This window comes from Flaviaesturariibacter aridisoli, assembly GCF_004343705.1.
In the GTDB taxonomy this organism is placed as follows: Bacteria; Bacteroidota; Bacteroidia; order Chitinophagales; family Chitinophagaceae; genus Flavisolibacter; species Flavisolibacter aridisoli.
In genome coordinates this window covers 1-57671 of sequence record NZ_SKFH01000014.1, presented here as the reverse complement: position 1 = coordinate 57671, position 57671 = coordinate 1, and the positions used below count along the sequence as shown (strand labels likewise).

Sequence of the window (57671 nt, the reverse complement as noted above, 5' to 3'; positions counted from 1 at the left end):
GCTGGGCCGGCGACTTTGTGCCCGAGCCGAACCAATTCCCGGTGCATAAGGGCCAGTATCTCGCGCTGAGCGGTTCCACCGGCGCCTCGCAGGGGCCGCACGTGCACTTCGAGATCCGCGATTCCAAAACCGAAAACTGCCTGAATCCCCTCCTCTTCGGGATGCCGATCGCCGACGCCGTGCCGCCATCCATCAACCGGATCGCGCTCTACGACCGCACGCGCAGCACCTGGGCGCAAACGCCGCAATACGTGAGCGCCGGCACCCTCATCCGCGTCGGGTCGCGGCGTGTGTCGTTCGCCATCGGCACCACCGACCGCTTCAGCGGCTCCAACAACCCCAACGGCACCTATTCGGCCCGCCTGCTGGCCGATGGCAGCAAGGTGTCGGAGTTCGTGCTCGACAACATTTCCTATAACGATACCCGCCTCATCAATGCGCAGCTCGACTACCGCTACCACTCGGCCGGCGGCCCCGACCTGCAGCACCTCACACCGCTGCCCGGCGCCACGAGCGTGGGCTACCACGTGTACAATGGCGACGGCACCGTGCACCTCGACGACGAGGCCGTTCACGAGGTGCTGATCGAGGCGGAAGACGCCGCCGGCAACGTCACCCGCCGGGGCCTGCGCCTGCAGTATGACCCGGCGCTGGCCCGCAGCAACGAGGCCGCCGATGGCGAGCGCTTCCTGCCCAACAACGTCAACATATTCGAGCGGCCCGACTTCGAGCTATATACCACCGACCGCACCGTGTACGATACGGTGGCCGTGGCATTCGGCAGCAGCGACGCCTTTACGGCCGGTGCGGCCTCGCCGCTATATAGTTTCCTGCCCAAGGGTGTGCCCGCCCACGATTCGGTAACGGTGCGCATCCGCCCGGCCGCTACGATGGACGCCGCCCGCAGCGCCCGCGCCGTCATCCGCAACAAAGTCGGCACCCGCACGTTCGTGCAGCGCGCCCGCTGGAACGCCGGCTGGGCGATGGCCAGATTCCGGCAGTTCGGCACCTACCAGCTGCTGGTGGACAGCGAGCCGCCTACGGTGAACACGCCGCCCGCGAACCTGCGCGGCCGCGGCTCGCTCCTCTTTGTACCGCACGACAACCTCGACGTCATCCGCTCCTTCCGCCTCGAGGTGGACAGCCAGTGGCTGCGCTGCTCCAACGATAAGGGCAAAAGCTGGCTCTATACGTTTGACGAACATTTTCCCGAAGGCACGCACGAACTGAAAGTGACGGTGGAAGACGAAGCCGGAAACGTGACGGTGAAGACGTGGACGGTGACGCGTTGAGAACGGAGCCATGAGCGGTGAACGGTTGAAGCGTTGCATTGCGCGACGGCCTGGCGCCGTCATTGCGAGCGCCCCATGTACCTTCGCGCCCAACGCTAAACTTCAAACTTCAAACGAAAAACTGTTCATGGCAACCCATTTAAAAGCCGGCGACAAAGCCCCTTCGTTCTCCGCCCCCGATCAGAACGGCAACAAAGTAGCTCTTTCCGATTTCAAGGGACAAAAAGTGGTGTTGTATTTCTACCCGGCCGACGACACGCCGGTGTGCACGGTGCAAAGCTGCAACCTGCGCGACAACTACTCCCTGCTGAAGCAGCATGGCTACCAGGTGATCGGCATCAGCCCCGACGACGTGGCCTCGCACAAAAAGTTCGGGGAAAAGTTCAGCCTCCCCTTCCCGCTCCTCGCCGACCCGAAGCGCAGCATCATTGAAAAATACGGGGTGTGGGGCGAGAAGAACATGTACGGCAACACCGTCATCGGCCTGCACCGCACCACCTTCGTGATCGACGAGAAAGGCGTGATCGCGAAGATCTTCCTGCGCCCGCGCAACAAGCAGCACGCCGAGGAGATCCTGAAGTCAGCGTAACACAAAACCCAGGGCGCGGCCCGCGGGCACATCGAGCTGCTCCTGCAAAAAGGCGGCGAAGTGGCTCCATCCGTTTTCGGCGGCATAGGTTTCGAGCGCTTCCGTGTCCACGTAACGCGGCTCCGCCTGCAACTGCTGCAGGAGCGCGCATAGCTCGTCGTCGTTGCGGTGGCTATACAGCAGCCCGCGGGCAGCGAGCGCGCGGAAGGCGCCGCAGTCGGGGCCGATGACCGTCTTGCCAAAACCCAGCGTGCGGCACAGCGCCGCCGAGCCGAGCACGGAAGCGGACTTGTAGGCAAAGAGTGCATAGCGGCTTTGCGCCAGCAGCTGCGGCAATTCTTTTTCAGCGATCAGTTCGTTGCGCAGCGTCACATTCGGGCCTGCTGCCGCCCGTACCGTTTCGTATAATTCCGGCGATGAAAAGCGGCCGGCCACCAGCACCTTTACTTCCCGCAGTTCGGGGCGCGCCGCGTGCAGGCGCACGAATTCGAGTATGCCTTTGTAGGGACTCACCGAGCCCCAGAGCACAACGTCCCAGCGGGGTGTGGCTGCCGGCACGGGCGTAAAGGCCGGCATCGGGTGGTCGCATACGGCCACGGGGCGGCGGCCCGTTACCTGCGCGGCTTCGGAGGCATGGGCCAGCACGGTATGGGCAAAGCGCCGCATCAGGGCAGCGGTAAAACGCTTTGCGCGCCAGTGATGCCTGCTGTGCGAAATGGTATTGTGCACGAACCAGACGACCTGCTTGCCGCTCAGGCGGCACCATAAAAGCAGCAGCGGCAACAGGGCCAGCTGCAGGTAGCCGAAGCGCTTGTCTGCGAGGTCTTCGATCCAGTTGAAGTATACGATATCGGTCTGGGGCAGCCGCCGCGCGAGGTCGAACAAACCGTGGGTCGTGGGTTCGTTGATGACGTGGAAAGGGCCATTCAGCGCGTCGCGCAAGCGATCAAGGTAATCATTGGCGCCTTCTGTGCGACCAAATGGGGTCTGGGGATACAGGTAGATGCGGCGTTTAGCGGACATAGGCAGGTCGGTTGGGCAAAGGTTTGTTTCGGGAGTAAGTTTTCTTTAACAAATTCTGCGCCTTTTTGCCCCAAACCGGGGTAAGGCCCGGCTTAAAATGAATTTTTACATAGTTTTTGTTTGCTGGATACGTATAAAGTCTAACCTATGCGTAAACTACTTCCCTTCCTGGCGGTGGCCGTTCTGAGCTGCAGCAAGGAGTCGACCCTCGAAGACATGAATACCGCCGGCAGCGACGCCGGCGCGACGACGACCGTTGCTTCCACGGCCCGCACTTCTGCGGTAGCTGACCTGGAGGGCAACTGGCGCCGCACCGAGACGCGCTACAACCGTGGTGATGGTAACCAATACTGGCAACCGGCTTCGCCGCAAAGCGTGGTCAAGTTCCAGAGCGGCAAGCTGTTCCCCGGCGATCACCCCTACCTCTCGCAGTTCTATGCCTATGAAGAGCGTACGCCCGGCGTTTTACACCTGACGGGCAACAGCGCTACAGCAGATGTACCTTACCGCGTCAGCGGCAGCACGCTGGAACTGACCTATCGCCAGCGCGAAGAAGTCGTAGATCGTTTCGTGAAGCTATAAGCAGCGTGAGGCGTGAGCCGTGAGCCGTGAGGCGTGAGGCGTGAGCGGCATTAATCTTCCTGCAGTAATTGCCGCACCAATCCGGCGGATTCGGGATCCGACTGAAAGCGCCGGAGCATCGCCTCGAATGGCGCGTCGCGGTACAGCGGGCTGTAGCCCGCTTCGGCCATCGCCAGGCGAAGGCGGTGGTAAGCGAAGTAAAGCACGTCGTGGGCGGAGCTGCCGCCTTTCGACAGGCGATCGAGCCGGGCTTTCTCTGACATTACTGCTTTCACGTAGCGCCCCAGGCCGGCGGCATCCATGCTGTCTACCGGGGGCAGGCGCCGCATGCGCTGCAACTCCGCTTCGTTGATAAAGGCGATGCCGGGCGTCGTGCTGTCGTTGCCGAATTCGAGCCCCCCCTCGCGGAAGCAAAAGCGGCCGGGAAAACGCCGCATGCTGTCCGCCCGCTTTTCGGCGAGCTGCAGCAGCAGGCAATCCCCCTCGGTGCGCCGGCTTTCGATGGCCATGGCCTGCCGGTATACCTCGCGCTGCGTCAGCGGCACGAGATCGAAGGTCAGGAGCTGGTTGACAATACTGTCGGCACCAATGGTAAAGCGCAGGAGGCGGTTGCGGGAAAAGCTGTACCAGTTGCCCGCGAAGCGGTCCTGCGCCGACGGTGGGGTACAGGCTCCAAGCAGTACGTAGAAGAGCAGGAGGATGCGGTTGGTCATGGGCTAAAGATACCGGGCGGCAGCACTCCTGAATCATCAATCGTGAATCCTGAATGCCTTTGCCCCGGCTTACGGGTTACCGTTGGCGGCTTCCAGCAGTTGTAGCGTGCGGTCGGACACGCGCAGGCGTTGCCAGCCGCTGCGCTCCAGAAGACCTCGCTTCCGGAGCGACATGATCAGCTTGCACACCCCGTCTTCGCTGAGGCGCAGGCGTTCCCCGATGGCGGCATAGGTGATGGGGCCCGTGTTGCGGGCCGCCCAAAGCAGCAGGCAGGCAGCCCGCCAAACGCCGTCGTTGGGCACGTTGCCCATACCGTTACGCTTCAGCAGCCTGATCAGCGCTGCTTCGGAAGGAAGTGGTGCCAGCGCCCGTACCGGCACCGGGGCAACCGGGCGGAGTTCCATGCTTGCGGGCGCGAGCATCGGAGTACCCTCCGCATGTGCACGCCCACCCGGGCCGGCGGTTGGAGTAAGACGGACCTGATCACTCCCGCCTGCATATACCTCCGGAGTACGACACATAGGCTCACTCCCACCTCCATCAATGCTCGGAGTAGGACGCGGTGTCGTACTCCCAGCTCCATTTACCGCCGGAGCAAGACGCTCCTGGTTACTCCCACCCTCTTTTAAGCCCGGAGTAAGACGGACCGGAGCACGCCCACCCTCATTGCCAATGGCGGCAGCGGACCGGTAGCGGTCCAGTTCGGATTCGAGCTCGCGGTTGCGGTCGGCCAGCAGGCGTACAATCGTATTCAGCCGCTGGAGCTCTTCGTGGAGGGAGGCGGTGTCGGTGATCATGCGGATGGGTTTAGGAGCTTAAGATACAAAAAGAAGCCCATCCCGTGCCGGCCCAACCCGGCCCATCCCCTAACCCCTTCCCGAGGGGAAGGGGAATGGCTAAAGGAACAGTTCCTCCTTCCCAAAGGGAAGGAGGTCGGAAGGATGGGCCGGGAGGGGCCGGGAATTTTCACCGCAAATACTGAGGTTTTTCACCGGGAACTACCAGACCGGCTTTTGAGGTTTGCTGTATGTACTATTACAACCCGAATCGCTTCGAGTACTACCGCGCCGAACCCAAAACCTATCGCCGGCTGCAAGAGTTTGCCAAAGCCAATCGACAGAATCCTACCCCTGCGGAAAAGCAGCTTTGGAATGCCTTGAAAGGAAAGCGACTGGCAGGATTTAAATTCCGCCGCCAATACATCATCAGTACGAGCATCGTTGATTTTGCCTGTCTTCAGCACCTGCTGATTGTGGAGGTAGACGGGTCCATTCATCTGGAACGGGACCATATGGAAACCGACGCCGAGCGTACAAAGCGCCTGGAGGCTATGGGCTTCCAGGTGATCCGGTTTTCGAATGAACAAGTACTGGAGCAACTGAATTGGGTAGAGGAACAACTCCTGGAAGCATAACGTGCTTAGGGAAAGGCGTCCCCCTTCCCCTCGGGAAGGGGTTAGGGGATGGGCCGGAGGGGCGGGAGGGGCCACACCCACTCCACCTCCCCCACCGCATACGCTTCTTCCAGCCCATGCCACAGCCGCAGGCGCCCGTCGTCGGTGACGCCCAGCACTTCGGCGCTGAAGGTCCGGCTGCCTTTGCGGAAACGCACCGTTTCGCCTTTGGCAAAGAGCACCGCGTGGTAGTCTTCCAGGATCCCCGCCGGGTCGGAGGCCAACCGGCTCAGCGAAGCTTCCAGCGCTGCGCAGAGCTCACGGGCCAGGGCATCGATAGCCCAGTCGCGGCCGGTGATCTGCCGCAGCGAAACGGCCCGGCCGGAAAGGTCGCCGAAGTCGGATTGGTTGATGTTGATCCCGGTGCCGACCACCGCCCACTTCCAGTCGGGGCCCGACAGGATGTTCTCAATGAGGATGCCGCCTGCCTTTCTGTCACGCCAATACAGGTCGTTGGGCCATTTAACAAATGTTTCTTCACCGGCATGGGCGGCAAAAAAGCGCTGCACGCCGAGGGCAACGGCGGCGCTGAAGCGAAAGGCGTCGGCGGCGCTCAGGGCGACCGGTTCTTTCCCGAACAGCACTGCCGGCTGCAAAACGAGGCTCATCGTGATGTTGGCGCCGGGAGCCGCGCTCCAGCCTTTGTGCCGCTGTCCCTTGCCCGCCGTCTGCTCGCGGGCCAGCACGGCCGTACCGTGCTCCGCCAACCCCGCATGCGCCAGGGCGGTGGCATAGTTGTTGGTGCTGTCTACCTGCTGTAGTTCGACGATAGAGGCGCCCAGGTGTTTCGGAGCGGGTGGCAATTTGTACTTATTTTTGGCAAAACTATTCCACTTCGCCGGCGTACCTTCCGGATAAGCAGCATTTTTATTAACACAAAAAGGATCGTATTTGGAACAAATAGCAGCCCTGTCGGCCCGGAAGAAGAACGTGACGCGATTGACCCGGAATTCGAAACTCTTCAAGACCATACTCAAGGCCATCCACGATAAAAAAGGGGAACACATCGTTTCCCTCGACCTCCGCAAGATCGACGAAGCCGTAGCTGATTTTTTCATCATCTGCGAGGCTACCAGTGGCCCCCAGGTACGGGCCATCGCCGATAACGTGGAAGACCTGGTGAAGCAGGAATGCGGCGAATACGTGTACCACCACGAAGGCCGGCAAAACCTCCAGTGGGTGCTGCTCGACTTCGTCAATATCGTCGTGCATGTGATGAACCCCGAAACCCGGAAGTTCTACAAGCTCGAAGAGATGTGGAGCGACGCCATGCTCCAGGAGCACCAGGACTGATGAAAAGGGCCCCGCGAGGGCCTTTGCTGCGCAGGAACCCGAATCAACAGAAGATCTATTACAACTTACTCATGGCACAAGAACCGTATAACAAGGACAGCAAGAACCGCATTCCCCGGCTTCCGGGACGCCCGGGAAGCGATAACAATTCGCCCCGAAAGGGCCCCCGCTTCAGCATCTACTGGGTCTACGTACTCATTTTCGCCGTTATCATCGGCTTTCAATTCTTCGGATCCTCCTTCACCACCAACGGCAAGATCTCGCTCGACGAGTTCAAGACGATGGTGCGCTCCGGGGAGGTCTCCCGCTACGTTATTGTCGACAACCGCGATATGGTGCGCGTGTTCCTGCGCCCCGCGGCACTGGCGAAATACCAGGGCAAGAACAACAACCGCCTCTCGGAAGAAGGGCCCCAGTTCTACTTCCGCGTAGGCTCCAACGAAGACGTGCGCAAGCAGCTCAACGACTTCTACGTGCAGGAAAAAGTGCCCGCGGAGAACATCCCCGGCTCCGACGTGGAAAACGAAACGAACTGGTTCAACGGCATCACCCAGTTTATCCTCCCCGTGCTCATGTTCATCGGCATCTGGATCCTCCTCATGCGCAAGATGGGCGGCGGCGCCGGCGGTGGCTCGGGTCCGGGCGGCATTTTCAACATCGGCAAGTCGAAAGCGACCCTGTTTGAAAAGGGCACCCGCGTCAACATCACCTTTGCCGACGTAGCCGGCCTCGACGAGGCCAAGGTGGAAGTGATGGAGATCGTCGACTTTCTCCGCAATCCCAAAAAATACACCTCCCTGGGCGGCAAGATCCCCAAGGGCGCCCTGCTGGTAGGCCCTCCGGGCACCGGTAAGACGCTCCTGGCCAAGGCCATGGCCGGCGAGGCCCAGGTTCCCTTCTTCTCGCTGTCGGGCTCCGACTTCGTGGAAATGTTCGTCGGCGTGGGCGCTTCCCGCGTGCGCGACCTCTTCCGCCAGGCCCGCGAAAAAGCACCCTGCGTGATCTTCATCGACGAGATCGACGCCATCGGCCGCGCCCGCGGCAAGAACATGATGATGAGCAACGACGAGCGCGAATCGACCCTCAACCAGCTGCTGGTAGAGATGGACGGCTTCGGCACCGACTCGGGCATCATCGTGCTGGCCGCCACCAACCGCCCCGACGTGCTCGACACGGCCCTGCTCCGCCCCGGCCGCTTCGACCGCCAGGTGTCCATCGACAAACCCGATCTCAAAGGACGCGAAGCCATCTTCAAAGTGCACCTGAAGCCGATCAAAGTATCGGAGAAGGTCGACATCCACAAGATTGCCGAACAAACGCCGGGCTTCGCCGGCGCCGATATCGCCAACGTATGTAACGAAGCCGCCCTCATCGCCGCCCGCAAGGGCAAGACCGCGGTGGACATGAGCGACTTCCAGGACGCCGTGGACCGTGTGATCGGTGGCCTCGAGAAAAAGAACAAGATCATCTCCCCCGAGGAAAAGAAGATCATTGCCTACCACGAGGCCGGCCACGCCATCTGCGGCTGGTACCTCGAGCACGCCTACCCGCTGCTGAAGGTAACGATCGTGCCCCGCGGCACCGCCGCCCTCGGCTACGCCCAGTACACGCCCAAAGAGCAGTACCTCTATAACACCGACCAGCTCGGCGACCAGATCTGCATGACCCTCGGCGGCCGCGCGGCCGAAGAGATCTTCTTCGGAAAGATCTCCACCGGCGCCCAGAACGACCTGCAGCAGATCACCCGCATCGCCTACTCGATGGTGACGATCTACGGTATGAACGACAAGGTGGGCAACGTATCTTTCTACGACCCGCAGAGTGACAACTCCTTCCAGAAGCCCTACTCGGACGAGACCGCCAAGATCATCGACGAGGAAGTGCGCAAGCTGATCGACGAGGCTTACATACGTACGAAGAACCTGCTTACGGACAAGCGCGCCCAGGTAGAGCTCCTCGCCGAGAAGCTGCTCGACAAGGAAGTCCTCTTCCAGAGCGACGTGGAAGCCCTCATCGGCGCCCGTCCCTTCGGCACGCACAAGCCCCTCGCCGAGGAAGGCATCGAATCGACCCCGGATGGCGGCATCTCCGAAGGTGTACCGCCCTTCGACCCGGGTATTATGAACCAGCAACCCAGCAGCAAATGAGCGGGTCCAAGAACAGCATATTCAAGAAAATCAGGATGGCGTTGACACAATCAACGCCAATTCCTTTTCCAAAAAGCGAAGGCAGCGACCCTGTGGTGCAGCCCCAGCCGGAGGAAGATATCGTGGTCACCTTTGCCGAGGAGTTTACGAAGCTCCAGGGCAAATTCGCCTTTTGTCTCAACGATGAGGAGCTGCGCCGCGGCTTCGAGGCGCTGCGCGCCGCCCACGACTGGACGAAGATCTACGTGCCGCCGGGCCTGTTGCCCGGCCTTGTGCCCGACGGCTACCTGACCGGCGACATCGTGCACTGCGACGCCTCGATCACCGATTGCGAAGCCCTCGTGGCCCGCACGGGCACCATCGTGCTGAGCGCGAAGAACGGCGGCCGCGTGGCCTCGGTGTACGCACCGGTGCACGTGTGCGTGGCCCGCGCCTCGCAGCTCGTATACGACCTCGGCGACGCCCTCAAGGTGCTGCAGCAGCGCTACGACGGCCGCCTGCCCTCGCAGATCTCTTTCGCCACCGGCCCCAGCCGCACCGCCGACATCGAGAAAACCCTCGTCACCGGCGTGCACGGCCCCAAGGAAGTGTACCTGTTTTTAGTTGACGATCTGACCCCAACGCCGTAACCTTGCGCATGCAACTGCCCCCCGGAAAAAAGGTCTATTTTCTTTCCGATTTCCACCTGGGCGCGCCGGATCACGAACGGAGCCTCGAGCGCGAGCGCCTCATCGTGCGCTTTCTCGACGAGGCAAAGCGCGACGCCGCCGTCATCTTCATCGTGGGCGACGTTTTCGACTTCTGGTACGAATACAAATACGTGGTGCCGAAAGGCTATGTGCGCCTGCTGGGCAAGTGGGCCGAGATCACCGACAGCGGCATTCCCATCCACTTCTTCGTGGGTAACCACGACATGTGGATGAAGAACTATTTCGAGAAAGAGCTGAACACGCCGGTGTATTACGAAGCGAAGGAGTTTACGTTCAACGACCGGCTTTTCCACGTGGCCCACGGCGACGGCCTCGGCCCCGGCGATCACGGTTACAAGGCGCTGAAGAAGCTGTTTCGCAACCCCGTGGCCCAATGGGGCTTCGGCATCCTGCCCCCGCTGATCGGGATGGGGCTCGCCGACTACTTCAGCCGAAAAAGCCGCGGCGGCGACCACTCCGAAGAAACCTTTCACGGCGCCGACAACGAATGGCTCATCACCTACAGCCGCGAGGTGCTCCAGCAAAAAAAAGTGGATTATTTCGTATACGGACATAGACACCTGCCCATCGATTTTCGTCTCAATGAAGAGAGCCGCTACATCAACCTCGGCGACTGGGTGATCTACTTCACCTACGCGGTGTTTGACGGGACCGAGCTCGAACTCAAATCGTATACGGGTATGGATGAAAAAATTGTAAGAGGATGAGGCGAGCACTTCCTTACGGGTCGTCATTGCGAGGGTTGGAGCAAAGCGGAGACCCGAAGCAATCTGCTTCCCGTTTTGGTGGGTGCCTGGCGCCGCAAACAGCATCGCCCACATGTTGTAGCAGATTGCTTCGCCTTGCTCGCAATGACGTCCGTCGCGGGCATCGCGCCTTCTTCATTCGTTATTCCTTGTTCCTTGTTCTCCTGTTGCCCTTCGTTGCGCACGCCCAGGACTCGGCCTTCACCCTCCTCCGCACCGTCCGCGTGGAAGCCACCGACTTCGCCGTGGATGGTCTTGAAAACCTTTACGTCGTAACCCCCACCGGCCTGCTGAAGAAGTACGGCCCCGCGGGCGACTCCGTGGCCGTGTTCAACAACGTGCGCCGCTTCGGGCGCCTCTATAGCCTCGATGTGAGCAACCCGCTGCGCCCGCTGCTGTTTTACAAGGACTTCTCCACCGTGGTGCTCCTCGACCGGCTGCTGTCGCAAAAGGCGGTGCTCGACCTGCGGCGCGCGCGCATTGCACAAGCCACCGCGGCAGCCACCTCCTACGACAACAACATCTGGATCTTCGATGCCGTGGAGGCCAAGCTCCGCAAGCTCGATGAGTCGGGGCGCCTGCTGATGGAAACCCCCGACTTCCGACAGCTGTTCTCCTTCGATTTCGTACCCGAAAAGATCGTTGATGGCGACAAGGCCGTGTACCTCTTCGACCCGCGCGCGGGCGTGCTGGTGTTTGACTACTATGGCACCTACCAGCGTCGCTACCCCGTGGAAAGCTGGGCCCTGCTGGGCGTGCTCGACCGCCAGTTGATCGGGGTGCAGGGCGGCAGCCTCGTGCTGCTCAACACGGGCACCCTGCTGCAGCGACAATACCAGTTTCCGTCGTCGTTTGGCGGCTTCCAGCGCTACCTCGTGGGCAAGAGCAAGCTCTTTGCGTTGGGAAAGGATTCGGTGAATGTGTACCGGGTTGGGTTTTAGCACGCGGAATACAAAACCCTCAGAACCCACACCCCTACCTTTGACGCGTTATGGGGGATTTTTTTCATTACGTCATCGGCAACAATACCATCGGTGCTTACCTCTGGGCGATCGGCATCATCTTCTTCGTGTTCCTGCTGAAAAGGCCGGTATCGCGCGGTCTGGCGGCGCTGGCCTGCCGTGCCTTCGGCCGCATCTGGAAAAATTTCGACAGCAAAACCTTCGTCGACCTCGTGGTGCATCCCCTCGGCGTGTTCCTGGTGATCACTGTTTCGATCGTGACCCTTTATCGCCTCCATTTCCCGCAGGAGCTCAACCTGGAGTTGTATAAATACAACCTCAGGCAGGTGATGCTGGCTCTCGGCATCATGCTCCAGATCGGGGCGCTCACCTGGCTCATCCTGCGCAGCATCGACTTCATTGCGGTACTGCTGCAGCAGCACGGCAACGGCAAGCCGGCGCAGAGCGAGTACCAGCTCATCGTGTTCTTCCGCGACTTCCTGAAGGTCGTCGTAGGCATCCTGGGCGGACTGCTCATCCTGCGTTTCGCCTTTGGCTATAACATCAGCACGCTGCTCACCGGCCTCAGCATCGTAGGGGCCGCCATCGCCCTGGCGCTGCGGGAAAGCCTCGAGAACCTCATCGCCTCCTTCGTCATTTTCTTCGACAAGCCCTTTACCATCGGCGACTTCGTAAAAGTCCAAAGCATTGCCGGCAACGTGGAGAAGATCGGGCTCCGGAGCACGCGCATCCGCACCGCCGACAAAAGCTATGTGACCGTGCCCAACAAGCAGATGGTGGATTCCATCCTTGACAACGTATCGCTGCGCACGCAGCTTCGCGGCTACCTCGAGCTGAACATACACGTGCATACGCCCCCGGCCCGAACCGAACAATTGTTGCAGGATGTACGCGGCTTCCTGAAAGAACAAAAAACCGTTCAGGCGTTTACCGTCGCACTCTCCGACATCCGGCCGAACACCATCATTTCCACCATTGAATACTTTACGGGCGCGATCGACAACGCGCAGTTCGTGGCCCTAAAGCAGGAGCTCAACTTCTTTGTGCTTCGCAGGATGGAGACGCTGCAGATCCAGATTGCGGTGCAGCCGTAGAACAGTTTGGAGTTTGTGGTTTGTAGTTGGTAGTTGGTAGTTGGCTTGCGCTCGCATAAGAAAGCCCAGCGTTGCGCTGGGCTTTCTTGACTTAACGTATTTACGGCTGCATCAGAGCTTCAGGAAGCGAAGTGTTGTTGCCTTGCCCTTATCACTATAGCCAAGCAGCTGGTAGGAGCCCGGCGCAATGCCGTTCAGGGAGATGCGGAGACTTCCGTTTCCGTTCGTCACTGCCTGCGTAAAGCGGCGAACGATGCGTCCACTGCCATCTACAAGCGTCCAACTGATCGTCATGCTGCGGTTGGCGCTTACCCGGATCGTTGCATCGTCGCGCACGGCCGTGGGGAGGAGGGCCGCTTCCGAAATACCGGCCTGCAGGTTGCTGACGGCCGTTGTGCAGCCAATGGTCACCGTTTTCGTTACCGTGTCGGAACAATTGAACGAACTGGTGCTTATCAATTTCACATTGTACACACCTGCTGCGGCATAGGTGTTGGAAGGATTCTGCACCTGTGCAGTTTGTCCATCGCCAAACTGGTAAAAGTAGGAGCTGACGTTACCCGAAGAAATCGTGCTGGTGCCGGTGAAGTTTACCGTGGCGGGCGCACATCCGGGCACCGAATTGGTGAAGTTGGAGACCGGTCGGGGGAAAACGGTCAGCGATCCGAGGCCAGAGGAATCAACACCGCAGGCATTTGACACAACCAAATAATAGTAGCCGGCATTGGCGGCAGTGATTCCGGGGAGATCAATTCCGTTTGTAGTGGCGCCAGCTATCGGACCAACACCCTGCTTCTTCCACTGGAAGGTAAGGGGAGCCGTACCGGTAGTGCTGGCAAGGAACGAAGCGTTCGAACCAGGGCATCCAGCCTGGTCTACCTGAACCAGTGTAGCGGTCGGTGGGGTGCAGGCAGCAGCATAGGTAAATTCATCGGCGCCGATATCGGGCGTGCTGCCGCTGCGGGCCTGTGCATCGTAGTCAACCGTTACACCTACGTTCGTGCCCTTGTTGTCGAAGGCGCTGTTGCCGGCAGCCGACGGGCTGATGTGCAGGTCGGTTGCGGAAACAAACGTGGGCAGCAGGCTGATGGAGTTGGCATCGCTGCTGTTACCGGTTTGCCATCCCGAAAGGGTAGTGTAGTCGCTGGATGTTGTAGCGGAAGTTCCGCCGATAAAGTTCAGCGCGTTACCGGTGCTGTACAGGTCGTTATAATTCGATTTGAACGGAACCAGCCCGCCGCCCGGGCTGGAGCTGAGGATGGCGTATTGCTTACCAGTGCCGGAGCTAACGCGGGTATTCACAAAGATGTTGTTGAACACCGAGTCGTTGGTGCTGGTGTAGTTCTTCAGGTAGTTGAACGAAACAGCTGCGCCCGAAGCCGTGCCGCTGATCACCACCGTATTGTGGAGCACGGAAGCCTGCGAGGCCGCACTTTCCTGGGCGATAGCGCGGATGCTGGAAGTAGCGTCGTTGAAGCGGATGATGTTGTTGATCATGCGAAAGCTGGCTACATCGTAGAAGTCGACACCGTAAATAGTACCGGCAGACGTGAGGCTGAGATCGTGGATGTAGTTGGCATGAAGGGTCATGTTCTGCACGCCCGTGGGCTGGTTGATACGGATACCGAAAATAGAAGCGCCCGTGCCTTGCGCTCCGAAGATCTCGTTGCGCTCGATCAGCGTGTTGTTCGAGTAGCCCACCGACCCGTTGCCATCCATGATGCCGTAGGTAGCGAAGTTCATCACCCGGTTGTTGCGGTAGATGTTGTTGCTATTGGGCTTGCCGCTCGTGCCGGTGTTGTAGATGCACACGATAGGCTTGCGCAGCGTGGAGCTGTTGGTGAAGTCGTTGTTCTCTACAAGGTTGTTGTTGTTGCCGGCTGCAGCTGTAGTGGAGCTGATCAACAGCACGCCCGAGTTAAAGGTCGACCCTTTGATGACGCAATTGCGGATGGCGTTGTTGCTGGCGCCATTGATCAGGCGGATGCAGTTGCTGAGCGTATCCGCGTTTGAGATCGTCAGGTCTTTTGTAATGCCGCCCTGCGTGTTCGATCCATCGATCGTCACGTTGGTAGCGCCATTGAGTTCGAGCAATGCCACGGCAAACGGGGTGCCCGTGCTGATCACCGGTGTAGTACCTGCCGCCGGCTTGATGAGCACCGACGTGTACGAAGCGGTTCCCGTGCTTCCGAGGAGGCTGGCGGTAGCCATTTCAGTGGTGTTTCCTGTGATGCTGATCTGGATCGTGCCTTTATGCGTTCCGGCATTAATGGCATCGAAAGCGCCCTTCAAAGTAGTGTAACTGGTGGGGCCGAGGGTGCCTGTTGTTGCTGTTACGGACACCTGGGCCGCAGCGCCGAGGGCGCAGAGAACAAAGGCTGCCAGGAAAGTGAGTTTTGAGTAAAAAGAGTGCATGCGCAAATAATTTGGTGAATAGGAACCTCCAAATTAGCGACACCTGCGCACAAATACTGTCCGTTGGAACGTTGTTTCTAAAATTTCTTTGGTCCGGACCCTATTTGAATCCAGCCGCAACAATCTTCCCGATCTCTTTTTCGGGCAGCCCGGTGCTGCCATATTCAACGATGCGGCCTACTTCCTTACCGTTGCGCAGTACGATGAACGTAGGCACGTTGGTAATGTTGAACGCTTCGGAAAGATGCTGCACCGTGTGCTTCTGGCGGTCGACACCTAACAGGGTTACGTGGTCGGCCGAAACGCCGGCGGCCTGGAACGTGGCCATCATCTTGGGCAGCACCTGCTTTGTATCGTCGCACCAGGTGCCGCCAAAGGCGAGCAGGTAAACGGAATCTTTATGGGCGCGGAGCGCGGCGAGCGCCTCCGCATTGGGGGTGAAGCTCTTGATGCCGCTGGCATACCAGGCAAAGGCCGTGTCGGTGGACAGGGTCTCCACCGGGATGAACCCTTTCAGCACCTTCGAGCCGTTTTCGGCATCGCGGCTCTCCTCGGGTTGCTGGGCAAAAACGGCCGTCGAGGCCAGCAGGGAAAGGGCAAACAGGATCTTTTTCATGAATAGTCTACTGGTTTTGTCAAATATAGGATGGAACCCCGGCCGGGATGGTTGCAGGAGGGAAGGTTTAGAAAGGTTTAGGAGATCCATTGAAGCGGGCGCCAGCCGGCTCCAAACGCACAACGGTAAACCCGGAACCGCTACATATGCGCTTTCAGCTCCAGCAGGAACTTCCGCACCCGCTGCAGCGATTGAATGAGCTCGTAGCGCTGGTCGGCGCCCTTATTGCGCTTCAGGAAGTCGCGGGCACCATCGATGGTGAACTTGCGGCGGCGCAGCAGGTCGTGAATGAGCTGCACGGTCTTGATGTCCTGCGGGGTGAAAAAGCGATCGCCCTTGCGGTTCTTGCGCAGCTGTAGGCCGAAGGCCGCTTCCCAGTAACGCAGCAGCGAAGCATTGACGGCAAACATTTCGGACACCTCGCGGATGCCGTAGTACTGCTTTTTCAGCAACTCCTCGTCGGGGGGCACCTGCACGAGACCCACTTCTTCGGCCATCGCCTTCTGGCTCTTGCGGCCGCGCTTGCTCTTTGTTTTCTCGGGCGCTGGCTCGGCCGGGGCGCCGGAGAGGTACTCCGACAGGCCGGAAGCAGGCTGCGGACCGAGCGGGTCGGGGAAGGGTTCGGCTCCAGGCGCCGGGGGCGCCGGGTCGTCGTACACAAACGAAAAATCAAAGGGAGCGTCCGGCGCCGGCAAGTCGCCTGTTGCAGCCCCATAGGGAGCATCCGCTGGCTTTTCCGGGATGCCGTCCGCGCCGGGCACAGCCGGTTCTCCCGGCTTTTGGCCGGGCTTTTCGGGCTCACCGAAAAAGTCAAACGCAAACTGGAATTGTTCGTCCGGCATCGGGGACAAAAGTACGGGAATCGGGAATCGGGAATGCTGACGCCCAGAACAAGGAACGGATGCGGCTGGCATCCGTTCCTTTGATCACGCATTGTACATTGCCGATTCCCGATTGCCGATTCACGAACCTAATCGAAACTCTGGTTGTTCGCCTGCGCACGCTTCAGCATCTCGTTGAACTGCTGCGGCGTAAGGTCGTTGTAGAAGAAGTAAACGGGATCGAGCTTGCGGCCGTTCTTGTGCACCTCGTAGTGACAGTGCGGGCCGGTGCTCTTACCGGTAGAACCCACGTAGCCAATGATCTCACCGCGCTTTACCTGCTGGCCGCGCCGCGCCTTCACCCGCACCATGTGGCCGTAGAGGGTTTCGTAGCCGTAGCCGTGGTTGATCTCCACGTGGTTGCCGTAGCCGTCGTTTTCGTTGCCGGCAACCGTAACGCGGCCGTCGGCGGTGGCGTAGATGGGCGTACCCTGCGGCGCTGTGAAGTCGAGGCCCGCATGCATCTTGGGCGTTTTGTAAATGGGGTCGATGCGCACGCCGAAGCCGGAAGCGATGCGGCTCAGGTCCTGGTTGCTCACCGGCTGGATGGCCGGGGTGGCGGCCAGCAGCGTTTCCTTATTGCGCACCAGCACCTGCAGTTCGTTGTACGATTTGGACTGAACGGTCATGCGCTTTTTCAGTCCTTCCATCGTGGAACGGATAGAGGCCACCAGCTGGCCGTTGTCCATTTTCTCCACCCGGGCCACTTCCTGCTGCTGCTCCAGCGCCTGGGCGCGGGCCGAGTCGGGAATGGGCGTCGCCTCAAAGATGGAGCGGTACACGTTGTTGTCGCGCTTTTCGAGCTCGCTCATCTGCGCCCGCAGGTCGTCGAGCTGCTTGTCGACGGCTACGAAGCGGTCGCGCAGGGCCCGGTTCTCCGACTGCAGGAATTTTTCGCCCGGCGAGCCCAGGAAGCGGAAGGCCGCCCAGGCCAGCAGGCCGCCCGTTACGAGACTCACGGCCATAAAGCTGAAAAGGCGCAGCAGCTTCACGCGCAGCGGCGTTACGAGCTTCTCGTAACGGAGGGTGTGGGTATTATAGTAGTATTTGATTTTCTTCATGGAACCACAGGATACGTGAGGCGTGAGGCGTGAAGCGTGTGCAATTTCCCAACGTCGGAGGCGGCTCACGGCTGACGCCTCACGCCTCACGATTCATTACCTTTGGCCTCCCTTGCCCAAAGGCAAGGCCAACAAATTTACCTTTCCGACAGGAAAAACCTCAACAATCTTGTTTCACTCATGATGACCAGTGCCCAGATACGCCAGGCCTTCCTGGATTTTTTTGCGCAGAAAGGCCACCAGATCGTGCCTTCCGCGCCCGTGGTGGTAAAGAATGACCCGACCCTGATGTTCACCAACGCGGGGATGAACCAGTTCAAAGACTACTTCCTTGGCAATAAAACGGCCCCCTCGCCGCGCATCGCCGATACCCAGAAATGCCTGCGCGTCAGCGGCAAGCACAACGACCTGGAGGAAGTGGGGGTGGATACCTACCACCACACCCTGTTCGAGATGCTGGGCAACTGGAGCTTCGGCAACTACTTCAAAAAAGAAGCGATCGAGTGGAGCTGGGAACTGCTCACCAAGGTACTCGGCATCCCCGAAGACCGCATGTATGTGACGGTGTTCGAAGGCGACAGCGCTGAAGGCCTGCCGATGGACGACGAAGCCGCCGCCGAATGGCGCAAGTGGGTGGCCCCCGGGCGCATCCTGCTTGGCAATAAGAAAGACAACTTCTGGGAGATGGGCGACACCGGCCCCTGCGGCCCCTGTACGGAGATCCACGTAGATACCCGCCCCGACGCCGAGCGCGCCGGAATTGACGGAAAAACGCTCGTCAACGCCGACCACCCGCAGGTGATCGAGATCTGGAACAACGTGTTCATCCAGTACAACCGCACCAAAGACGGCTCGCTGCAGCCCCTCCCCGCCCGCCACGTGGATACGGGCATGGGCTTTGAGCGCCTCGTGCGCGTGCTGCAGGGCAAACAGAGCAACTACGACACCGACGTGTTCACCGGCACCATCAGCGCCATCGAAAAGATCACCGGTAACAAATACGAGGGATCCGATGCGGGCAAGAGCGACATCGCGTTCCGCGTTCTGAGCGACCATATCCGGGCCGTTTCCTTTACCATCGCCGACGGGCAACTGCCCGCCAACGGCGGCGCCGGCTATGTCATCCGCCGCATCCTGCGCCGCGCCGTACGGTATTATTTTTCCTACCTCGAATACAAGCAGCCCCTGCTGCACCAGCTCGTACCCGTGATTGCCGAGCAGTTCCGCACGGTATTCCCGGAGCTCGATGCGCAACAAGCCTTCGTCGCCCGCGTCATCCGCGAGGAAGAAGAATCCTTCCTCCGCACGCTCGATAAGGGCCTCCGCCGCATCGACGACCTGCTGGCCCGGGGCCGCATCAGCGGTGCCGAAGCCTTCGAACTCAACGACACCTACGGCTTCCCCTTCGACCTGTCGCAGCTCATCGCCTCCGAGCGCGGCCTCTCGATCGATGAAGCCGAATTCAACGCCGAACGTAAGAAGCAACAGGAGCGCGGCCGCGAAGACCGTGCCGTGGACGCTTCCGACTGGATCACCGTCAACGAAAGCGCCAACAACTCGCTGTTCGTAGGCTACGATTCGCTGGAAACAACCGCCAACATCCTGCGCTACCGCCACGTAAAGGCCAAGGGCAAAGAAAGCTACCAGCTCGTGCTCGACCGCACGCCCTTCTACGCCGAAAGCGGCGGCCAGGTGGGCGACACCGGCCTGCTCCTGATGGGCGACCAGCGCATCCGCATCCTCGACACCCGGAAAGAAAACGACCTCATCGTACACTTCGCCGAGCGCCTGCCCGAGCAGATCGGCGGCGAATGGACCGCGAAAGTAGATGGCACACGCCGCACGCACACCGCCGTGCACCACAGCGCCACGCACCTGCTGCACGCTGCGCTGCGCCTGGTGCTGGGCACACACGTGGCCCAGAAAGGCTCGCTCGTAAATGCCGAATACCTCCGCTTCGACTTCTCGCATTTTGCGAAAATGACCGACGAGGAGATCGCCCGCGTGGAGCACCTCGTTAATGAAAAGATCCGCGAGAATGTGCCCGTGGTGATCCAACAAATGCCGAAGGAAGAAGCGATGAAATCGGGTGCCACCGCGCTCTTTGGGGAGAAGTACGGCGACACCGTGCGCGTGGTGACCATCGACCCTGCCTATTCGGTGGAGCTTTGCGGCGGCACGCACGTGGGCCATACCGGTGAGCTGGGCTACTTCAAGATCACTTCCGAAAGCTCCTCGCAGGCCGGCGTACGCCGCGTGGAAGCCGTATGCGGCCTGGCTGCCGAACTCTACCTCAACGAACAGCTGCGCCAGCTCCGCGAGATCCGCGAAGCCCTTCAACCCGCCAAAGAGCCGCTCAAAGGCATCGCTTCCCTGAAAGAAGAAAACACAGCCCTTGGCAAGCAGGTGGAAAAGTTCCAGCAGGCGCAGATCAACGCCCTGCGCGACAGCCTGCTGCAAAAGCAGGAATCCGTTGACGGCCTCACCTTTATCGGTGCCGTTGTTTCGGTGGGCAGTGCCGACGCGCTGAAAAAGCTCGTCTTCGACCTGAAAGGCGCGCTGAACAATGCTGCCGTCGTACTGGCCGCCAACATCGAAGGAAAGGCCTCCGTGGCTATTGCTTTCGACGAAGCCCTGGTGAGCAGCAACGGCTACGACGCCGGCGCGCTGATTAAAGGCACGGTTGCCCCGCTGATCAAAGGCGGCGGCGGCGGGCAAAAAAGTCTCGCCACGGCCGGCGGCCAGGATGCGGGCAACCTGCAGGCCGTGATCGATGCTGTGAAGGCGAAGCTATAGAACAGGCGAACAGGGAACAAGGAAGTACGAATAGGGAAGGGAAGTCTGAACAAGGCTTCCCTTTTCTCTGAGATCCGCCTACGTCACTATTCCTTGTTCCCTGTCCGCACCGCTCATGCGGCGGAACATCCCGCCCATAGGCGTTTTTCCCTGTTTTACGAAGATTTTCGGGGATTAGGACATTTTAACAGTGCGAAATGTTTCGTATTCAAAAAGAGCTTCCTATATTTGATCTACGAAATTCAACGTAGCCAAATACAAAACTTATGAAACGTATCGTATTACAAGGATTGGCGGTGGCCGGAGCGCTGGTAGCGCTGCCTGCCCTGGCGCAGAATAAGCCTGCCGCGAAGAGCAAGGAAAAAGAGCTGCAAACGATCGTCATCACCCGCGATGGGAACATCGACGACAAAACCACCATCGAGATCAAAGGCAACCAGGTGCTGGTAAACGGCAAGGAAGCTGATAAGAGCCCCGACGTGAATGTGAACGTTACCACCGTCAAGCGCGGCGGCCACGTGAGTATCAACGGGATCGGCGGCCGTAATACCTGGGTGTATTCCAACGACGAGGACGGCCCCAGCTTTTTCGGCGAAGATGAGCACCGCGCCATGCTGGGCGTTGTGACCGACCTGGTGGAAAAAGGCGCCCAGGTAAACAGTGTTACCGAAGGCAGCGCCGCCGAGAAGGCCGGCCTGAAGAAGGACGACATCATTACGAAGATCGATGAGGTGCTGGTGAAGGGCGACGGCGACGTTACCCGCGCCATCCGCGCCCATAAGCCCGGCGACAAGGTGAAGGTGACCTTCCTCCGCGATGGTAAAGAGCAAACGGTGACCGCCGAGCTCTCCAAGTGGAAGGGCCTGCACAACTTCAACCTGCGCGTTCCCAGCTTCGATATACAGGTGCCCACACCCGCCGTGCCCATGCCTCCCAACGGCGCCTACTACTTCCGCTCGAGCGATCGCCCGCGCCTCGGTGTATCGATCCAGGACACCGAAGACGGCAAGGGCGTAAAAGTGACCGATGTGGATGAAGAGACCCCCGCCGCAAAAGCCGGCCTCCAGGTGGACGACATCATCACGAAAGTGGACGACGACAACATCGGCAGCACCGACGACCTGAAGCGCATCACCCTTCGCGCCCGCCAGGGAAGCAATTTCAGCTTCACCGTGCTGCGCGGCGGCAAAGAGCAGAAGCTGGAAGTGAAGTTCCCCCGCAAGATCAAGACCGCCGACCTCTGATTTAGTTTCTTATGTGCATATACCTTACGGCCCTGGCGTCTCCCGCCGGGGCCTTTTCGTGCCTTCGACACGTAGAGAAAGAACGCAGATCCCGCAAGCGGGATACGCAGAGTTATGATTTGCTGGCGCACGCAAGTATAGTTGCGCTAATCTTAAAAATCATAAAAGTCTGCGTTCTTTCTCTCCTGCCGCTTGCGGCACCGATCTTTGCCCCATGAAACGAACGCTTCTTCTCCCCGTGGCCGCCATCGTGCTGCTGGCGGCCTGTCAAACGAAAACTACCGGCGCTTTTACGGTCGATGGCACGTATAAAGGCGCGCAGGGCGCCACCATCTACCTCGAAGAAACCAGCTTCAACAGCAATGCGCCCGTGATCGTGGATTCGGCCCGCGCCGATGCGAAGGACCATTTTACACTCAAGGGCAACCGTACCGAAGAAACGCAATACCTCCTGCGCGTGGCCGGGTCGCGCGATCCCTTTGCCACCGTCATCAACGACGCCACGCAGATACACGTCAGCGCCGATCCCCTCAACAACGAGCATCCCTTCACCGTGGAAGGATCGCCGGCCAGCAAAGCGCTCACCAGCCACATCGACGCCAACAACCGCCAGCTGTCGACCCTCGTGGCCTTCGCCCGCCAGCGCGACAGCCTCACGCGCGCCGGTGTAGCCGACAGCCTGCTCGGCGGCCTCGACCGGCAACGGCAGGAAGCGGCCAGCACCTTCAAGAGCTATACCCGCAACGTCATTCAACAAAGCAACAGCGCGGCGCTGTCGGTCTTCGCGCTCGGCTCCTACCAGGCCTATGCCGCCAACCGGATGCTCGGCGTGGACCCGTTTACCCGCGAGGAGTTCAACGCCCTGCTCAATGAAACAGTGAGCCGCTTTCCGAAGAACAGCGGCCTCGCGGAGCTGAAAGCAACCGTTACCGCCCAGCAGCAACAGCAGGATGCGCGCGCCGCGCAGCAACCCGCCAATCCCGACGGCATCAGCGCCGCTTCGGCAGCGTTACTAGGCAAGCCGGCGCCGGAGCTGAGCCTCACCGATCCCGAAGGCAAGCCCCTGTCGGTAGCTTCCTTCCGCGGCAAATGGGTGCTGGTCGATTTCTGGGCCTCCTGGTGCGGCCCCTGCCGCGCCGAAAACCCCAACGTGGTGCGCGCCTACCAGAAGTATAAGAACAAGAATTTCACCGTGCTGGGCGTTTCCCTCGACCGCGACAAGGAATCGTGGACGGCCGCCATCCGCCAGGACGGCCTTACCTGGCCGCACATGAGCGATCTTCAATACTGGAACAGCAAGGCGGTGCCGGCCTACGGGTTCGAAGGCATTCCCTTCAACGTGCTGGTCAATCCGGAGGGCACCATCGTTGCGATGGGCCTGCGCGGCGAAGCGCTCGATGCCCGCCTGGCGCAGGAGCTGAAATAAGCCAGGAGATCCGTCAATAAAAAAGTCCCCCGCCAGCTGGCGGGGGACTTTTTCTTTCTGCTAAACTGTGTTATTTAAGGCATTAACACGCGATCGATTACGTGCAGCACACCCGAGCGGTAGAGAATGTCGCTCGTAGTGATGTTGGAAGCTGCAGCGCTGTTGGTGCCCTTCACCGTGGTGCCGCCGGCGCCAACGGTGATGGCCGTACCCTGAACCGTGTTGAGGGTAGTGTTGGCGTAACGGGCTGTGAGGTCGGACGAGAACGCGATGCGGCCCGACTGGGTCAGCGAGGTAGCCGGAACAACGTGGTAACGCAGCAGGGCGCTCAGTGCCGTCGGATCGGCAGCATTGATGGCGTTCACGTCGGCATAGCCCGCAGCCTGGAAGGCGGCGTTGCTGGGTGCGAAAACCGTCCACCGGTTGCCTACGTTGTTGAAGCTGTTGGTGAGGCCGGCGCGCTGAACGGCGGCGGCAAACAGGCTCAGGTTGGGCATCAGGGCTACGGTGGTGGTAAAGTTGCCACCGGCCGGTGCCAGCACGCCGGCGATCTTGTGGATCACCCCGTTGTTGGCGGAGATGTCGGTCTGCGTCACCTTACGGCCGTTGATGTAGAAAGCCGTCGGAGGCGTGCCTACACCGGTTACGAACAGCGTGTCGCGGTTCAGGTTGGTGTACACGGCATTCGGGCCGGGCAGGAACGACATCAGGGTAGTACGTCCGGACAGGATGTGGTTGCGCAGCAGGGTGCGCAGCGTCTCCACCGGGAGGCTCGAAACGGCCGATGCCGTGATACCGGCGGCTGCGAAGGCAGAGTCGGTAGGGGCAAAGATCGTGTACTGACCGAGGTAGGAGAAGGTAGAGTCCATGCCGGCGCGGCGCAGCGCGTTGGCGAAGATGGTCAGGCCATTGCTTTCCGCAACGGTCGCCACGTTGGCGGCTACCCCGGGAGGGTAGGCGATGTTATTCTCGCGCTTGTCGCAGCTGGCGAGGCCAAGGGCGGCCAGCAGCACGATAGAGGCGCTCAGGAACAGTTTATTCAACTTCATTTTCATTGCGTTTGAGGGTCATCAAAAGTGGCGGGATTACTGGGCAATACCCCAGCCGATATACTTGTAGTTCTCCGAAGCAAGCACCTCGCTGTTGCCGCTCAGCTGGAACACCACGTTGACCGTGGGAATGCCGCCGGGCGTGAGGGGACCGGGGTTGAGCACACGCCAGCGCGCATAGCCGAAACTCGAGTGCGCGGGGATCGTCACCGTGCGGTCGATCAGCATGTAGTGCGTGCCTTCCACGGCGGTGCTGAAATTCGGCTCCACACTTACGGCGAAGGTCTGGGCGTGGTCCATTTGCGGGCCTACCAGGTTCACACGCATCGTAACGGTGTCGGTGGTAGTGGCCGGTGCCGGTGCCACATAAAGGCGCGTCAGGGCCGGGTCGGCGGGGGCGCCGTAGGCCGTGGCGGAGGTGAACACGTTGCGGCCGTATGCCTGGGGCACGCGGGTGAGCAGCGGGAAGGGATAACCCGACGTACGGGCGTTGTAGGTAGCCGCGTCCCACTCTACGAGCGGCTGGCTATCGAAAACTTTATCCTCGTTCTTGGTGCAGGCGCTGAAGGTAGCTACAGCAAGCAGCAAGGGTAGTATTGCTTTGAATTGTTTCATCTGAAATCGCTTTAGAAATTAGTAACCGAAGTTTTGAACCATGTTGGGGTTCACATCCGTTTCGCGAACGGGGATGGGTGCCAGCACTTTGAAGTCCGTGTAGCCGGTGTACAGCGTAGCCGTAGACTTGGGCATCGTCAGACCGAGGCGCTTGAAGTCGAACCAGCGGTGGCCTTCGAAGGCGAACTCGAGGCGACGCTGCTTCAGGATCTCACCGTACAGCGTGGTAGCGGCGGGAGCCGTGGGCGCAACGATCGGCAGACCGGTGTTGGCCGACAGGCCGTTGTCGAAGCTTTGCTGCGTGGTAGCGTAGTTGGCATAGCGGGCCTGCTTCACTTTCTGCAGGTCGGCCAGGGCGCCGGCTACGTCGCCGTTGTTGAGGCGGGCTTCCGAGCGGATCAGGTATACTTCGGGGATGCGGATCACCGGAACGTTGTCGAGGTTGGCGACGCCGTTCTTGCCGATGAACTTGGTGCACTCGATACGCGCCGTGCCACGGCCGGTAGTACCCGACTCGAACAGCAGGTTGCGGACATCGTCCGAACGACCGGTGAAGGTGCCACCGGCGCCGTTGGCCGCGATGCCGGTAAAGCCGAGGGCCTGCAGCATCGGGGTTGCGGGTACGAGGTCGCCGAAGCCTACCGTCAGCGACGGCTTGCCGCGCTCACCGAGCGTGGTATACGACGTTTGCAGCGACGTGTTCACACCGATGTTCTCGGACTGGTTGGCGAAGCGGATTTCAAACAGCGATTCGGGGTTCGTTTGCGAGGTCCAGCTCGAAACGTAGCTCGAAGTAGTGGCGAGGCGGGCAACGTTGGCGGGCACGTTGAGCACGGAGTCGCTCCAGCGGGCGGCGTTCACCCAGTCGCGGCGGTAGAGGGCCACGCGGGCGAAGAGGGCCTGGGCAGCAACCTTGGTAGCCACGAAGGGCAGACCGGCGTTGCTGGTAGTGAGGCGGCGGTTGGCGGAGTCCAGGTCGGCATAGATCCGGCGGTACACCGAGTCGGCCGTGGCGCGCGCGGGCGTCGTAGCCTGTGCCTGGGGGATCGTGCCGGGGGTTGCGAGCATCACGGGTACGGAACCGCGGTCCTGGCCCTGAACACCCATACCGGGCTCATAGCCGTAAACGCGGGCGAGGTCGTGGTACATCAGGGCGCGCAGGAAGAAAAGCTGGCCTTCCCAGTTGTTGCGCTCCGCGGTAGTAACGGCGGGCGACACGTTCAGGCTGGGGATGGCGGCGAGCACCTGGTTGATCTGCGCGATGGCGTAGTAGTTGTTCTGCCAGAGCACGAAGTGCGAGCCGGTGCCGTTCTGGTTTTCAGCCAGCAGGCGGCCCGATTTCTGGGTGGCGAACGCGTTGTCGGCGAGGGCCTCGGAAACGGCGAGCAGGTCGCGGCCGTAGTTGGTGGTCGATTTCAGGGACGCGTACACGCCGGTGATGGCGGCATTGATGCCTTCGCGGGAAGTGAGGGCCACCGATACGTCCACCGACTGTTTCGGATCCAGCTCCAGCTGCTTTTTACAGCCCGTCATAGAGGCCAGCAGCAGGGCGCCACAGGTGATATTATATAGAATCTTTTTCATGTTGTTCGTTCGATTAAACAGTTAGAATCCAAGTTGGATACCGATGTTGTAGTTCTTGGTTTGAGGAATGATACCGGTCGACGTACCCACAAACTCGGGGTCGTAACCCCACCAGTCGCTGGAGGTCCAGAGGTTCTGGCCCTGCACGTACACCTTGGCACCCGACAGGTGCAGGCGGCGCAGCACGTTGGCGGAGAAGTCGTAGGAAATACGCAGGTCGCGGAGGCGGAGGTAGTCGGCCTTGCGCCACAGGCGGCTGGAGGCGCTGGCGGCGTTCACACCACCGGGCTCGGTACCGGCTTCGAAGATGCGCGGGAACGAAGTGATGTCACCGGGCTTCTGCCAGCGGTTGTCGTAGGAATACTGCCAGGCGTTGATCGTGCGGGCGGCGTTCTCGATCATGAAGTTGATCTGGCCATCCGTAGCGAGACGACCGAACTCGTAGCCGAGGAGGGCGTCGATGCTGAAGCCTTTGAACGATAACGAAGCCGTTACACCACCCCAGTAGTCGGGCTCGGCGTCGCCGATGTAGCGGCGGTCGCGGGCCTGGGGCGAGTAGGTGATGTGGCCAAAGGTGTCGAGGAACATCGGGCGGCCGGTAGCGGGGTTCACACCCTGGTATACCTGCGTGAAGATGCTGTTGATGGAGCGGCCTACACGTACGGAGGGATCGCCGGGCAGCACTTCATAGCCACCGTAGATCTTGCTCACCTTGTTGTAGTTGTACGCGAAGGTCACACCGAGGTTGAGGCGGAGCCCATCGGCCGTGCGCGGACGCAGCACTTCGCCGTTCAGGGTCAGTTCCGTACCGTTGATGGTGATCTCACCCACGTTGCTGGGGAAGCCGCCAACGCCGGTCAGGTAGCTAAGCGGGTTGGTCAGCAGGGCCTGCTTCGATTTGCGGTTGAAATACTCCACCGAACCCGTGATGCGGTTGCGGAAGAAACCGAAGTCCAGACCGAAGTTGGCGGTTTCGTTGATCTCCCAGCTTACGTCGGGGGATTCGATCGAGTTGTACGTGATACCGGCATTGCCGTTGTACTGCGAACCGCTGCCGTACAGACCGCGCCAGGTAAAGTTGCCCAGCGGCAGGTCGTTACCGGTGCGGCCCCAGGAGGCACGCAGGCGGAGCGACGAGATAAAGTCAGCACGCTTCATGAATTTCTCGCGGTCCACCACCCAGGTAGCGATGATGCCGGGGAATACACCGAAGCGGTTTTCGCGGCCGAACTTGGAAGAACCGTCGCGGCGTGCGATTACCGACAGCAGGTAGCGCTGGCTGTAGCCCAGGTTTACGCGGCCCAGTACCGAAGCGCGCTTGTAACCGCTCCAGGCGCCACCCACGAAGGTGGGGGTCACACCGGATGCCGGGGTAACGAAGTCGGGCGTGGGGAAGCCGATGTTCTCACCGTTGATGCTTTCGGAGAAGTCGCGGCGGGCTTCATAGCCAACGAAACCGTCGGTCTTGAAGGAGCCGAACGACTTGTCGAAGTTCAGGGTGTGCGTCGTCAGGAGGTTCGTGCCCCAGTTGCTTTCCACGGTACCGCGGCCTTTTACGGCAAAGCCGTCGTTGGTGCGGGGGTCGCGGTATTGCTGTCCCTGTACCAGGCGGTAGTCAAGGCTTACGAAGGCACGGTAGCTGAGCCAGCTGAGGAGTTTGTAATCGAGGTTGAGCGAACCTACGAACTGGTTGGTACGCTGCAGGCCGCTGTTGTAGTCGTTAACGGCTACGATGTTCTGGTTCAGCGCGCCGGCCAGCGACTGGTTGTTGCCCAGCAGGCCGAAGTAGGTACCGTCGGCGTTGTACACGCGGTTCACGTTCAGGATCGTGGCGGCCGAGAAGGCCGGGTTGCCCAGGAACGAGCCGTTGGTAGCAAAAGGAGTCTGCTGCTCGAAGGTGCTCAGGTTCATCTTCAGGCCAAGGGTCAGGCGGTCGGTAGCCTTGTGCGTGAGGTTGGTGCTGAGGGTATAACGCTTGAAGTCAACTTTGTTGAAGATCGTGCTCTGGTAGGTGTAACCGCCACCGAGGTAGAAGGTGGTCTTGTCGTTACCACCCGACATCGACAGGTCGTAGTTCTGGATCGAACCGCGGCGCATCGTCTCATCCTGCCAGTCTACGTTGGGCAGGGTGCTGATGATGGAGTCGATCTGCTTGTCGTTGTAGGCACGGGCGAAGATGGTGTTGTAGCTCAGGCCCGTGGCGTTGCTCAGCTCACCGAGCGCCCACTGGCGCGAATCGAGGAACGTGTAGCCGGGGGTCTGGGGGCCGTAGCGGTTGAAGTCGGCCTCGGCGCGCGCCTGGATGTATTCGGCGGTGCTGAGGTTGTCGAGCTTCTTCATGCGCTCCGAAACGCCGGTGTAGGCGTTGAGGCTGAAGCGGGTTTTGCCGGCGCGGCCTTTCTTGGTGGTGATGATCACCACACCGTTGGCGGCCTGCGAACCGTAGATGGAAGCCGAGGCGGCGTCCTTCAGTACGTCGATCGACTCGATGTCGTTGGGGTTGAGAAACGCGAGGGCGTTGGCTTCCGTGAAGGAAGCGTTGCCGCCGATGTTCATCTGCACGCCGTCCACTACGTAAAGGGGCTGGTTAGCGGCGTTGGAACCGAAGGTACCGGTACCGCGGACGCGCACGTTGATGCCGCCGCCGGGGATACCGCTGTTGGCCTGCACCAGTACGCCGGCGGCGCGGCCCTGGAGGGCGCGGTCAACCGAAACGTTGGGCAGGTTCTGGATGGCCTTGCCGTTCACGGTGGATACGGCGCCGCCTTCTTCTTTCTTGCGGCGAACCTGGTAGCCCACCACCACTACTTCCTCCATGCTGCGGTCGGCATTGCGGAGGGAGATGTTGACGGTGCTGCCGCCGATCGAACGGTCGATAGCCTGGTACTCGGCGGAGGAAAAGGTCAGCGACTTGACGCCGTTGGGAACCGTGATGGTGTAATTACCATTCGCATCGGTCACCGTGCCGCGGTTCGTGCCCTTGATCTGGACAGACACGCTGGGGATCGGCGCCCCGTTTTCGTCAGTGACGCGGCCTGTGACGGTCCGGTCCTGAGCAAGCAGGGACAAGCTAAATAGCTGCATCCCCACTCCGAGGAGTAGATTTTTTCTCATGTGCATACGTATTTATAAAAACAGTTAAAGCAGTCCTTGCCGGCGCGCTTCCGCATCGAGTGCGGGTGATGAGGGTTAGTCCAAGCAGTTTTGTGTTTTGGTCAGTCCGAATCTATCGCGGCGGTATCGGGGTAGACAATCGATGTCTCCCGAAAGTTGCACGAATTTAACCTCTCAGTTAAAAATTTGTTACAACAAGTCTATTTTTTTTATAGGCTAGGTGTTTTTACCGTTGAGCGCCCCTTTTTGCCCGTCAGGTCCAGCAATAGCGCCGGCAATAAAGTGAGGTTAGCCACCGTCGCCACCACCAGGGTCAGCGAGGTAAGCCATCCCAGCGACTGCGTGCCGCCGAATCCGCTGAAGCAAAAGATCACGAAACCGGCGATCAGCACCCCCGACGTATAGAGGATGCTCAGGCCCGTGGAATGGATCGTTTCCACCACGTTCTCCTCCACCGACAGCGCCTTCGCGCCCTGCTTGTAGTTGACGAGGAAGCGGATCGTGATGTCGATGGCGATGCCCAGCGTGACGCTGAACACGAGCACCGTAGAGGGTTTGAGCGGAACGCCGGCCCAGCCCATCACCCCCGCCGTGATCACCAGCGGGATCAGGTTGGGCAGCAGCGAGCAAAGCAGGATGCGGAAGGAGCGGAACAGGTACAGCATGCAAAGGGCAATGAGCAGGAAGGCCCAGAAGATGCTTTCACGCAGCCCGTTGATGATAAAGCGGCTGCCTTCCAGGAAGGTCACCGAGCCGCCCGTGATCTGCACGTTGTATTTCGAAGTGTCAAACAACTGGTTGGCGCGGGCCTGCACCGAGTCGAGGATGCCGGGGAGGCGGGCCGAGCCCACATCCATCATCGCCGCCGACACGCGGGCCTTCTGCCAGTTGGAATCCACCAGGGTGCGTAGCAGCTTCTCCACGGCCGTGGGGCCGCCGCCGGTGCTGTCTTTGCGCACGGCCATATAATCCTTGAGCGCCGGCAGCTCGAAGTCGGAAGGAAGCGCATACATGGCGCTGTCGCCCTCGTAGAAGGCCTGCCGCAGGAACTTGGAAATTTCCGACAGCGTGAGCGTGCGGCCCACGTAAGGCTTCGCCTTGAGGAACTGCACCAGCGAGTCGATGCGCTGCAGGTTGCCCGGGATGTCGCGCTGGAGGCCCTTGCGGCGCTTCGCATCCACCACGATCTCCAGGGGCATCACGCCGTGAAACTCGCGCTCGAACCATTTCAGGTCAGCGTAGATCCTGTCGGTCTTCGGCAGGTCGTCCACGATGTAGCCCACGCTCCGGAGGCGCAGCGTGCCCAGCACGGCGGCGGCCAGCAGCACCAGTGTAGCGATGTAAATGCCTCTACGGTGATGCAGCGCCCAGCGCTCGAGGCGCTCGAGCCAGGTCTGGAGGAATTGGTTATCGAGGTAGCGGAGGTGCCGCTCTTTCGGCGCGCCGCTGAAGGCCAGCACCGGCGGGATGAGCAGCAGGGAGATCACGAAGAGGAGGCCGATGGAAATGCCGGCCACGGCGCCGAACTCGCGGAGCACGGCGCTCCTGGTGAGGGCGAACACGGCGAAGCCGATGGCGGCGGCGATGTTGCAGAACAGCGTGACCACGCCCATCTTGGCGATCATCTGCACCAGCGCCGTATTCTTGTCGGCATACTGGCGCCAGGCCGTATGGTATTTATTCAGGAAGTAAATGCAGTTGGGGATGCCGATGACCACCACCAGCGGCGGGATGAGCGCCGTCAGCAGCGTGATCTTGTAGCCCAGGAGCTGCAGGGTGCCGAAGCTCCACACCACGCCGATGGCCACCACGGCCAGCGAGAGCGCCGTGGCCGACAGCGAGCGGAAGAACAGCAGCAGGATGAGGGCCGACAGGGCAAAGGAGCCGATGGTGAACCAGCGCATCTCCTTCTGGATCTTGAGCGCCACCTGGGTGCGGATGAGGGGCAGGCCGCTCAGGTGCACCTCGGTTTTGTGGCGGGCGGCAAAGTCGTTGGCGAGCTGCGCGATGGCGCCGATGGTCTCTGCGCGCTTGGGCGTGAGCAGCAGCGGCCCGTTGATGGTGACGCCGGTGAGGTAGGCATGCGTGGCAGCGTTATAAAGCAGGCCGCGGTAGAAAGGCAGCGTGCCAAAGCGGGCGGCGGCGGAGTCGAGGCCGGCCTGCGTGCGGAGGCTGTCGGGGAAGAGGGGCTGCGCCTGGAGGCGCTGCAGCGAGTCGTTCTTCACCAGCGCCACGGCCGAAGGCACGCCCAGCACCCCTTCCACGCCGGCTACCTTTTTTACGTCGGCCTGCAGGCGGCGGTAGTCGTCGAAGAAATCTTTCTGAAAGAAGCGCTCGCTCTGCACCCCGATTACGAGCAGGTTGCCGTCTTCGCCAAACTGCTTCCGAAACTGCTGGTAGGCGAGGTACTTCGGGTTGTCGGTGGGAATGGCGGCCGTAAACTCGTAGGAGATCCGCACCTTACTGGCCTGCCAGCCCATATACGCGGTGCCGGCGAGCAGCAGCAGGAGGAAGAAGATACGGTAACGCAGAATGCTCTTTCCCAGGGATTCCCACATGATCGGACAGGTTTTGAGGGGCAAAGAAAGGAAAGAAGCAGCAAGCGCGGACCACGGGCCTACCCGCCCCGCCCAAATACGAGCTTGCCGATCCGCACGACCTCCTTTTTATCGGTGAGCCGGAAGGAGATGACCTTCCGCTGCTGGGTGGGCCTTCCGTAGTCGGTAAACAGTTCCGCTTTGATGGTGATGGGGCCGCCCAGCGTCTCGCGGCGGTCGCCGTACAGGTTCGCATCAATGGCGTAGTCGCCGTTGGCGGCCTTTTTCAGCAGGAACTGCTCCGGCCCGTAGCCCTGCGTGGCATCCTCGGAGATCCTTCCGCCCAGCGCCGTATGCGTGTTTTCGTAAAAACATTTTTCGTTCCGCGGGTCGGTCACCCAGAGGTCAACGTCGGAATTGTCGGCGCTCCAACCGATAACGATGCGCACGTCGATGGGCAGGTCGCGGACGAACTGTTCGTCGATGCCCGAAAGGTCCACCTGCGGGCGGTGGGCGCTGAGGATGGCGTTCAGCTCGCAGAGGGCCACCTCGCGCATGCCCCCGAAGCGCGCGTCCCAGGCGCCGGTGGCCACTTTATAAAGCAGCTGCACCGCCTCGCTGTAATTCCCTGCTTCGTTGCAGGCGAGTGCGAGATCCCGGTAGGCCTGCGGCTCCTCTTCCCGGAGCTCCAGGATCTGCCGGAAGGTTTCCAGCGCCAGGGCGGTCTGCCCGAATTCCTGCAGCTGCTCGGCCATATTGCGCAGCAGCTCCGGGTTTTCGAGCTTCAGCTCCGCTACGTTCGACAGCACCCGGATGGCCGTGGGCACGTCGTTCTTCGCATAGAAGAAACGGGCGGCGTCGATGTAAAAGGAAGGCTGCGTGGCATACGTCGCTTTCAGCGACAAATATTTGCGGTAGCGGCCGGCGGGAGGCGCCGCTTCGAGCTCGGCCAGGTAGGGCGCGTCGGCTTTCCATTCCTGCACCTCGATGGCCGGCGGGGCCGCTGCCGGTGCGGACGGTTCTTCCGACTTCTCGAGGGCAACGTCGGTTGTCGTCACCGCCAGTCCTTCAGGCGAAGGGCTGTATGGGTACGTAGCGTTCAGATCCGTCGTGGCGGTGGTAACGACCGTGGTATCCGATGTGCTGCTTACGTTGCGATCATCCGCCACAGCCACCGGCGCCGAAAAGGTAACGGCATCCACGGATGGCTTCTTTTGCACCGGCGCCTGCCACCATGCTACCAGCTCGCGCATGGCGGTTTCGGCCTCCGCCATTGCCTGGCGGCTTGCCTCTTTGGCAGACGTCCTCTTTTCTTTCAGCAGCGCGCGGTATTCCGCCAACAGGTCAGCGGGGGGCTCGATCTCCTGCGCCACGTAATCTTCCACCCGGTCGAGCACGAGCAGCGACGTGTTTTGGGTGACGATGGAAAAACGCTTCCCGAGGGCCGTGATCGCCTCTTTGTTTTTACGGTACTGAAGGTCCAGCTCGTCGACCAGCAGGCTCGCCCAGATGCGGCCTACGCCGGCCGTCGGCGCCTGTCCTTTCCTGACAACGAGCGTGCGCGTGCCGCTGCTCGTTTTCCCATAGCCGAAATGAAGCGTGATCGTCGCGGAGTCGCCCTTGAGCATACCCGCTACGGCAAAGCCACCCGGCAGCCCCGTTTGCACGGGCGTTACCAGCGAATCGACGGCGCCGGCGCGGTAGTCGGCCCGGAGAAATTGCCGCTGCGCGCGGAGCAGCCCTTCGGCGGCCGGCTGGGCGTCCAGGACCGACAGGTCCACGAAGCGGCCGCCGGTTTGCCGGGCGATGTATTTGAGGTACGAATAGTCGGCACCGGGCGCCGTGCTGACGACGGTGACCGGTGTTGCCGACAGGCCGATCTCGCCCTTCCCGAACGTGGAAATACCGTCGGAGAACAGCAGGATCTCATCGGCCGCAAACTGCTGCAGGTCGAGGGCGCCCAGTTGGGTACCGCCGTCGAATCCGGTCTGCCGTTGCACGTAATCCAGCACCGCGGCCGCATCGCCGCCATGCACCTGGAACACCGACGGCGGGCCGGCCTGGATGGCAAAGGGCACCACGGTGACCGTCACGTTGTTCAGCGCCGACAGGTACGCCCGGAGCAGCGCGTTTTCCTTCGCGAGGTCGCGTTGGGCGGCCGATGCCGACACATCCCAGAGCAGGGTGATCGACCGGGGCGCTTCCCTTGCCGTATCACCCGCTACGGCGGGCAGCCAGGCATAGAAATAATCGGTGCCGCCGCGGGCCTCGGTATAGAGCAGGGTGCTGTCTTTTTCGAGCGGAAGGGTAAAGGCGAAGGTTTCGAGAGGCTGGTACCGGCCTTTCTGTACCGACCCGCTCCACGCGCCATCGGCGGAGGCAAAGTGGAAACCGTAGGGAGCGGGCTCGCCGACCCGCGGCCGTTCGGAAGGCCGGGCCACCGAGGCGCTGAGGGCAAACGCGTCCAGAAGGGTATCGGCGGCCAGGGGCAGCTCGTAGGCAAATCCTTCGGCGGAGGCCTGCAGCACCTGTTCCACCCCGATCACGATGCGCTTGTAGCCGCGGGCGGGGATGGGATACACGCGGGTGCGGAAGTGGTTTCCTTTTGTCTTTTCCACCAGGCCCGGGTCGATCTTCCGGCGGACGGTACTTTCAAAGGCCACGCGGGCTTTGGCTTTTTCCACCACCACGCCTTCGCGGAGGCTGCCGTTTACCTCCAGGGCATAGCGGCTGATCGCCTGGCCGTTGGCCAGCGGGAAGTCGAATTCGCCCTCGAGCTGGCGGTCCTGATCGTTGCAGAAGGTGATGTCGAAGGTGGTGGTGGCCACGTTGCCGGTTACCCGCACGTTCACCGCCAGCTTGCTGATGCGGAGCGCCTTTCCGCTGCTGTCGCTGACGATCTTTAATTGGGGCAGGGCGCTCGTCGCGGGCTTTTGTACTTTGACGATATCGGCGCAGGAGAGGGCGCCGATCCAGAGGCAGAGGCAAAGCAGGCGGTACATGGGCGAAAGTTTGGGTGCAGGGTTTAGATGAAAAAGAAGATAAATTACATAAAAGTGCAGGGGCAAAAACACAAACCCGGCAGCCACACCCCCGCGCGGGCGCATACGCCGGAGCGCGGCGTATCTTTAAGGGCTGTAAGGCGCAGCCGCTTTCGCTGCGACCGCCCCTCATTACCATGAAAACCGCCCTCTTCTTCGTCTTCCTCTTCGTGCTCCTGCTGGCGGCCCTCAGCTGGCGCGGCTACCTGGCGTTTACCCCCCACTCGGTAGACGTGCGGGTGCAGGACACCTACATACTGCTGGAGCGATCCACCTTCGCGGTGCTCGTGTTGCTGCTGTCGGCCACCTTCTTTTCGCTGGGCGGCCTGCTGGGCACCGGCTTCCGGGGCCGCATGTTCTGGATCGCCTTTTTGCTGGTGGCCCTGGCCTGGAGCGGCGTGGCGGCGTTTCTGTATTGGGGGTGAAAGAGAACGAACCTATGTTCCAGGAACCCGCGCTGGAGCCGGGGCCTGAAGGCCCCGGGATAAGGTGGTGCCGCTACGCGGCACATTTGCAGCCTGCCCCTTGCCTCCCTCGGGCTGAAGCCCGAGGCGAAAAAGACGATTCCCCCGCCTTCTGCGGGGCAGGCTGCTACGCGGCACGGGGGCTCACGGGCACCCACAACCTGGGACTAAAGTCCCAGGCTGACACAGGACGCCGCTACGCGGCGATTCGTTAGCCGGCCCCGTAAAGGAGTCGACCAACCGCGGTGAAGAAATGGAATGAGGACGCTTTGTACAACAACAGGATGGCATACCCGAAGACAAGGGGCATTTCGCGCCGCATAGCGGCGTCTCTTTTTTGCCTCGGACTTCAGTCCGGGGCACGGCAGGCGTGAAGCCATTGCGCGGTCTGTAGGACCGCCGCTTTATCCCGGGGGCTTCCAGCCTGTGGCCAAATTATTTTCCGCCAAATATTCGTTTTTCTCAAACAGGAAGAGTAAGTTTAACGCACGATCCGCCCCAACCGAAAACGTCCCGCTGACCTCTGAACCACCAACTGCTCTTTTCCCGTTTTTACCGCTCCACGCGCTACGCACCGTAGGATCCTACCCGGTAAACTCCGGACGACATCCTACGCACCGTAGCGCGGCACCCGGAAATTTCCGAGGGGTATCCTACGCACCGTAGCCCGGTACCCGGAAAATTCCGAACGGCATCCTACGCACCGTAGCCCGGTACCCGGAAATCTCCGAAGGGCCTCCTACGCACCGTAGGAGGGCACCCGGAAAACGCCGGGCGGCATCCTACGGGTTTTGAGCAGCCATCTCCTTCATTGTCAATCACTTAAATCAATACACAATGAAAAAGATCTACCGCGTCGCCGACAATCCCTTCGATGACATCGAGATGAGCACACCCCACCTTTGCGATTTCGGCACCGATGCCGTACCGAAACTGGAAGCCGAATTCCCCGATGAAGCGGCCGCGATCGACGCCGCCGTGCGCCACGTAACCCAAAAGCGCAGCTCCGTGCAGCAACTGCACGCCGGGCGCACGACCGACACCTCCACGCTGGATACGTTCCTGAAAGGCGTAGCCGTTACGATGCGCACCGCCCAGGCCCGCATCGCGGTAGACCTCGGCGAGGATTCGAAGGAGTTTGCCGCCCTCTATCCCAATGGCCGCCGCACCTATTCGCAACTCACCAAGACCGACGCCCCGGCGCAGTTGCTGACGGTGAAGAAAACCATCGAAGGCACCGGCGACCGCCTCCACGAGCCTACGCGGCGCACCCTCCTCGGCTTCCACGACGAATGGGAGCGCCTGCGGACGGGTCAGAAAAAAACGGGCGGCGACCTGGAAGCCGAGCGCGATGAGCGCGACGAAGGCCGGGTGGAGCTGGAAGACGCGCTCTACGAGGCCCTGCTGCAGGTAGCCCGCAAATACAAGCGCAACCCGAATGCCGTCCGGCGCTTCTTCGATCATACCCTCCTCGATCCTACCCGCTACGCATCGCGGGAACGCAGCGAGCCGAGCACCCCTTAGTTTTGTTCTTAGTTATGAGTCATTAGTTTTGGTTAGCCCTGGTGGTTTCGTTCCACCGGGGCTTTATCGTTTGTGCATTGGAAGAGAGAACGAGAGGAAGAGAGAACAAGAGAACGAGAGAACAAGAGAACGAGAGAACGAGAGAACAAGAGAACGAGAGAACGAGAGAACGAGATGAGGGACGAGGGTGGAGATAGAGGCGGGTTAGCGCGGAAAGATGCAGGTTACGAAGATGGAGATGAGCTCGTTGTTTTCCTGGAGCATGGGCTGAAGCTCTTCTTCGCTTAGCCAGCGGCGCAGGCGGATGATGCGCAGGGCGACAAAGGTTTCCCGCAGTTCCTTTAACCCAACCTTCATCTTGTGGGCAAAATCGGCCGGGCTTTCCGCGCTTTGCGCCTCCCCGTAGTGGAGCGCCGGCGAGCTTCCGCTTCGGCTCACCTGATCGGCATAATAGCGCCCCGCCACATGGCGCGGCAGGCGTTCCGCAATACCAATGATATTGGATGCAAATTCAATTAGCCGCTCTTCGAGCTTCTGGTAATAGATTCTTTTCTGCTGCCGGTTGTTCACGCGTTTTCCATTTACCCGAAGCTCCACCGCTTCCCCCAGACAACCCTGTTGTTTTTCCCACCCCCGCCTGCTTTTTTCCCAACCCCTCTCTATCTCGTTCTCTTGTTCTCTCGTTCTCTTGTTCTCTCGTTCTCTCGTTCTCTTGTTCTCTCGTTCTCTCGTTCTCTCGTTCTCTCTTCCTCTCGTTCTCTTGTTCTCGCTCTCCGTACCTTCACCAGGTGAGATTTCTGGCCTTCCCCCTCCTGCTCTGTTCCTTCGGCGCATCTGCGCAAAACAGCTTCCCCGCCATCGGCGGCTGGCGCGAGCACCTGCCCTACAACAGCGCCCTCGACCTGGCGGTGACGCCCGACCGTATTTATACCGCCACGCCCTACAGCCTCTTCACCGTCGACCGCACGAGCGGCGAGCCGGGGCGCCTCAGCAAGGTGAGCGGCCTCAGCGAGACCGGCATCAGCACCATCGCCTACGACGACGCGGGCGAAAAGCTTTATATCGGCTACAGCAATTCCAACATCGACGTACTCACCAACAACGGTATCCGCAACATCCCCGACCTGCAGCGCGAGCCGGTGTCGGGCGATAAAACGATCTACCACTTCCTGCCCTTCGGCAACAGCTGCTATGTGTCTACCGGCCTCGGCGTGTGGGTGATCGACGCGGCACGCTACGAAACCAAGGATTCCTGGTTCATCGGTGCCGGCGGCGCCTATGTGCCCACCTACATGATGGCCCGCGACAACGACTTCTTCTATGCCGCCACGGCCGAAGGCCTCAAACGCACCCCCGTCAACAACCCGACACCCTCCGACTTCCGCAGCTGGACGACCCTCTCGGGCAGCAACGGCCTCTCCGCCGCGCCCTGCCGCGGCGTGGTCAGCACCGGCGGGCGCATCGTGGCCTGGCAAAACGACTCACTGTTGGTGCAGAACGGCAGCTCCTGGTCGCTCTTCTTCGCCAACGGCGCACCCATCGTGCACCTCGATGCCACCGAGGGTAAGGTGGCGCTCACGCAAAGCTTCCTCAACGGCGGCCCTACGCAGGCCCTGGTGTTGAACCCCGATGGCAGCACCTTCCGCTCCGCTACGCAGGCGCCGCCCCTCTCCTACCCGCAGCACGCGCGCCTCGCCGGCAACACCCTCTGGGTGGCCGACCTCTACGCCGGCCTCTCGGCCTGGAGCGGCGGCGATCCCGAATTCTACAAACCCAATGGCCCCGACGGCACCGCCTCGGGCGAGCTGACCGCCTGGAACGGCGTCGTGTATGCTGCCGCCGGCTCGGTCAACGCGTCCTGGAATTACCAGTACAACCGCAACGGCATCTACCAGTACAAGGAAGGTACCTGGACCGGCTACAACCAGTTTCGCCTGCCGGCGCTCGACACCGTGCTGGACCTTATATCCGTCGCCGTGGATCCTTCCGACGAAAGCTTCTGGGGCGGCTCCTACGGTGGTGGCCTCGTGCACTACACCGGGCCCGACCAGTTCACGATCTACAAGCAGAACTCACCCATCGGCCCCACCATCGGCGACCCGGGCTCCTACCGCGTGGCGGGCCTCGCCTTCGACGATGCGGGCAACCTCTGGGTAGCCAATTACGGTGCGGCGGCCTTCCTGCACGTGCGGCGTCCCAACGGTAGCTGGGAGTCGTTCACGCCCCCCTTTTCGCTGAATGAAAATGCGCTCGCGCAGCTGGTGGTGGACGAGGAAGGCACCGTGTGGGGGCTTTCGCCCAAAGGCAACGGCCTCGTGGCCTTCCATCCCGGCCAGGACCTGGCCAACCGCTCCGACGACCGGTGGCGCCTGCTGCGCCCCGGCGCGGGCAACGGCAACCTCCCCGCCGGCGAGCCGCTCTGCCTCGCCAAAGACCGCCAGGGCTTCATCTGGGTAGGCACTACCGACGGCGTGGCCATCGTGCAGTGCGGCACGGGCGTGTTCAGCGGCTGCGAGGCCCTGCTGCCGATCGTGCCCGGCACCAACGCCTTTGCCAACTACCTGTTCAAGGGTGAGGAAGTGCGCAGCATCGCCGTCGACGGTGCCGACCGCAAGTGGGTGGGCACCCGCAACGGCCTCTGGCTCCTCTCCCCCGACGGCGACAAACGGCTCCTGCATTTTACCGAAGAAACCAGTCCGCTGCTGAGCAACGACGTGCTCCGCGTAGCCATCGACGGCGCCTCGGGCGAAGTGTTCGTATCCACCGCTAAAGGCATCTGCTCGTTCCGTGCTACGGCCACCGAAGGCAAAGAAGACTACAGCGCGCTGCAGGTATTTCCCAACCCGGTTCCGCCCGGTTACGGCGGCACCATCGCCCTTCGCGGGCTCAAGGAAAACAGCATCGTGAAGATCACCGAGCTCAATGGCCGGCTCGTATACCAATCGCGCTCCCTCGGGGGGCAGGCCGTTTGGAACGGCACCGACTACCGCGGCGTGGCCGTAGCCAGCGGCGTGTACCTCGTGCTGGTAACGGAAGAAGGGCAGGCCGAGCGGGCGGCGGGGAAGATCGTGTTCCTCGCCAGGTAGCGAAAGAACGCAGATCCCGCAAGCGGGATACGCGGATGGTTATGATTCGTTATGATTTAGGAAAACATATATCGGCGCACATCTTGATCATCATAAAAATCTGGGTTCTTTCTCTCACCAGAATGCCGCTTTTTAACCCAAAAGCAACAGCAGCCCCCCTCCTTTTTCAGTAACTTTACCGATGCTTCACAAGACAAAAGGCATCGTGTTGCGAACCGTGAAGTACGGCGAATCGAGCCTCATCGTAACGGCTTTCACCGAGCTGTTCGGACTACAATCCTACATCGTCAACAGCGTGCGCAAGGCCTCCGCCAAGGGAGGCTCGAAGGCGGCTTATTTCCAGCCCGCCTCACAGCTCGACCTCGTGGTGTATCACCAGCCGGGGCGCAACCTGAACCGCATCCGCGAATTCAAATGGAGCTTCCTGTACCAGCATGTGCTGTCCGATATTTTCAAGAACGCCGTGGCGCAATTCCTGATCGAGCTGCTCCATAAATCGCTGAAGGAGCCCGAAGCCAACAACGAGCTGTATTACTTTACCGAAGACGCCCTGCAGCGGCTGGACGAGGCATCGCCGTCAGTGACGGCTAACTTCCCCCTTTTCTTCGCCCTGCACCTACCCGTATTCTTCGGCTTCCGTATCCCCGACGAATGGAGCCCCGAACAGCCGTACCTGGACCTGAAAGAGGGCCTGTTTACCGAACAACACCCACAGCATCCCTACTACCTCGACGGGCGCGCTGCCGAAGTGGTTGCCCACATCCTCAAGGTGCTCCAGCCCGACGACCTCGCCGACGTGCGCCTTACCGGCGAGCTGCGCCGCGAGATCCTGCAGCACCTGGAACAATACTATGCGCTGCACCTGCCCGAATTCGGGACGCTGCGTACACTGCCGGTGCTGAAGGAAATCACGGCCTGAGAAAAAGAACGCTGTCCCGAAGCCTCGGGACTGCAGGCGGAACACGCGGGTTTATGAAGATCAGTTGTGATGTCCTTACTCCTGGAATTCTACACGATACGACGGACGCTCCAATCGGATTCCTGCAGCAGCAGCACACCGGGCTTCTTGCCTTTCTCGAAAGACCCGAGCTCGTTCTCCATCTGCAAGGCTCGGGCGCCATTCAGCGTGGCCCATTGCAACAGCTCTTCGAGCGGCACCCCCGGAAAGTGTTTCCGCACCGACCGCATTTCTTCATGGATGCCGAGCTGCCAGTTGGAGGCCAGCGAGTCGGTGCCCAGCACGATCGGCGCGCCGCTGCGGCGCAGTAGTTCTACGGGAGGCACCTTGTTTTCGATATACAGGTTGGCGTTGATGCAGAGGCAGAAGTACGTGCTGCCGGCCGCCGTCGAACCGAGTGCGTAATGCAGGTCGTCTTCAGGAATAAAGGTATTGTGCACCAGCAGGCGGCGCGCCGCTCCTTCGAGCTTATCGAAATACGAGCGCAGGCTGCTGACACCCTTCGGCTCGTGGTGTGTGTTGTTGACCTTCAGCTTTTCGTACAGGCCTACAAAGGCGCCGCTGCCATTGGCAATGAATTCGTCCTCGTCGGGTGTTTCCTGGTTGTGCACCGAGATCGTATGCCCCGGGAAATGCGGCCGGAGCAGGTGCCAGAGCGCGTCGGAAACGGTATAGGAAGCGTGCGGCACCAGCGTGGCCGGTCCGCAGCCGGCAAAGTCTTCCAGCACACGGAGCGCCCGCTCATAGCTTGCCTCGGCGCCCGCGGGCGCCCAGCCCAGCACTTCCACGAAGTTGTAGTAAACGAGCTTGTCGCCGCGCTTCCGGGCAGCTGTGTCGGCCGTATTGGAGATGTCGCCCACGGCCATGATGCCGTTGTGCCACATCTCTTCGGCGGCCGCGGCGATCGCCGACGGGATGTTGGCCGCGCGCTCGTTGCGGCCCGAAATGACCCGGAGCACAAAATCCACCAGCCCGGTGCCTTCGGGAATCTGCCCCTTCATGTGCGACAGCTCCAGGTGGCAATGGCAGTTGATAAAACCCGGGGTAAGGATGCCGTCGAGCATTTCTGCATCGGTCGCTTCGTCAGCAGGCACGATGGCCTCGATAGCGCCGTCGGCGGCAACGATGAGCACTTTGTCTTCCTGAAAACGGGTGCCATCGAACAGGCGGGCAGCTTGGATCTTGCGGTGGGACATGGGCCGAAGGTAACATCGGGCAGCGTGAGCCCTGAGCGCTGACGCCAATTGCACTGATACGGCGATTTGCGTGCGCACGGTTCACGGGTCACGCCTCACGTTTCCGTACCTTTGCCGCCCTATGCTCGACAAACTCGAAGCCATCCACGCCCGCTTCCAGGACATCGGTGTCGCGCTGACCAACCCGGAGATCATTGCCGACAGCAAGCAGTTCGGAGCGCTCAGCAAGGAATACCGCAGCCTGGAAAAGATCGTCAACGCCTACAACGAGTACCGCAAGGTGCTGGAAGACATCGCCTTTTACCGCGAAGCCCTCAGCGGCTCCGACGAAGAGATGCGCGATCTGGCCAAAGAAGAGCTGCCTGCTACCGAGGAGCGTCAGCAGCAGATGGAAGCTTCCATCCGCCAGATGCTCATTCCCAAAGACCCGCAGGACGAGAAGAACGCCATCATCGAGATCCGCGCCGGCACCGGCGGCGACGAAGCCTCCCTTTTTGCCGGCGACCTGGCCCGCATGTACCTGAAATATTGCGAGCAGCACGGCTTCCGCACCGCCATTTTGTCGGAAACGGAAGGAACGGTTGGGGGGTATAAAGAGATCCAGATCGAAGTGACCGGCGACGATGTGTACGGCACCCTCAAGTTCGAGAGCGGTGTGCACCGCGTGCAGCGGGTACCGGCCACCGAAACCCAGGGCCGTGTGCATACTTCTGCCGCCACGGTGGCCGTGATGCCGGAAGCCGAAGAGATCGACTTCGAACTGAGAGAAAGCGATGTGAAGATGGAAACGGCCCGCTCGGGCGGCGCCGGTGGCCAGAACGTAAACAAGGTGGAAACGAAAGTATTGCTCACCCACCTGCCCACGGGCACGGTGGTGATCTGCCAGACGGAGCGCACACAGCTCGGCAACCGCGAGAAGGCGATGCAGATGCTCCGCACGCGGTTGTACGAAGAGCAGGTGCGCAAGCAGGAAGAAGAGATCTCGCGGCACCGAAAGAGCCTTGTGAGCAGCGGTGACCGCTCGGCCAAGATCCGCACTTACAACTTTCCGCAAGGCCGTGTCACCGACCACCGGATCGGGCTGACACTCTATAATTTACAGGAAGTGCTCAACGGCGGCATCCAGGAACTCATCGATAAACTGCAGTTTACAGAGAACGCCGAAAAGATGGTCAACCAGTCCAATTAGCGAGCTAAGTGATTGTACCTAAGCGTCATACAAGGATGGGCTTCTGTGGATTCAGCGGCCCATTTTTGTTGAAGAGATGGGGAAGGACCGCCCCGCAGACGCTTTAACATTTCGCTGCGCCGGCAGTTGAAAAACTGGCATCATATTTTCTATTAGAGTGATGTCGGTCGTTATGAGCCCATCCGCAGAAGAACAGAGCGCATTGACAAACGATTAACATCAGGCTCCTAATAACTGGCAACAATTTTGCGTTAGACATTTACGACTTTCTCACATAAGCAGTCAATTTTCTCATAAGCAGTTAGTTTTGGTTGCGACCCCTGTTTCTACAGGGGTTTACTTTTTTTACCCCCTCTCCGCCAAAGCGCCAGGCCCGCAAACACACCCAGGCTGTCGCTGAGAAAGTCAAGCACATCCGCCGAGCGGTTGGCCACCCAAAGGCCCTGGATCGCTTCCACCGCCAATCCATACCCAATACACAGTACTGCCACCCATAATACCTGCCTGGGCCCCGCCGCCAGGCCGGCCCAGCACAGCAGGAACGCCATTACGGTGAAGAGTCCTACGTGGACCCACTTGTCGAAATAGATCTTGTCGAGCCAGTCTTCTTTGGGAAGGTCGTTGCCGGGCAGGAAAAACAGGTAACAGCAGGTCAGGAAATAAACGGCCGCGATGGCGGCGCGCAGGGGGCGGGAAGGCATGCTGCAAGCTAAAAGGAAAAGGGCCTTAGAAAAAGCCCTTTTTAAACCAACTATGAGATCACTCCATTCGCCACAGAGGAGATCAGTAATAAATACGTGCGCAGGCTGCGCCCGGTTTGCTTTTGCGAAAAAAGTTTGAAAGTCGGAAGTGTGACGTCGGAAGCAAGGATGAAGCGATTTTGAGGCCTGATGAACAATGCAGCACTTCCGACTTCCGACTTAACTACTTGAATTACAACTCGCCGTACACGTACATGTTCTGCAGAGTGGGCGCCTCGCTGCCGCCTTTGGGCTCGAGGGTGATGGCAAACGCCTGTGCGTTCTGCACGTTTTTCATCTTGACCATGAGCTTGTCCTGGCGGAGCTCAAACACGCCGAGGTCGACCGGTTTTTTGTCGATGAGGGCCCAGAGCTGGTACTGCTTGCCGGAGGCCGGTGCGGGCAGGTTCTGGATCATCAGGTAGACGTCCTTGGAGGTGGTATCCCACATCACCGTCACATGCGAGCGGGTGGGTGCCGTGGGCACGCTCTGCAACGCGGTCATCTTGAGATTGGGATTGCGGAGCATATCGGCTTCGCGTTTCAGCTCGGCCAGCTCGCCGCGGGTGGCGTCGAGCTGCTGGCGGAGCGAGTCGGCACTACCGGTGCTGGCGGTGCCGGCCTGGAGGTTGTCGTTGCGGCGGCTGGTGCTGACGGCCCACCACAGGGCGCCGGCGGCGAGCAGGGCACAGGCGGCGGCGGCCCACTTCCAGGGGTTGATGGGCCGCACCTGCGCCGGGCGTTGCAGGGGTACGGCTGCGGGGGGCGCGGCTGCTTCGGCGCTGAGGGCCGACAGCACGCGCTCCTTCAGGAATACCGGCGCCGCCGGGGCATCGGCCAGCAGTTCCGCTTCGAGCGCCTGCTCGAAGCGGCTGCGGGCTTGCGCCAGCTCGGGGTATTGGCGGCACAGCGCTTCAAACTCCTGCCGTTCCGCATCGGAGGCAAGGCCCAGCACGTAGCTTTCAATGATCCCGGACGATATGTATTCCTTTATGTTCAACGTGTTCAATTACTTTAATAAGGTACGCAGTTGACTCAAGGCGCTGCGCAGCCGCGTTTTGACCGTTCCCAGCGGGATGTTGAGCGCTTTGGCAATCTGGTCGTGGGTGAAGCCCTGGTAGTAGGACAGGTCGATCAGTTGCCGTTGCTCTTGCTTCAGCCGCCCGAGCACCCTGCGGAGCCCGATATCGTCGCCGGTTGGCCGCACCGCCGGGGCGATGTGCTCGGCCCCGTCGAGCGATTGCTGACGCAGACTCTGCTGGTAGCCTTTCGAGCGCACCTTGTCGATGGCCGCGTTCCGGGCGATGTTGAGCATCCACGTAAAGAGCCGTCCCTTTTCGGAATCGTAGGAATCGATCTTCCGCCAGATACTGACAAACACCTCCTGCACCACGTCCTCGGCCAGGTCCTCTTCGCCCACCACGCCCTTCACAATGCCCATCAGGGCACCGGCATAGTGGTCGTAGAGGTAGCTGAAAGCCGCGTTGTCCTTGGCACGCAACAGGCTTACCAGCTCGCCTTCCTGGTATGTGGTCTTGGCGCTCAAAAGTTGGTTACCGGTACATTTGATTTACAAATTCCCTGCATCATATACGGAAGAGGAAAAGAAACGGATTTATCAGCCGACAAGAGACTGGTATGCGGAAGCGTCCATGAGGCCGGCTGCCGCGGCGGCATCGTCGAGGCGCATGCGCACCATCCAGCCTTCGCCATAGGGATCGGTGTTGACCAGCTCGGGGTTGGCGGCCAGCTTGGGGTTCAGCTCGAGAATGGTACCGCTCACCGGCAGGTACAGGTCCGACACGGTTTTCACCGCTTCCACGGTGCCGAAAACGGTACCCTCCGTCAGGGGCTGGCCCACGGTCTCCACTTCTACGTACACAATGTCGCCCAGCTCGCGCTGCGCAAAATCGGTAATGCCCACAATAGCCTCATCTCCTTCAATGCGGACCCACTCGTGGTCCTTGGTGTAACGTACGTTCTCGGGAAAGTTCATGATAACAAGATTAAGGACTGCAATATAAAGCAGTTTGTAGTTTGTAGTTGGTGGTTTGTGGTTGATTGACGCCCGCCGCTTTTTGCCGCGCATGCCGAAACCACCAGCAACAAACCACCAACTAAACATCCGGGCTCCCACCTGCTTCAGCGGCGGCGGACCAGTCTTGCGGTAATGATCCGCACATCCTGCACCGGCCGGTTCGGCGGGTCGCTGCTGACGTCGGCGGCGGCGATCCGGTCGACCACGTCGAGCCCCTTCACCACTTCGCCAAATACCGTATAGTTGCCATCGAGCTGCGGTGTGCCGCCGGTAGCGCGGTAGACGGCGCGGCGCTCGGGGGAAATCTTGCGGTCCTGCAGGCGCGTCCGTTCAATGGAGTCCATTTGCGGATCGGTGAAGGTGCGTCCCTGGACGATGTAAAACTGGCTGGCGCTGGAGTAGCGCAGCGGGTTGATGGCGTCGCCTTCGCGGGCCGCCGCCAGCGCGCCTTTGCGGTGAAAGAGCGTAGCACGCAGCTCGGCCGGGATGCCGTAGGCCGGCCCGCCCTCACCCAGCTTCTGGCCCGCTGCGGCCCGCCGGCTGTCGGGGTCGCCGCCCTGGATCATAAAGCCCCGGATAACGCGGTGAAACAATACACTATCGAAATAGCCGCTCTTCACGAGCCGCAGGAAGTTGTCGCGGTGCAGGGGTGTGGAGTCGCTGAGGCGGAGCCGGATGGTGCCTTCGGTAGTAACGAGCTCCACGTCGCGGCGGTAATCGCGCGGGCGCAGCTTAACGGATGGCTGGGCGGCAGCCGAAAGGGAAAGGAAGAGGAGCAGCAGGATTCGTGCGGCGTGAAGCGTCAATCGTGAATGCATACGCCAAATTAGCAACTTTGGAGGCATACTCCCTTCCCTTTGGGAAGGGCCGGGGATGGGTCCGGCCGGGGATGGCCCTAGTCCAGGAACCCCGTATTCTGAAAATACAACAGGATATGATCTTTCAGGAAGGCCTCCTGCTCGTGGGGCATCAGGTTGGGCATGGGCTTCAGCTGCCGGAAGTGGGGCCAGCCTTCGGCGTCGGCGCCGGCCAGCTCGAAGTAGCCGCTCGGCGCCAGCACGGTGCAGATGGCCACGTGCATCAGGTCCTGCTTCTGCTCCTTGGAGAACTTCTGGCGGATGTCGCCCAGCTCCTGGATACCGATCAGGAACAGTACGCTCTCCACGTCGGGCTTTTTTTCAAAGCGTCCCATCAGCTTTTCCTCAAGCTTCCACCACCGGATCTGCACGTCGTCCTTCATGTCCATGCGGCAAAGGTAATTAAGTAAAAGAAGGGTCGGAACCGCGAAGAGAAGAAGAAAAGAAGTGGATACGCAAAGGGAAAACAAAATGGACCTGCCTTTGACAGTTTCATTTATAATCTTAGCGAAGTGCCTACTCACTTCTTTTCTTAGAGGCTGTCTAAAATAAGTCGTTGAAAGTGCATTAGTAGCGAACCGTCCCACAGAGACGGAATATCGATAGTTCCCGCCGCTGCGGGACAGGCTCTGGGTGAAACCCGGAATTAACTACGTGTAGTTGAACAGCGCACCCGGTAGTGGTGCCATCGCGGAGAACGGGCCTCCCGGGGGCTTAAGCCCCGGGATATAGTGGCGCCCCTACTGTGCGCGCCTTGTTGCTCCGGCATATCGGTAACCCGGGTTGCACCCGGGGCTACCGATATGCCGCCTCTTCGAGGCAGCACGTACCACCAGGTAATCAACCACTTAATTTTAGACAGCTTCTTAGCGGTGAAAAACCTTCTTTACCGTCCTCCATCTTAACCTAAAAACCGAAACCCCTTCGCTCGCTTATCTTTGAAGCCTTCAATATGATAAAATGGTAGAGATCGATTTTATACGTAAAAATCCAGAATTAGTAATCGAGCGTCTCAAAATCAAACATTTTGATGCTGCAGATATAATTAACGAAATTCTCGAATTGGACGAGGATCGCCGCCAATGCAAATTATTGCTTGAGCGCGCTCAAGGTGAATTAAAAAGACTTTCAAAAGAACTGGGTATACTTAAAACATCTGGAAACGAAGTTGATTTCCAAAAGAATAAAATTCAAACTTCATTTCATAAGGCCCAGATTCCCGGCTTTGAAGCAGAGGCCAATGAACTTAATTCGAAAATTCACCAGCTCCAATTAAAACTGCCGAACCTTCCGTCCGAGCTCGTGCCGCCGGGAAAGACGCCCGAAGAAAACGTAACCGTGCGCGAAGGCGGCTCAAAGCCCGAGCTGCCCACCGGGGCCGTGCCCCACTGGGAGCTCGCCAAACGCTACGACCTCATCGACTTCGAGTTGGGGAACAAGGTCACCGGCTCGGGCTTTCCGTTTTATAAAGGGAAGGGGGCGAAACTGCAGCGCGCGCTCATTCAATACTTCCTCGACTTCAACACCGCCGCCGGCTACACCGAGTACATGGCGCCGCTGATGGTGAACGAGGCATCGGCACTCGGCACCGGCCAACTGCCCGACAAGGAAGGCCAGATGTATCATTCCACGGTGGACAACCTGTATCTCATTCCGACCTCGGAAGTGCCGCTGACCAATATCTACCGCGACACGATCCTGAAAGAAACCGAGCTCCCGGTGAAGATGACGGCCTACACGCCCTGCTTCCGCCGCGAGGCCGGCTCCTATGGCGCCCATGTGCGCGGCCTCAACCGCCTGCACCAGTTCGACAAGGTAGAGATCGTGCAGCTGGTGCACCCGTCGCGGTCGTACGAAATCCTCGAAGAAATGGTGGCGCACGTGGAAAAGCTGGTGCAGTCGCTGGAGCTGCCCTACCGCATCCTGCGGCTGTGCGGCGGCGATATGAGCTTCGCCTCGGCCCTCACCTACGACTTCGAGGTGTGGAGCGCCGCCCAGGAAAAATGGCTGGAGGTAAGCTCGGTATCGAACTTCGAGACCTACCAGACGAACCGCATGAAGGCACGCTTCAAGGAAGACGGCAAAACGCAGCTGCTGCATTCGCTCAACGGCTCCTCGCTGGCGCTGCCCCGCATCCTGGCCGCCCTGCTGGAAAACAACCAGGACGAAAACGGCATCCGCGTGCCCGTGGCGCTACACCGCTACTTCGGCAGCGAAATGATCTGAGGAGGGTGATTGGTCTATTAGTTTATTGGTTTATTGGTAAGGCAGGTTTGTGCGCAAATCTTCAGGAAAATCAATAGAACGTAGCAACGTTGCCGCGTCGCAGTTACCAATAGACGAATCGACCAATAGACTAATTCCCTATATTTAATGCCACAACACCGAATTATGAAGCAACTACTTTTTGTCTGCTCCCTGGCCGCTCTTGTAGCCGCCTGCGCCCACAAGGCCACTCCTACTACGAGCACACCCGACACGTCGTCGGCGCCGGCCACCGCGCCCGCTAACAGCACCGCCGGTGCTTCGGCCACCACCATCGAAGCGGGCCACCAGGTGTACAACGCCAAGTGCGGCCGCTGCCATGGCCTGAAAGACCCTGCCAATTACACCGCCGAGCGCTGGGTGCCCATCCTGAAAAGCATGGCCCCGAAAGCCCGTCTCAGCGAAGAAGAAACGGCGCAGGTGAACGCGTACGTGCAGGCCAACGCAAAAAAATAACGATCCCGTATTTCTACAATACCGAGGCCCCGCTACCTGCGGGGCTTTTTTATGCCGGTACCAGGCGGGGGTGCCGGACCGGTGGGACACTAAAACTTTGTTAACTCATCCTTATCTTGCGCCGCCAATGAAGCGAAAATGTCGCTTTCGTTGTCTGTAAACACCAAAGAAAATCGAACATGAAAAAAATCGCTCTCTTCTCGGCCGGCCTTCTTTCCGTTGCCGCCGTTAACGCCCAATTGAACAAAGGCCGCATCTTCCTCGGTGGCAGCATCACCAGCAGCAGCACCGAAAACACCACCGTCAACAACCCCAACAACATTGTAACGAAACAAAGCGCTTTCGTGATCGACCCCACCATCGGCGTCTTCGCGAAGGAGAACCTTGTGGTCGGCATCAACGTGGGGTTCTCCAAAGCCAAAACGGAAGCCGCCGGCAACACGCAGCAGGAGCAGCGCACGATCGCTCCCGGCGTTTTCCTGCGCCGCTACTACCCCCTCGGCAAAAGCTTCTTCTTCTACGGCCATGGCGGTCTGAATTATATCAACCAGAAGTCGGAAACCTTCAACGGCACCACGCCCGTGAATGAAGTGAACGGCAACGGTTTCGGCCTGACCATTTTCCCCGGTGTGGCCTACGCCATCCGCAAGAACTTCCTGCTCGAAGTAAGCCTGCGCAACCTGCTGACGGCCAACTACGTGAGCTCCGAAATCAAGAACCCCAACAACATCGTTACCGCCAAGACCAACACGTTCAACCTGGGCGTCAACGGTGGCGGCGGCGTTCCCCTGAGCATTGGCTTCAACATCCTGCTCGGCAAGTAATTAGCGGACATCGACAACCGAAAAGCCGGCGCCCTGCGCCGGCTTTTTTACGTCGCGCACAAACGAACAAGGTTGTGTCAACAGCAACGGCTTTAGCAGGCCGCCGTACGGCCGCCGCTTTATGCGCAATAACCTCGTTGCGGGCGTGCTGGTCGGCTATAGCCAGGCGAGGGGGAACCTGACCTCGGGGGGCCATCACCAAAAGCAAGGAGTCGAAATGCTACGGCGCCGGACTGCTGTTGCGCCGCTATTTTCCCATCGGCGGCAGCTTTTAGGTCTATGTCGCCGGCTCCGACTGAATAACTGTCAGGCGATAACCATAGCCGGCTCTTCGGGCCGGCTATTCTTTTGCACCCGCGGGTTCATCACCGCAAACCAGGCCGGCGGCAGCAGCGCCAGCAGCATCATGCCGGGATAGCCCGTGGGCATCTGCGGCGCCTCCTCATGGTGGCGCAGCAGCTGGTAGGGCCGCGACGCGAGGTAGTGATGATCGCTATGGCGGCTCAGTTCAAACAGCATCACCCGGCCGATGACGTGGCTTGAATTCCAGCTATGCGCCGGCCGGGCCCGTTCGTAGCCAGCGCCCCCGTCTTTGGCGGGGCGGCGCTGCAGGCCGTAGTGCTCGATGTAGTTGACCGTTTCGAGCAGCAGGAAACCCATCGTGGCCGCCGCCAAAAACACAAGCAGCGCCTTTGCCCCAAAGAGCAGCGCCACGGCGGACAGCAGCGCCGCTTCGATAAGCCCGAACTGCAGCAGCTCGTTGTGCAGCGACAGCGCCGGCCGTCCCGCCTTACGCGCCGCGGCGCCGGCAATGCGTGCCGCGCTGCGCAGCGAACCCGTTACGGAACGCAGCCAGAAGGCGTAGAGCGACTCGCCGTAGCCCGCCGAGCTCGGATCTCCGGGCGTAGCCACGTGCTTGTGGTGCCCGCGGTTGTGTTCGATATAAAAGTGCATGTACAGCGACGTCAGCAGGAGGCTTTTCGCCGCCAGGCGCTCGCCGCGGCGCGTTCGGTGACCGAGCTCGTGGCCCACGTTGATACCAAAGGTGCCACAGAGCAAACCCATGACCGCGGTCTTTCCCGCGAGGTCGGCGGCCGACCAGGGCAGGCGCAGTTGCCAGAGAAACAGCAACAGGGCGCCCCATTGCAGCGGTACGATGGCGTACAGCAGCGCATCATAAAGCCGGTTGCGGCGCGCGAGCTCCGCCTCCGCCTCCGACAGGTTGCGGCTGTCGGGCCGCAGCAGGAGTTCCAGCAGCGGGATCAGCAAAAAGGCATAGAGCAACGGGATCCATACGACGAAGCCGCTGCCCAGGAAGGACAGCAGGGCGCCGAAGTAAACGAGCAGCGGCGAAGCATACTTGAAAACGCGGAACGACATACTACCTTAAAGGTAAGAACGTTAACTTACAGAGCCCGACGCCCCGCTGCGCAACCCACCGCTCACCCGGGCCGTCTAACCCCTAACGACGCAAACCTTATGACCCACCAGCAAAAGAACCAGCACCTCCTCTGGCGCGCCGGCTTCGGCCCCTTGCCCGCCGACTGGACTGCCCTGGCCGATCGCAAGCCCGCCGACTGGTACGCCACCCTTCGCCGCGACAGCGCCGCCGCGCCCCGCTACCTCAATGTGGTGGACGCCGAGCTGATGCAGTCCTATACCATTCCGGGCTGGTCCAAAACGGTAGATGAAGCCACCCGCAAGCGCGTGCAACTGAAAAACAACAACGCCATCCGTGACATTAACCTCGCCTGGCTCCGCGAAATGGCCGACAGCAAAGCGCAGCTGCGTGAAAAGATCGCCCTGTTCTGGCACGGCCACTTCTGCACCCTCACGCTCAACATCCACTACGCCCAGCAACTGCTGCAGGTGCTGCGCACCCACGGCCTCGGCAACTTCCGCACGCTCCTGGGCGAGGTGGCGCGCTCGGCGGCCATGATGCTGTACCTCAACGCACAGAGCAACCGCAAGGGCCATCCCAATGAAAACTTCGCCCGCGAGGTGATGGAACTCTTTACCCTCGGCCGCGGCCACTATACTGAAAACGATATCAAGGAAGCCGCCCGCGCCTTCACCGGCTGGTGGGTGGAAACCGACGGCACCTTTAAGGTAAAGCCGGCCGAGCACGACGAGGGCAGCAAGACCGTGCTGGGGCATACCGGCAACTGGAACGGCGAGCAGGTGCTCGACTTCCTGCTCCAGCAAAAGGATACGGCGGTGCACATCACCCGCAAGCTGTACCGCTTCCTCGTCAGCGACACGCCCGACGAACGCCGGGTGGCCGCCCTCGCCGATCGCTTCTACAAAAGCAACTACGAGATCGGCACCCTGCTCGACGACATCTTTACGTCCACCTGGTTTTATGAGCCGGCGCTCTACGGCGCCCGCATCAAGTCGCCGGTGGAGCTGCTCACCGGGATCCGCCGCACCCTCGCGCTGTCGCTCGACAACGAGGAGCAATACCTGATGCTGCAGCGCGTGCTGGGACAGATCCTCTTCTTTCCGCCCAATGTGGCCGGCTGGCCCGGAGGCCGCAGCTGGATCGACTCCACCACGCTGATGCTGCGCATGCGCCTGCCGCAGATGTTCAACGAAAAGGACGCGCTCAACGTGCAGGTAAAACCCAACAACGACCTGCAGCCCCAAAGCAACGTGGTGAATGCCGTGTATTCCAACGCCAAGGTGCGCACCCTCGAAAAGAACACGCGCTTCGATGTGCGCATGGACTGGAAAGCGCAAGTGGCCCGCTTCGCTTCGGTCAAGCGCGAGGAGCTGGTGCCGGCCATCGCCGGCGCCCTGCTGCCTTCGGGCCTGCAGGTGCCGCCTTCGCTGATCACCTCATATGCCAACAGCGACTCGCGCGAGTCGTTTATCAAGACAGCTACCCTGCAGGTGATGAGCCTGCCGGAGTACCAGCTTTGCTGAGATCGTGCGGCGCGAGGCGTCAACCCGTGCGCCTGCGCCGCCCGATCGGTTCAAATCTTTTTCTTAACGGTGAGGCCGCTCACGCCTCACGCTTTACGCCTCACGACCATGCTTATCCAACGACGCACCTTCCTCCAGACCGGCGCCCTCGCCACCGCCTCGCTCTTTGTGCCGAAATTCCTGAAGGCCTTTGAAGCCCCGCGCGCCGTGCCGCCGGGCAACAAGGTGCTGGTGGTGCTGCAGCTCACGGGCGGCAACGACGGCCTCAACACCGTGGTGCCGGTGCGCAACGACCTGTATTACAAAGCGCGCCCCACGCTGGGCCTCCAGCGCGAAAAAACCCTCGCCCTGCGCGACGACGTGGGCCTCAATCCTGCGCTGACCGCCTTCGCCGACGCCTACCACGATGGGTCGCTGGGCATTCTCAACTCCGTAGGCTACCCCGATCCCGACCGCTCGCACTTCCGCTCCATGGATATCTGGCAAAGCGCCTCCGCGAGCAACGAATACCGCAATACCGGCTGGCTGGGCCGCTACCTGGATGCGCAGTGCCACGATTGCGCCGCCGCCACGCAGGCCCTCGAGATCGACGACACCCTCAGCCTCGCGCTCAAAGGCGCGCAGATGAACGGCATGGCCATGCGCGACCCGAAGCTGCTCTTCGGCCTCGCCAACGAGCGCTTCTTCCGCGACGCCGCCGGCCAGCATACGGGCCACCACCATGAAGGCGCCGACTACCTTTACAAAACGATGTCGGCCACCCTCTCCGGCGCCGACCACATTGCCCAGAAGGCCGGCCAGCGCAAGAACGCGCCCGCCTACCCCAACTCGCCGCTCGGCAAAGCGTTTAGCACCATCGCCTCGCTGATCCTGTCCGACCTCGACACGAAAGTGTATTATGTGTCGCAGGCCGGTTACGACACGCACATCAACCAGGAGCTCTACCACCAGCGCGCGCTGAAAGAGGTGAACGACTCGGTAGGCACCTTTATCAAAGACCTGAAGGAAAACCACCGCTTCGACGACGTGCTGCTGGTGACCTTCTCGGAGTTCGGGCGCCGCGTGGGGGAAAATGCCTCCAAGGGCACCGACCACGGCTGCGCCAACAACCTCTTTCTTTTTGGCGGCGGCCTGAAGCAGAAAGGCATCCTCAACGCCCTGCCGAACCTCGCCGACCTCGACCAGGGAGACATCAAGCATACCGTCGATTTCCGGCAGGTTTACGCCACGGTGCTCCAAAAATGGCTCGGCACCAGCCCCGCCGAGGTGCTGGGCGGCCGCTTCGAAACGCTGAATTTCATTTAGCGGTCCATTAAACGCGGCACGCGGCGGCCGGTCAAACCGCAAGCCTTATGCCCGACAACCAGACACACAACCAGCACCTGCTGTGGCGCGCCGGCTTCGGCCCGTCGGCCGACGACCTCGCAGCCACCGGCAGCAGACGCCCCTCCGAATGGTATGCCCGCCTGCGTGCCGCTTCCCAGGCGGAACCCGCCTATATCGATGCCGTAGACGATAGCCTCCGGAGCCTCGTGGCCGGCGCCATGGAAGGTGGGGCCATGGCGCGCCCTGAAGACGCCGACACCCGGCGCCTCCTCCGCGAGCGGAGCCGCCAGGCGGTAAAGACCCTCAACCTCACCTGGCTGGCGCAGCTGGTAACCAGCCCGCAGCAACTGCGCGAAAAGATGGCCTTCTTCTGGCACGGTCATTTCGCCGCCCGTAACCTGAACGTGTTTTACCAGCAGCAGCTCCTCGACGTCATCCGCCGAGGGGCGCTCGGCTCCTTCCGCACCCTGCTGCACGAAGTGTCGAAGTCGGCCGCGATGCTCAACTTCCTCAACGCGCAGCAAAACAAAAAAGACCATCCCAACGAGAACTTCGCCCGCGAAGTGATGGAGCTGTTTACGCTCGGCCGCGGACATTATACCGAAAACGACGTGAAGGAAGCGGCCCGTGCCTTTACCGGCTGGAGTGCCAACTTCCGAGGCGACTTCGTGTACCGCCGCGGGCAGCACGACGGGGGCCTTAAGACCGTGCTGGGCAGCACCGGCAACCTCGAAGGCGAGGCCGTGCTCGACCTGCTGCTGGCACAGAAGCAGACGGCCCGTCACATCACGCGGAAGATCTACCGCTTCTTCGTGAACGAGGAAGCCGATGAAAAGCGGGTGGACTGGCTGAGCGAGCGTTTTTACAGGAACGACTACAACATACAGGGCCTGCTCGACGACATCTTCGGCAGCACCTGGTTTTGTGAGGCAAAGAACATCGGCACCCGGATCAAATCGCCGATCGAGCTGCTGGTGGGGATGCAGCGGATGCTGCCCATGAAGCTGGCCAACGAAGAATCCCTGCTGCTGGTACAGCGTGTGCTGGGGCAGCAGCTTTTTTACCCGCCCAACGTGGCCGGGTGGCCCGGCGGCCGCAGCTGGATCGACGCTTCTACGCTGATGATGCGGATGCGGATCCCGATGCTGCTCAACGACCAGGACGACTTCAACGTGCGGCCGAAGAGCGACGACGACAGCACCGGCGGCCGCATGGAAGTCCAGCCCGCGGCGCAACGCGGCGGCGGGCGCGTCATCAACACCCACATCGAGTGGGCACGTTACACGAAGCACTTCGATGCGGTGCCGCGGCCGCAGCTGCTGCAAGCCCTGACCGGCCACCTGCTGCAAACGCCCCTGCGCGTGCCGGTGACCACGGTGCTCGGCTTTGTCAACGACAGCACCCGCGAGGCGTTCATCCGCAGCGCCACGCTGCAGGTGATGAGCCTGCCGGAGTACCAGCTTTGCTGAGATCGTGCGGCGAGAGGCGTCAACCATGCGCCTGCGCCGCCCGATCGGTTCAAATTTTTTCTTAACGGTGAGGCCGCTCACGCCTCACGCTTTACGCCTCACGACCATGCTTATCCAACGACGCACCTTCCTCCAGACCGGCTCCCTCGCCACGGCGGCCCTGTTCCTGCCGAAGTTTCTGAAAGCCTTCGAGGCACCCCAGGCCGTGCCGCCGGGCAATAAGGTCGTGGTGGTGCTGCAGCTCAGTGGCGGCAACGACGGCCTGAACACCGTTATCCCGGTGCGCAACGACCTGTATTACCAGGCGCGGCCGCGCCTCGGGATCGCGCGCGGCAAAGCGCTTTCCCTCACCGACGATGCCGGCCTGCACCCCGCGCTGACCGCCTTCGCCGACGCCTACCACGAAGGATCGCTGGGCATTCTCAATTCCGTGGGCTACCCCAATCCCGACCGCTCGCACTTCCGCTCCATGGATATCTGGCAAAGCGCTTCCGCCGCATCCGACTACTGGAACACCGGCTGGCTCGGGCGCTACCTCGATGCGCAATGCCAAGGCTGCAGCCAGCCGACGCAGGCCCTCGAGATCGACGATACGCTCAGCCTCGCGCTCAAAGGCAAAGATTTCAACGGGCTCGCCCTCAAAGACCCGAAGCGCCTCTACGGCACGGCCAACGAGCGCTTCTTCAAGCAGGTGGCCGGCGACTACGGTCCCGATCACCACGACGAGCAGCCCGTGGATTACCTCTATAAAACGATGGCTGGAACGCTTTCTTCGGCCGACTACATCTTTAAGCAATCGCGGCTGCATCCTACCGGGGCCACCTACCCGGCTACGGGCCTCGGCAAGGACCTCAAAACGATCGCCTCGCTGATCTTCTCCGACATCAATACGAAGGTCTATTACGTATCGCTCGGCTCTTTCGACACCCACGTAAACCAGGAGGCGCAGCAACAGCGCCTGTTTACGGAACTCAACGACGCCGTGGCCGCCTTCAGGGCCGATATGAAAGCGGCGGGCCGCTGGAACGACGTGCTGCTTTTTTCCTTCTCGGAGTTCGGGCGCCGCGTGGCGCAGAACGCCTCCGGCGGCACCGACCACGGCACTGCCAACAACCTGTTCCTGCTTTCGGGCGGCCTGAAGCAGCAGGGCCTCCTCAACGCCCTCCCCGACCTCGCTGACCTCGACGAAGGCGATCTCAAACATAAAGTGGACTTCAAGCAGGTGTATGCCACCGTACTGAACAAATGGCTCGGCGCCGATGATGCGGCGATTTTAGCGAAGAAGTATGAGCACCTACCCTTCATTTAGCGCCCCATCCCCAAACCCCTTCCCTCAGGGAAGGGGAATAGAAAAGCCCGGATCGCAAAGC

Annotated in this window: 48 protein-coding genes (1 of these 48 running past the window's edge); 25 read left to right on the top strand and 23 right to left on the bottom strand. The window is 60.6% G+C overall.

All coding sequences use genetic code 11. The features are described 5' to 3' along the window. Both E0486_RS10415 and bcp read left to right on the top strand, forming a co-directional pair. Nucleotides 1-1292, top strand: partial view of a peptidoglycan DD-metalloendopeptidase family protein gene (locus tag E0486_RS10415; RefSeq protein WP_131852111.1) — the 3' portion only. 364 nt of this gene lie to the left of the window's left edge; only the last 1292 of its 1656 coding nucleotides appear in the window; its start codon lies off the left edge, out of view; the stop codon is at nt 1290-1292. 127 nt (nt 1293-1419) lie between these two features. Beyond that, on the top strand, nt 1420-1881 hold the full coding sequence (bcp, locus tag E0486_RS10410; protein WP_131852110.1) for a thioredoxin-dependent thiol peroxidase: 462 nt from the start codon (nt 1420-1422) through the stop codon (nt 1879-1881). Here the strand turns inward: bcp and E0486_RS10405 are convergent. Next, nucleotides 1873-2904 carry a glycosyltransferase family protein gene (locus E0486_RS10405; RefSeq protein WP_131852109.1) on the bottom strand — a complete coding sequence of 344 codons (1032 nt, stop codon included), beginning with the start codon at nt 2902-2904 and terminating at the stop codon, nt 1873-1875. The genes bcp and E0486_RS10405 overlap by 9 nt on opposite strands. Nucleotides 2905-3051: 147 nt before the next feature. Here E0486_RS10405 and E0486_RS10400 point away from each other — a divergent pair, with 147 nt between their 5' ends. Then, nucleotides 3052-3486, top strand: a complete 435-nt coding sequence (locus tag E0486_RS10400; RefSeq protein ID WP_131852108.1) for a hypothetical protein — start codon at nt 3052-3054, stop codon at nt 3484-3486. Nucleotides 3487-3536: 50 nt separating this feature from the next. On the opposite strand, the gene E0486_RS10395 is transcribed toward E0486_RS10400, so the two are convergent. Continuing rightward, the gene (locus E0486_RS10395; RefSeq protein WP_131852107.1) at nt 3537-4199 is read right to left on the bottom strand and encodes a hypothetical protein; all 663 of its coding nucleotides are present in this window, start codon (nt 4197-4199) and stop codon (nt 3537-3539) included. Nucleotides 4200-4268: 69 nt separating this feature from the next. Continuing rightward, a complete protein-coding gene (locus E0486_RS10390) occupies nt 4269-4604 on the bottom strand; it encodes a hypothetical protein (protein WP_131852106.1) in 336 nt (111 codons plus the stop codon). 623 nt (nt 4605-5227) lie between these two features. Between E0486_RS10390 and E0486_RS10385 the strand changes: the two genes are divergently transcribed. Then, nucleotides 5228-5614: an endonuclease domain-containing protein gene (locus E0486_RS10385; protein WP_131852105.1), complete on the top strand. Its 387-nt coding sequence runs from the start codon at nt 5228-5230 to the stop codon at nt 5612-5614. Nucleotides 5615-5655: 41 nt separating this feature from the next. On the opposite strand, the gene E0486_RS10380 is transcribed toward E0486_RS10385, so the two are convergent. After that, complete coding sequence (locus tag E0486_RS10380) at nt 5656-6456, bottom strand: biotin--[acetyl-CoA-carboxylase] ligase (protein ID WP_243697419.1); 801 nt, start codon at nt 6454-6456, stop codon at nt 5656-5658. A gap of 88 nt (nt 6457-6544) precedes the next feature. Between E0486_RS10380 and rsfS the strand changes: the two genes are divergently transcribed. The 6 genes from rsfS to E0486_RS10350 all read left to right on the top strand — a co-directional run bounded on the left by rsfS (nt 6545) and on the right by E0486_RS10350 (nt 12605). Then, a complete protein-coding gene (gene rsfS / locus E0486_RS10375; protein ID WP_131852103.1) occupies nt 6545-6946 on the top strand; it encodes a ribosome silencing factor in 402 nt (133 codons plus the stop codon). Between the two features lie 71 nt (nt 6947-7017). Continuing rightward, nucleotides 7018-9093, top strand: a complete 2076-nt coding sequence (gene ftsH / locus E0486_RS10370) for an ATP-dependent zinc metalloprotease FtsH (protein ID WP_131852102.1) — start codon at nt 7018-7020, stop codon at nt 9091-9093. A gap of 92 nt (nt 9094-9185) precedes the next feature. Beyond that, on the top strand, nt 9186-9722 hold the full coding sequence (locus tag E0486_RS10365) for a LutC/YkgG family protein (protein WP_243697418.1): 537 nt from the start codon (nt 9186-9188) through the stop codon (nt 9720-9722). Between the two features lie 8 nt (nt 9723-9730). Continuing rightward, on the top strand, nt 9731-10510 hold the full coding sequence (locus tag E0486_RS10360; protein ID WP_131852100.1) for a UDP-2,3-diacylglucosamine diphosphatase: 780 nt from the start codon (nt 9731-9733) through the stop codon (nt 10508-10510). Between the two features lie 188 nt (nt 10511-10698). After that, nucleotides 10699-11490, top strand: coding sequence for a hypothetical protein (locus tag E0486_RS10355; RefSeq protein ID WP_131852099.1), 792 nt, complete (start codon nt 10699-10701; stop codon nt 11488-11490). 50 nt (nt 11491-11540) lie between these two features. Continuing rightward, nucleotides 11541-12605: a mechanosensitive ion channel family protein gene (locus tag E0486_RS10350; RefSeq protein ID WP_131852098.1), complete on the top strand. Its 1065-nt coding sequence runs from the start codon at nt 11541-11543 to the stop codon at nt 12603-12605. Nucleotides 12606-12716: 111 nt separating this feature from the next. Here the strand turns inward: E0486_RS10350 and E0486_RS10345 are convergent, their stop codons facing one another. From E0486_RS10345 to E0486_RS10330, 4 genes are all read right to left on the bottom strand, one after another. After that, complete coding sequence (locus E0486_RS10345) at nt 12717-15020, bottom strand: PKD domain-containing protein (RefSeq protein WP_131852097.1); 2304 nt, start codon at nt 15018-15020, stop codon at nt 12717-12719. Nucleotides 15021-15120: 100 nt separating this feature from the next. After that, nucleotides 15121-15636: a thioredoxin family protein gene (locus E0486_RS10340; protein ID WP_165917282.1), complete on the bottom strand. Its 516-nt coding sequence runs from the start codon at nt 15634-15636 to the stop codon at nt 15121-15123. 140 nt (nt 15637-15776) lie between these two features. After that, nucleotides 15777-16478, bottom strand: coding sequence for a MerR family transcriptional regulator (locus E0486_RS10335; RefSeq protein WP_131852095.1), 702 nt, complete (start codon nt 16476-16478; stop codon nt 15777-15779). A gap of 128 nt (nt 16479-16606) precedes the next feature. Further along, nucleotides 16607-17578, bottom strand: a complete 972-nt coding sequence (locus E0486_RS10330; protein WP_131852094.1) for a M23 family metallopeptidase — start codon at nt 17576-17578, stop codon at nt 16607-16609. 180 nt (nt 17579-17758) lie between these two features. Between E0486_RS10330 and alaS the strand changes: the two genes are divergently transcribed. The 3 genes from alaS (at nt 17759) to E0486_RS10315 (ending at nt 23044) form a co-directional block, all read left to right on the top strand. Further along, nucleotides 17759-20374 carry an alanine--tRNA ligase gene (gene alaS, locus E0486_RS10325; protein ID WP_207906240.1) on the top strand — a complete coding sequence of 872 codons (2616 nt, stop codon included), beginning with the start codon at nt 17759-17761 and terminating at the stop codon, nt 20372-20374. A 266-nt stretch (nt 20375-20640) separates the two neighbouring features. After that, the gene (locus E0486_RS10320; protein WP_131852093.1) at nt 20641-21618 is read left to right on the top strand and encodes a PDZ domain-containing protein; all 978 of its coding nucleotides are present in this window, start codon (nt 20641-20643) and stop codon (nt 21616-21618) included. A 214-nt stretch (nt 21619-21832) separates the two neighbouring features. Continuing rightward, nucleotides 21833-23044, top strand: coding sequence for a TlpA family protein disulfide reductase (locus E0486_RS10315; protein WP_131852092.1), 1212 nt, complete (start codon nt 21833-21835; stop codon nt 23042-23044). A gap of 74 nt (nt 23045-23118) precedes the next feature. On the opposite strand, the gene E0486_RS10310 is transcribed toward E0486_RS10315, so the two are convergent. The 6 genes from E0486_RS10310 to E0486_RS10285 form a co-directional block, all read right to left on the bottom strand. Continuing rightward, nucleotides 23119-24093, bottom strand: coding sequence for a fasciclin domain-containing protein (locus E0486_RS10310; protein WP_165917281.1), 975 nt, complete (start codon nt 24091-24093; stop codon nt 23119-23121). 36 nt (nt 24094-24129) lie between these two features. Beyond that, nucleotides 24130-24708, bottom strand: coding sequence for a DUF4843 domain-containing protein (locus E0486_RS10305; RefSeq protein WP_131852090.1), 579 nt, complete (start codon nt 24706-24708; stop codon nt 24130-24132). A gap of 18 nt (nt 24709-24726) precedes the next feature. Further along, nucleotides 24727-26292, bottom strand: coding sequence for a RagB/SusD family nutrient uptake outer membrane protein (locus E0486_RS10300; RefSeq protein WP_131852089.1), 1566 nt, complete (start codon nt 26290-26292; stop codon nt 24727-24729). 21 nt (nt 26293-26313) lie between these two features. Continuing rightward, on the bottom strand, nt 26314-29406 hold the full coding sequence (locus tag E0486_RS10295; protein ID WP_165917280.1) for a SusC/RagA family TonB-linked outer membrane protein: 3093 nt from the start codon (nt 29404-29406) through the stop codon (nt 26314-26316). 209 nt (nt 29407-29615) lie between these two features. After that, nucleotides 29616-31964: an efflux RND transporter permease subunit gene (locus E0486_RS10290; RefSeq protein ID WP_131852087.1), complete on the bottom strand. Its 2349-nt coding sequence runs from the start codon at nt 31962-31964 to the stop codon at nt 29616-29618. Nucleotides 31965-32023: 59 nt separating this feature from the next. Further along, nucleotides 32024-34945, bottom strand: coding sequence for a VIT domain-containing protein (locus E0486_RS10285; RefSeq protein ID WP_165917279.1), 2922 nt, complete (start codon nt 34943-34945; stop codon nt 32024-32026). Between the two features lie 176 nt (nt 34946-35121). Between E0486_RS10285 and E0486_RS10280 the strand changes: the two genes are divergently transcribed. Then, on the top strand, nt 35122-35409 hold the full coding sequence (locus E0486_RS10280; protein WP_131852085.1) for a hypothetical protein: 288 nt from the start codon (nt 35122-35124) through the stop codon (nt 35407-35409). 876 nt (nt 35410-36285) lie between these two features. Then, nucleotides 36286-36972, top strand: a complete 687-nt coding sequence (locus tag E0486_RS10275) for a hypothetical protein (RefSeq protein ID WP_131852084.1) — start codon at nt 36286-36288, stop codon at nt 36970-36972. Nucleotides 36973-37176: 204 nt separating this feature from the next. Here E0486_RS10275 and E0486_RS19210 read toward each other — a convergent pair whose 3' ends face one another. Then, nucleotides 37177-37542, bottom strand: a complete 366-nt coding sequence (locus E0486_RS19210) for a four helix bundle protein (protein ID WP_243697417.1) — start codon at nt 37540-37542, stop codon at nt 37177-37179. Nucleotides 37543-37760: 218 nt separating this feature from the next. Here E0486_RS19210 and porZ point away from each other — a divergent pair, with 218 nt between their 5' ends. Both porZ and recO read left to right on the top strand, forming a co-directional pair. Further along, a complete protein-coding gene (porZ, locus tag E0486_RS10265; protein ID WP_131852083.1) occupies nt 37761-40058 on the top strand; it encodes a type IX secretion system anionic LPS delivery protein PorZ in 2298 nt (765 codons plus the stop codon). A 181-nt stretch (nt 40059-40239) separates the two neighbouring features. Continuing rightward, complete coding sequence (gene recO / locus E0486_RS10260) at nt 40240-40977, top strand: DNA repair protein RecO (RefSeq protein ID WP_131852082.1); 738 nt, start codon at nt 40240-40242, stop codon at nt 40975-40977. Nucleotides 40978-41066: 89 nt separating this feature from the next. On the opposite strand, the gene E0486_RS10255 is transcribed toward recO, so the two are convergent. Then, on the bottom strand, nt 41067-42212 hold the full coding sequence (locus E0486_RS10255; protein WP_131852081.1) for an amidohydrolase family protein: 1146 nt from the start codon (nt 42210-42212) through the stop codon (nt 41067-41069). Between the two features lie 121 nt (nt 42213-42333). Here E0486_RS10255 and prfA point away from each other — a divergent pair, with 121 nt between their 5' ends. After that, nucleotides 42334-43401 (top strand): peptide chain release factor 1, encoded by a 1068-nt coding sequence (gene prfA, locus E0486_RS10250; RefSeq protein ID WP_131852080.1) that lies wholly within the window; start codon nt 42334-42336, stop codon nt 43399-43401. Nucleotides 43402-43727: 326 nt separating this feature from the next. Here prfA and E0486_RS10245 read toward each other — a convergent pair whose 3' ends face one another. The 6 genes from E0486_RS10245 to E0486_RS10220 all read right to left on the bottom strand — a co-directional run bounded on the left by E0486_RS10245 (nt 43728) and on the right by E0486_RS10220 (nt 47425). Next, nucleotides 43728-44102 carry a VanZ family protein gene (locus tag E0486_RS10245; protein ID WP_131852079.1) on the bottom strand — a complete coding sequence of 125 codons (375 nt, stop codon included), beginning with the start codon at nt 44100-44102 and terminating at the stop codon, nt 43728-43730. Between the two features lie 232 nt (nt 44103-44334). Further along, a complete protein-coding gene (locus E0486_RS10240; protein ID WP_165917278.1) occupies nt 44335-45141 on the bottom strand; it encodes an anti-sigma factor in 807 nt (268 codons plus the stop codon). A gap of 9 nt (nt 45142-45150) precedes the next feature. Continuing rightward, the gene (locus tag E0486_RS10235) at nt 45151-45687 is read right to left on the bottom strand and encodes an RNA polymerase sigma factor (protein ID WP_131852077.1); all 537 of its coding nucleotides are present in this window, start codon (nt 45685-45687) and stop codon (nt 45151-45153) included. A 72-nt stretch (nt 45688-45759) separates the two neighbouring features. Continuing rightward, complete coding sequence (gene gcvH, locus E0486_RS10230) at nt 45760-46137, bottom strand: glycine cleavage system protein GcvH (RefSeq protein ID WP_131852076.1); 378 nt, start codon at nt 46135-46137, stop codon at nt 45760-45762. A gap of 146 nt (nt 46138-46283) precedes the next feature. Beyond that, the gene (locus E0486_RS10225; RefSeq protein WP_131852075.1) at nt 46284-46997 is read right to left on the bottom strand and encodes a peptidylprolyl isomerase; all 714 of its coding nucleotides are present in this window, start codon (nt 46995-46997) and stop codon (nt 46284-46286) included. Between the two features lie 77 nt (nt 46998-47074). Continuing rightward, complete coding sequence (locus E0486_RS10220) at nt 47075-47425, bottom strand: hypothetical protein (protein ID WP_131852074.1); 351 nt, start codon at nt 47423-47425, stop codon at nt 47075-47077. Between the two features lie 571 nt (nt 47426-47996). Here E0486_RS10220 and serS point away from each other — a divergent pair. The 3 genes from serS to E0486_RS10205 all read left to right on the top strand — a co-directional run bounded on the left by serS (nt 47997) and on the right by E0486_RS10205 (nt 50581). Beyond that, nucleotides 47997-49262 carry a serine--tRNA ligase gene (gene serS / locus E0486_RS10215; RefSeq protein WP_131852073.1) on the top strand — a complete coding sequence of 422 codons (1266 nt, stop codon included), beginning with the start codon at nt 47997-47999 and terminating at the stop codon, nt 49260-49262. Nucleotides 49263-49427: 165 nt separating this feature from the next. Beyond that, on the top strand, nt 49428-49757 hold the full coding sequence (locus tag E0486_RS10210; protein WP_131852072.1) for a c-type cytochrome: 330 nt from the start codon (nt 49428-49430) through the stop codon (nt 49755-49757). Between the two features lie 179 nt (nt 49758-49936). After that, nucleotides 49937-50581 carry an outer membrane protein gene (locus E0486_RS10205; RefSeq protein WP_131852071.1) on the top strand — a complete coding sequence of 215 codons (645 nt, stop codon included), beginning with the start codon at nt 49937-49939 and terminating at the stop codon, nt 50579-50581. 306 nt (nt 50582-50887) lie between these two features. Here the strand turns inward: E0486_RS10205 and E0486_RS10200 are convergent, their stop codons facing one another. Further along, complete coding sequence (locus tag E0486_RS10200) at nt 50888-51961, bottom strand: alkane 1-monooxygenase (protein ID WP_131852070.1); 1074 nt, start codon at nt 51959-51961, stop codon at nt 50888-50890. A 99-nt stretch (nt 51962-52060) separates the two neighbouring features. Between E0486_RS10200 and E0486_RS10195 the strand changes: the two genes are divergently transcribed. From E0486_RS10195 to E0486_RS10180, 4 genes are all read left to right on the top strand, one after another. Then, nucleotides 52061-53506 carry a DUF1800 domain-containing protein gene (locus E0486_RS10195; RefSeq protein ID WP_131852069.1) on the top strand — a complete coding sequence of 482 codons (1446 nt, stop codon included), beginning with the start codon at nt 52061-52063 and terminating at the stop codon, nt 53504-53506. 108 nt (nt 53507-53614) lie between these two features. Beyond that, nucleotides 53615-54811 carry a DUF1501 domain-containing protein gene (locus E0486_RS10190; RefSeq protein ID WP_131852068.1) on the top strand — a complete coding sequence of 399 codons (1197 nt, stop codon included), beginning with the start codon at nt 53615-53617 and terminating at the stop codon, nt 54809-54811. A gap of 47 nt (nt 54812-54858) precedes the next feature. Beyond that, a complete protein-coding gene (locus tag E0486_RS10185) occupies nt 54859-56301 on the top strand; it encodes a DUF1800 domain-containing protein (RefSeq protein WP_131852067.1) in 1443 nt (480 codons plus the stop codon). 106 nt (nt 56302-56407) lie between these two features. After that, nucleotides 56408-57610, top strand: coding sequence for a DUF1501 domain-containing protein (locus E0486_RS10180; protein WP_131852066.1), 1203 nt, complete (start codon nt 56408-56410; stop codon nt 57608-57610). The last annotated feature ends 61 nt before the right edge of the window (nt 57611-57671 follow it).

Excerpts from the sequence above, each read along its gene's own strand:
- bcp (WP_131852110.1), top strand. The coding sequence starts at position 1,420 with ATGGCAACCCATTTAAAAGCCGGCGACAAAGCCCCTTCGTTCTCCGCC.
- E0486_RS10405 (WP_131852109.1), bottom strand. The coding sequence starts at position 2,904 with ATGTCCGCTAAACGCCGCATCTACCTGTATCCCCAGACCCCATTTGGT.
- E0486_RS10400 (WP_131852108.1), top strand. The coding sequence starts at position 3,052 with ATGCGTAAACTACTTCCCTTCCTGGCGGTGGCCGTTCTGAGCTGCAGC.
- E0486_RS10395 (WP_131852107.1), bottom strand. The coding sequence starts at position 4,199 with ATGACCAACCGCATCCTCCTGCTCTTCTACGTACTGCTTGGAGCCTGT.
- E0486_RS10390 (WP_131852106.1), bottom strand. The coding sequence starts at position 4,604 with ATGGAACTCCGCCCGGTTGCCCCGGTGCCGGTACGGGCGCTGGCACCA.
- E0486_RS10385 (WP_131852105.1), top strand. The coding sequence starts at position 5,228 with ATGTACTATTACAACCCGAATCGCTTCGAGTACTACCGCGCCGAACCC.
- ftsH (WP_131852102.1), top strand. The coding sequence starts at position 7,018 with ATGGCACAAGAACCGTATAACAAGGACAGCAAGAACCGCATTCCCCGG.
- E0486_RS10360 (WP_131852100.1), top strand. The coding sequence starts at position 9,731 with ATGCAACTGCCCCCCGGAAAAAAGGTCTATTTTCTTTCCGATTTCCAC.
- E0486_RS10350 (WP_131852098.1), top strand. The coding sequence starts at position 11,541 with ATGGGGGATTTTTTTCATTACGTCATCGGCAACAATACCATCGGTGCT.
- E0486_RS10345 (WP_131852097.1), bottom strand. The coding sequence starts at position 15,020 with ATGCACTCTTTTTACTCAAAACTCACTTTCCTGGCAGCCTTTGTTCTC.
- E0486_RS10340 (WP_165917282.1), bottom strand. The coding sequence starts at position 15,636 with ATGAAAAAGATCCTGTTTGCCCTTTCCCTGCTGGCCTCGACGGCCGTT.
- E0486_RS10335 (WP_131852095.1), bottom strand. The coding sequence starts at position 16,478 with ATGCCGGACGAACAATTCCAGTTTGCGTTTGACTTTTTCGGTGAGCCC.
- E0486_RS10330 (WP_131852094.1), bottom strand. The coding sequence starts at position 17,578 with ATGAAGAAAATCAAATACTACTATAATACCCACACCCTCCGTTACGAG.
- alaS (WP_207906240.1), top strand. The coding sequence starts at position 17,759 with ATGATGACCAGTGCCCAGATACGCCAGGCCTTCCTGGATTTTTTTGCG.
- E0486_RS10320 (WP_131852093.1), top strand. The coding sequence starts at position 20,641 with ATGAAACGTATCGTATTACAAGGATTGGCGGTGGCCGGAGCGCTGGTA.
- E0486_RS10315 (WP_131852092.1), top strand. The coding sequence starts at position 21,833 with ATGAAACGAACGCTTCTTCTCCCCGTGGCCGCCATCGTGCTGCTGGCG.
- E0486_RS10310 (WP_165917281.1), bottom strand. The coding sequence starts at position 24,093 with ATGAAGTTGAATAAACTGTTCCTGAGCGCCTCTATCGTGCTGCTGGCC.
- E0486_RS10305 (WP_131852090.1), bottom strand. The coding sequence starts at position 24,708 with ATGAAACAATTCAAAGCAATACTACCCTTGCTGCTTGCTGTAGCTACC.
- E0486_RS10300 (WP_131852089.1), bottom strand. The coding sequence starts at position 26,292 with ATGAAAAAGATTCTATATAATATCACCTGTGGCGCCCTGCTGCTGGCC.
- E0486_RS10295 (WP_165917280.1), bottom strand. The coding sequence starts at position 29,406 with ATGAGAAAAAATCTACTCCTCGGAGTGGGGATGCAGCTATTTAGCTTG.
- E0486_RS10290 (WP_131852087.1), bottom strand. The coding sequence starts at position 31,964 with ATGTGGGAATCCCTGGGAAAGAGCATTCTGCGTTACCGTATCTTCTTC.
- E0486_RS10285 (WP_165917279.1), bottom strand. The coding sequence starts at position 34,945 with ATGTACCGCCTGCTTTGCCTCTGCCTCTGGATCGGCGCCCTCTCCTGC.
- E0486_RS10280 (WP_131852085.1), top strand. The coding sequence starts at position 35,122 with ATGAAAACCGCCCTCTTCTTCGTCTTCCTCTTCGTGCTCCTGCTGGCG.
- E0486_RS10275 (WP_131852084.1), top strand. The coding sequence starts at position 36,286 with ATGAAAAAGATCTACCGCGTCGCCGACAATCCCTTCGATGACATCGAG.
- recO (WP_131852082.1), top strand. The coding sequence starts at position 40,240 with ATGCTTCACAAGACAAAAGGCATCGTGTTGCGAACCGTGAAGTACGGC.
- E0486_RS10255 (WP_131852081.1), bottom strand. The coding sequence starts at position 42,212 with ATGTCCCACCGCAAGATCCAAGCTGCCCGCCTGTTCGATGGCACCCGT.
- prfA (WP_131852080.1), top strand. The coding sequence starts at position 42,334 with ATGCTCGACAAACTCGAAGCCATCCACGCCCGCTTCCAGGACATCGGT.
- E0486_RS10245 (WP_131852079.1), bottom strand. The coding sequence starts at position 44,102 with ATGCCTTCCCGCCCCCTGCGCGCCGCCATCGCGGCCGTTTATTTCCTG.
- gcvH (WP_131852076.1), bottom strand. The coding sequence starts at position 46,137 with ATGAACTTTCCCGAGAACGTACGTTACACCAAGGACCACGAGTGGGTC.
- E0486_RS10225 (WP_131852075.1), bottom strand. The coding sequence starts at position 46,997 with ATGCATTCACGATTGACGCTTCACGCCGCACGAATCCTGCTGCTCCTC.
- E0486_RS10220 (WP_131852074.1), bottom strand. The coding sequence starts at position 47,425 with ATGGACATGAAGGACGACGTGCAGATCCGGTGGTGGAAGCTTGAGGAA.
- serS (WP_131852073.1), top strand. The coding sequence starts at position 47,997 with ATGGTAGAGATCGATTTTATACGTAAAAATCCAGAATTAGTAATCGAG.
- E0486_RS10210 (WP_131852072.1), top strand. The coding sequence starts at position 49,428 with ATGAAGCAACTACTTTTTGTCTGCTCCCTGGCCGCTCTTGTAGCCGCC.
- E0486_RS10205 (WP_131852071.1), top strand. The coding sequence starts at position 49,937 with ATGAAAAAAATCGCTCTCTTCTCGGCCGGCCTTCTTTCCGTTGCCGCC.
- E0486_RS10200 (WP_131852070.1), bottom strand. The coding sequence starts at position 51,961 with ATGTCGTTCCGCGTTTTCAAGTATGCTTCGCCGCTGCTCGTTTACTTC.
- E0486_RS10195 (WP_131852069.1), top strand. The coding sequence starts at position 52,061 with ATGACCCACCAGCAAAAGAACCAGCACCTCCTCTGGCGCGCCGGCTTC.
- E0486_RS10190 (WP_131852068.1), top strand. The coding sequence starts at position 53,615 with ATGCTTATCCAACGACGCACCTTCCTCCAGACCGGCGCCCTCGCCACC.
- E0486_RS10185 (WP_131852067.1), top strand. The coding sequence starts at position 54,859 with ATGCCCGACAACCAGACACACAACCAGCACCTGCTGTGGCGCGCCGGC.
- E0486_RS10180 (WP_131852066.1), top strand. The coding sequence starts at position 56,408 with ATGCTTATCCAACGACGCACCTTCCTCCAGACCGGCTCCCTCGCCACG.